At 42.6% G+C, this 50,903-nt stretch carries 46 protein-coding genes (1 of these 46 cut by a window edge); 16 read left to right on the plus strand and 30 right to left on the minus strand.

Features of this window, described 5'->3' with window-relative positions; all coding sequences use genetic code 11:
- Window positions 1-58: the 3' portion of a hypothetical protein gene (locus J2X69_RS10905; RefSeq protein ID WP_310102952.1), read on the plus strand. 98 nt of this gene lie to the left of the window's left edge; 58 of the gene's 156 nt are visible here — the last part of the coding sequence; its start codon lies beyond the left edge, outside the window; its stop codon occupies window positions 56-58.
- 39 nt (window positions 59-97) lie between these two features.
- On the opposite strand, the gene J2X69_RS10910 is transcribed toward J2X69_RS10905, so the two are convergent.
- From J2X69_RS10910 to htpG, 9 genes are all read right to left on the minus strand, one after another.
- A complete protein-coding gene (locus tag J2X69_RS10910; RefSeq protein ID WP_310102956.1) occupies window positions 98-676 on the minus strand; it encodes a bifunctional precorrin-2 dehydrogenase/sirohydrochlorin ferrochelatase in 579 nt (192 codons plus the stop codon).
- A gap of 174 nt (window positions 677-850) precedes the next feature.
- Window positions 851-1,621 carry a uroporphyrinogen-III C-methyltransferase gene (gene cobA / locus J2X69_RS10915; RefSeq protein WP_310102959.1) on the minus strand — a complete coding sequence of 257 codons (771 nt, stop codon included), beginning with the start codon at window positions 1,619-1,621 and terminating at the stop codon, window positions 851-853.
- Entirely contained in the window at window positions 1,618-3,717 is a 2,100-nt protein-coding gene (locus J2X69_RS10920; RefSeq protein ID WP_310102962.1) for a nitrite reductase, read from the minus strand. The genes cobA and J2X69_RS10920 overlap by 4 nt, the downstream gene beginning before the upstream one ends.
- Before the next feature lie 111 nt (window positions 3,718-3,828).
- A complete protein-coding gene (locus tag J2X69_RS10925; protein ID WP_310102965.1) occupies window positions 3,829-5,085 on the minus strand; it encodes a GTP-binding protein in 1,257 nt (418 codons plus the stop codon).
- Window positions 5,086-5,321: 236 nt separating this feature from the next.
- On the minus strand, window positions 5,322-6,221 hold the full coding sequence (cysD, locus tag J2X69_RS10930) for a sulfate adenylyltransferase subunit CysD (RefSeq protein WP_192347177.1): 900 nt from the start codon (window positions 6,219-6,221) through the stop codon (window positions 5,322-5,324).
- A 212-nt stretch (window positions 6,222-6,433) separates the two neighbouring features.
- Window positions 6,434-7,138, minus strand: a complete 705-nt coding sequence (locus J2X69_RS10935) for a phosphoadenylyl-sulfate reductase (RefSeq protein ID WP_310102970.1) — start codon at window positions 7,136-7,138, stop codon at window positions 6,434-6,436.
- Entirely contained in the window at window positions 7,113-7,385 is a 273-nt protein-coding gene (locus tag J2X69_RS10940; RefSeq protein ID WP_310102973.1) for a DUF2061 domain-containing protein, read from the minus strand. Before J2X69_RS10940 ends, J2X69_RS10935 begins: the two co-directional genes overlap by 26 nt.
- A gap of 75 nt (window positions 7,386-7,460) precedes the next feature.
- On the minus strand, window positions 7,461-7,877 hold the full coding sequence (locus J2X69_RS10945) for an Rrf2 family transcriptional regulator (protein WP_310102977.1): 417 nt from the start codon (window positions 7,875-7,877) through the stop codon (window positions 7,461-7,463).
- 119 nt (window positions 7,878-7,996) lie between these two features.
- Window positions 7,997-9,883 (minus strand): molecular chaperone HtpG, encoded by a 1,887-nt coding sequence (gene htpG, locus J2X69_RS10950; protein WP_310102981.1) that lies wholly within the window; start codon window positions 9,881-9,883, stop codon window positions 7,997-7,999.
- Window positions 9,884-10,254: 371 nt separating this feature from the next.
- Here htpG and J2X69_RS10955 point away from each other — a divergent pair, with 371 nt between their 5' ends.
- Window positions 10,255-10,920, plus strand: coding sequence for a heme exporter protein CcmB (locus J2X69_RS10955; RefSeq protein WP_310102984.1), 666 nt, complete (start codon window positions 10,255-10,257; stop codon window positions 10,918-10,920).
- A gap of 203 nt (window positions 10,921-11,123) precedes the next feature.
- On the opposite strand, the gene J2X69_RS10960 is transcribed toward J2X69_RS10955, so the two are convergent.
- Complete coding sequence (locus J2X69_RS10960; protein ID WP_310102987.1) at window positions 11,124-12,422, minus strand: serpin family protein; 1,299 nt, start codon at window positions 12,420-12,422, stop codon at window positions 11,124-11,126.
- A gap of 315 nt (window positions 12,423-12,737) precedes the next feature.
- On the opposite strand from J2X69_RS10960, the gene ccsA (J2X69_RS10965) reads away from it, so the two are divergent.
- The 4 genes from ccsA (J2X69_RS10965) to ccsA (J2X69_RS10980) are packed head-to-tail and all read left to right on the plus strand — an operon-like array spanning window position 12,738 to window position 16,635.
- Window positions 12,738-13,412: a cytochrome c biogenesis protein CcsA gene (ccsA, locus tag J2X69_RS10965; RefSeq protein ID WP_310102990.1), complete on the plus strand. Its 675-nt coding sequence runs from the start codon at window positions 12,738-12,740 to the stop codon at window positions 13,410-13,412.
- A 3-nt stretch (window positions 13,413-13,415) separates the two neighbouring features.
- A complete protein-coding gene (locus tag J2X69_RS10970) occupies window positions 13,416-13,658 on the plus strand; it encodes a CcmD family protein (RefSeq protein ID WP_310102993.1) in 243 nt (80 codons plus the stop codon).
- 11 nt (window positions 13,659-13,669) lie between these two features.
- Entirely contained in the window at window positions 13,670-14,086 is a 417-nt protein-coding gene (locus J2X69_RS10975; RefSeq protein ID WP_310102996.1) for a cytochrome c maturation protein CcmE, read from the plus strand.
- A gap of 26 nt (window positions 14,087-14,112) precedes the next feature.
- Complete coding sequence (ccsA, locus tag J2X69_RS10980; protein ID WP_310102998.1) at window positions 14,113-16,635, plus strand: cytochrome c biogenesis protein CcsA; 2,523 nt, start codon at window positions 14,113-14,115, stop codon at window positions 16,633-16,635.
- A 97-nt stretch (window positions 16,636-16,732) separates the two neighbouring features.
- Here the strand turns inward: ccsA (J2X69_RS10980) and J2X69_RS10985 are convergent, their stop codons facing one another.
- The 5 genes from J2X69_RS10985 to tpiA form a co-directional block, all read right to left on the minus strand.
- The gene (locus J2X69_RS10985) at window positions 16,733-18,271 is read right to left on the minus strand and encodes a GH3 auxin-responsive promoter family protein (protein WP_310103001.1); all 1,539 of its coding nucleotides are present in this window, start codon (window positions 18,269-18,271) and stop codon (window positions 16,733-16,735) included.
- Window positions 18,271-19,008: an LPS export ABC transporter ATP-binding protein gene (gene lptB / locus J2X69_RS10990; RefSeq protein WP_310103004.1), complete on the minus strand. Its 738-nt coding sequence runs from the start codon at window positions 19,006-19,008 to the stop codon at window positions 18,271-18,273. The genes J2X69_RS10985 and lptB overlap by 1 nt, the downstream gene beginning before the upstream one ends.
- 1 nt (window position 19,009) lies before the next feature.
- Window positions 19,010-20,734 (minus strand): single-stranded-DNA-specific exonuclease RecJ, encoded by a 1,725-nt coding sequence (gene recJ / locus J2X69_RS10995; protein WP_310103007.1) that lies wholly within the window; start codon window positions 20,732-20,734, stop codon window positions 19,010-19,012.
- A 368-nt stretch (window positions 20,735-21,102) separates the two neighbouring features.
- Window positions 21,103-21,930: a 50S ribosomal protein L11 methyltransferase gene (prmA, locus tag J2X69_RS11000; RefSeq protein ID WP_310103010.1), complete on the minus strand. Its 828-nt coding sequence runs from the start codon at window positions 21,928-21,930 to the stop codon at window positions 21,103-21,105.
- A 6-nt stretch (window positions 21,931-21,936) separates the two neighbouring features.
- Entirely contained in the window at window positions 21,937-22,698 is a 762-nt protein-coding gene (gene tpiA / locus J2X69_RS11005; RefSeq protein WP_310103013.1) for a triose-phosphate isomerase, read from the minus strand.
- 72 nt (window positions 22,699-22,770) lie between these two features.
- On the opposite strand from tpiA, the gene J2X69_RS11010 reads away from it, so the two are divergent.
- The gene (locus tag J2X69_RS11010) at window positions 22,771-23,277 is read left to right on the plus strand and encodes a regulatory protein RecX (RefSeq protein WP_310103017.1); all 507 of its coding nucleotides are present in this window, start codon (window positions 22,771-22,773) and stop codon (window positions 23,275-23,277) included.
- Window positions 23,278-23,695: 418 nt separating this feature from the next.
- On the opposite strand, the gene crtD is transcribed toward J2X69_RS11010, so the two are convergent.
- Window positions 23,696-25,162, minus strand: coding sequence for a 1-hydroxycarotenoid 3,4-desaturase CrtD (crtD, locus tag J2X69_RS11015; RefSeq protein ID WP_310103020.1), 1,467 nt, complete (start codon window positions 25,160-25,162; stop codon window positions 23,696-23,698).
- A gap of 103 nt (window positions 25,163-25,265) precedes the next feature.
- Here crtD and J2X69_RS11020 point away from each other — a divergent pair, with 103 nt between their 5' ends.
- Window positions 25,266-25,604 carry a hypothetical protein gene (locus J2X69_RS11020; protein WP_310103023.1) on the plus strand — a complete coding sequence of 113 codons (339 nt, stop codon included), beginning with the start codon at window positions 25,266-25,268 and terminating at the stop codon, window positions 25,602-25,604.
- A gap of 242 nt (window positions 25,605-25,846) precedes the next feature.
- On the opposite strand, the gene J2X69_RS11025 is transcribed toward J2X69_RS11020, so the two are convergent.
- Both J2X69_RS11025 and J2X69_RS11030 read right to left on the minus strand, forming a co-directional pair.
- On the minus strand, window positions 25,847-26,914 hold the full coding sequence (locus J2X69_RS11025; RefSeq protein WP_310103026.1) for an acyltransferase family protein: 1,068 nt from the start codon (window positions 26,912-26,914) through the stop codon (window positions 25,847-25,849).
- 1,212 nt (window positions 26,915-28,126) lie between these two features.
- Complete coding sequence (locus J2X69_RS11030; protein WP_310103029.1) at window positions 28,127-29,593, minus strand: glycine--tRNA ligase; 1,467 nt, start codon at window positions 29,591-29,593, stop codon at window positions 28,127-28,129.
- Window positions 29,594-29,722: 129 nt separating this feature from the next.
- Here J2X69_RS11030 and J2X69_RS11035 point away from each other — a divergent pair, with 129 nt between their 5' ends.
- Window positions 29,723-30,400 (plus strand): outer membrane beta-barrel protein, encoded by a 678-nt coding sequence (locus J2X69_RS11035; RefSeq protein WP_310103032.1) that lies wholly within the window; start codon window positions 29,723-29,725, stop codon window positions 30,398-30,400.
- 168 nt (window positions 30,401-30,568) lie between these two features.
- On the opposite strand, the gene J2X69_RS11040 is transcribed toward J2X69_RS11035, so the two are convergent.
- The 10 genes from J2X69_RS11040 to J2X69_RS11085 all read right to left on the minus strand — a co-directional run bounded on the left by J2X69_RS11040 (window position 30,569) and on the right by J2X69_RS11085 (window position 39,805).
- Complete coding sequence (locus tag J2X69_RS11040; RefSeq protein WP_310103034.1) at window positions 30,569-31,003, minus strand: outer membrane insertion C- signal; 435 nt, start codon at window positions 31,001-31,003, stop codon at window positions 30,569-30,571.
- Window positions 31,004-31,060: 57 nt separating this feature from the next.
- Window positions 31,061-32,107 carry a Gfo/Idh/MocA family oxidoreductase gene (locus tag J2X69_RS11045; protein ID WP_310103037.1) on the minus strand — a complete coding sequence of 349 codons (1,047 nt, stop codon included), beginning with the start codon at window positions 32,105-32,107 and terminating at the stop codon, window positions 31,061-31,063.
- 2 nt (window positions 32,108-32,109) lie between these two features.
- The gene (locus tag J2X69_RS11050; protein WP_310103041.1) at window positions 32,110-32,736 is read right to left on the minus strand and encodes a response regulator transcription factor; all 627 of its coding nucleotides are present in this window, start codon (window positions 32,734-32,736) and stop codon (window positions 32,110-32,112) included.
- Window positions 32,737-32,790: 54 nt separating this feature from the next.
- Entirely contained in the window at window positions 32,791-33,546 is a 756-nt protein-coding gene (locus tag J2X69_RS11055; protein WP_310103046.1) for an ATP-binding protein, read from the minus strand.
- Window positions 33,533-34,291: a histidine kinase gene (locus J2X69_RS11060; RefSeq protein WP_310103048.1), complete on the minus strand. Its 759-nt coding sequence runs from the start codon at window positions 34,289-34,291 to the stop codon at window positions 33,533-33,535. Before J2X69_RS11060 ends, J2X69_RS11055 begins: the two co-directional genes overlap by 14 nt.
- 2 nt (window positions 34,292-34,293) lie before the next feature.
- Window positions 34,294-34,698 (minus strand): molecular chaperone DnaK, encoded by a 405-nt coding sequence (locus J2X69_RS11065; protein ID WP_310103051.1) that lies wholly within the window; start codon window positions 34,696-34,698, stop codon window positions 34,294-34,296.
- Window positions 34,699-34,807: 109 nt separating this feature from the next.
- Window positions 34,808-37,780 carry a protein translocase subunit SecDF gene (gene secDF / locus J2X69_RS11070; RefSeq protein ID WP_310103054.1) on the minus strand — a complete coding sequence of 991 codons (2,973 nt, stop codon included), beginning with the start codon at window positions 37,778-37,780 and terminating at the stop codon, window positions 34,808-34,810.
- A gap of 91 nt (window positions 37,781-37,871) precedes the next feature.
- Entirely contained in the window at window positions 37,872-38,228 is a 357-nt protein-coding gene (locus J2X69_RS11075) for a hypothetical protein (protein WP_310103057.1), read from the minus strand.
- Between the two features lie 124 nt (window positions 38,229-38,352).
- Entirely contained in the window at window positions 38,353-38,970 is a 618-nt protein-coding gene (gene udk, locus J2X69_RS11080) for a uridine kinase (protein ID WP_310103060.1), read from the minus strand.
- A 259-nt stretch (window positions 38,971-39,229) separates the two neighbouring features.
- Window positions 39,230-39,805 (minus strand): non-canonical purine NTP diphosphatase, encoded by a 576-nt coding sequence (locus J2X69_RS11085; RefSeq protein ID WP_310103063.1) that lies wholly within the window; start codon window positions 39,803-39,805, stop codon window positions 39,230-39,232.
- A gap of 160 nt (window positions 39,806-39,965) precedes the next feature.
- Between J2X69_RS11085 and J2X69_RS11090 the strand changes: the two genes are divergently transcribed.
- The 3 genes from J2X69_RS11090 (at window position 39,966) to J2X69_RS11100 (ending at window position 43,870) form a co-directional block, all read left to right on the plus strand.
- On the plus strand, window positions 39,966-40,532 hold the full coding sequence (locus tag J2X69_RS11090) for a TIGR00730 family Rossman fold protein (protein ID WP_310103066.1): 567 nt from the start codon (window positions 39,966-39,968) through the stop codon (window positions 40,530-40,532).
- A gap of 247 nt (window positions 40,533-40,779) precedes the next feature.
- The gene (locus J2X69_RS11095; RefSeq protein ID WP_310103069.1) at window positions 40,780-41,283 is read left to right on the plus strand and encodes a hypothetical protein; all 504 of its coding nucleotides are present in this window, start codon (window positions 40,780-40,782) and stop codon (window positions 41,281-41,283) included.
- A gap of 181 nt (window positions 41,284-41,464) precedes the next feature.
- On the plus strand, window positions 41,465-43,870 hold the full coding sequence (locus tag J2X69_RS11100) for an ABC transporter permease (RefSeq protein WP_310103071.1): 2,406 nt from the start codon (window positions 41,465-41,467) through the stop codon (window positions 43,868-43,870).
- Window positions 43,871-43,904: 34 nt separating this feature from the next.
- Here J2X69_RS11100 and J2X69_RS11105 read toward each other — a convergent pair whose 3' ends face one another.
- Window positions 43,905-44,834 carry a hydrogen peroxide-inducible genes activator gene (locus tag J2X69_RS11105; protein WP_310103075.1) on the minus strand — a complete coding sequence of 310 codons (930 nt, stop codon included), beginning with the start codon at window positions 44,832-44,834 and terminating at the stop codon, window positions 43,905-43,907.
- Window positions 44,835-44,947: 113 nt separating this feature from the next.
- Between J2X69_RS11105 and J2X69_RS11110 the strand changes: the two genes are divergently transcribed.
- Window positions 44,948-45,493: a peroxiredoxin gene (locus tag J2X69_RS11110; RefSeq protein WP_409014415.1), complete on the plus strand. Its 546-nt coding sequence runs from the start codon at window positions 44,948-44,950 to the stop codon at window positions 45,491-45,493.
- Window positions 45,494-45,739: 246 nt separating this feature from the next.
- Window positions 45,740-46,330: a carboxymuconolactone decarboxylase family protein gene (locus J2X69_RS11115; RefSeq protein ID WP_310103081.1), complete on the plus strand. Its 591-nt coding sequence runs from the start codon at window positions 45,740-45,742 to the stop codon at window positions 46,328-46,330.
- A gap of 333 nt (window positions 46,331-46,663) precedes the next feature.
- On the opposite strand, the gene gndA is transcribed toward J2X69_RS11115, so the two are convergent.
- Window positions 46,664-48,079: an NADP-dependent phosphogluconate dehydrogenase gene (gene gndA, locus J2X69_RS11120; RefSeq protein WP_310103083.1), complete on the minus strand. Its 1,416-nt coding sequence runs from the start codon at window positions 48,077-48,079 to the stop codon at window positions 46,664-46,666.
- Window positions 48,080-48,292: 213 nt separating this feature from the next.
- Between gndA and zwf the strand changes: the two genes are divergently transcribed.
- On the plus strand, window positions 48,293-49,798 hold the full coding sequence (gene zwf, locus J2X69_RS11125) for a glucose-6-phosphate dehydrogenase (protein ID WP_310103086.1): 1,506 nt from the start codon (window positions 48,293-48,295) through the stop codon (window positions 49,796-49,798).
- 128 nt (window positions 49,799-49,926) lie between these two features.
- Window positions 49,927-50,640 (plus strand): 6-phosphogluconolactonase, encoded by a 714-nt coding sequence (pgl, locus tag J2X69_RS11130; protein WP_310103089.1) that lies wholly within the window; start codon window positions 49,927-49,929, stop codon window positions 50,638-50,640.
- Window positions 50,641-50,903 lie beyond the last annotated feature (263 nt).

Here is a 50,903-nt window from a genome sequence, read left to right on the forward strand (position 1 = left end):
CGAATCCTATATTGCTTTTGTTTCTTTACTGGCAGAAAAGCAGATAGGCATAAATTAAATTCTCTCAATTTAATAATGTAGCCTATACCTCCAAAAACTACCTTGCCTTTTTTACCAGCCCTTCAGTAATCTCATTCATAGCCTTCACCTTGTATTCAAAATCGCCTTTCAGGGTATCCCTGTAAGCATTCAGATTATTCAACAAATCATCCATTTCCTCGGGAAGCACTTCTTCTAACAATTGGCGGAGTCGCTTGGCTGCCGTGGGGGATTTTCCGTTGGTACTGATAGCGATCTTCAAGTTTCCTTTGGTGACAATTCCGCCCAAATAGAAATCACATAAATCCGGTGTATCAGCCACATTTACCAAAAGAAAACGCTCTTTGGCTTCATCCCTGATCTGTCTATTAACAGCCTTATCATCAGTGGCAGCAATTACTATATGCTTGCCCCCAAGATACTTTTCATGATACAGGTCTTCGATAATTGTCACGGAGTCTGTACTGGAAGCCAGATCCAAAAAAGATTGGGAAAATTCTCTCGAAACTGCCGTGACCTGAGCATTTGGGCTTGATTTCAGTAAAAATTGCAGCTTTTCCGTACCCACATTTCCTCCACCTACTAATAAAGTATTGAGCTCGTGGACTTTTAGGAATATGGGATATAAGTGGTTCATATGATTTCAGATTTGAAATTTCAAATTTCCTGAACTTCAGAATTTAAAATTCAAAATTCATCATTCGGAATTAGGTAGGAAAGTGGCAAGCGTGCTTTCTATTCCTTTGACATGTCATTTCTCGCTTGACTATGGAAAAGGTTCTTATCAAAACCTTCGAGGTTAGAAAAAACCTCAAAGGTTGTATTTCACAAACTCCCGATACACTTCAGCCAATTTCATGCTTTCCCGTACCACTTCTCCGATGATGATAATGGCAGGGGCTTCCACCTTCGCCTCTTCGGCTTTTTGTTCAATATCAGAAATATAACCCGCTACAATTTTCTCCTCGCTTGTGGTGCCGCTCTGTATAATTGCTATCGGCAAATCAGCTTTTCCAAACTTAGTATAAACCTGCGAAATCTCAGCCAGCTTTCTAGTACCCATCAGCACGACAACAGTTGCAGTGGATTGTGCAGCCAGTGCCAAATCACGGGAAAGTTCACCGGCTGATGTAGTACCGGTCACTACCCAGAAGCTTTCGGAAACTCCCCGTTTCGTCACCGGGATTCCTGCCGCCGCCGGAACAGCGATAGCAGAAGTAATTCCCGGTATCAATTCCGTACTAATCCCAAATGCCTCTATGTATTCTATCTCTTCGGATCCACGCCCGAAGACAAATGGATCCCCACCTTTAAGGCGAACCACATGTCCATATTTTTTGGCCAAGCTTACGCAAAGTTGATTGGTATCCTCCTGAGGCTGAGAATGTCGTCCGACACGCTTGCCCACAAAGATTTTGTGTGCTGTCTCCGGTGCATGGTCAAGCAGCACAGGATCGATCAGCGCATCATACAAAACCACATCGGCCTTATTCAGCGCCAAAACGGCCTTGAGGGTGATCAATTCAGGATCACCCGGACCGGCTCCGACCAATGTTACTTTCGGTTGAATCATAGACTTCATGCAGTCACCTCTTCCTCCCGGTAGCTTTTCAGCAAACCGTAGATCTCCAAAGCCTGCGCAGCATAGGAATTTGCAAATGCTTCCGTAGGCTCATTTTGATTGATCTGATAGATCTTTTCAGCAAATGTTCCTCCCAAGTTGATTTTGCCGCTTTCTACAAATACCTCATCAAATTGCTTGATGATATTTGCATAGGAGTTTGTGCTCACACTTTCGCCTAGCAATATTGCTTTGGCAGCATTGATCAAGCCTGCATAGTGGTGATAGATGCTATCTGACCAGCGTTTTTCTTCCAGACACTTTTGGGCGATATCGATTTTCTCTTTGGCTTCCAAAAGCAAGGTAGCCACCAAATCAAGTACTACACCGGCGCATTCTCCCACGCCCACTGCAATTTTATATTCTTCTGTATTACCCCAATCCACATAATCGGCAGGAGTCACTGTAGAAGCATCTCCTAACTCCTTCAACAATTCATAGAAATAGATTTGCCCCTTTTCGTCATAATAGCTCAGGAAATCAAGACCATTTGCATTTGCTTCAAAGTCATTCAATAAGATTCTCAGCGCCTGAGGACCTCTTTTACTTGGGATTTTAGTGACTTTATCTGCAAACCGCCCATTTCCATCTCCCATATTACCACCACCAAGAAGTACTTGGAGTGCAGGAACTACAACTTTCCCGGCTTTCATGGACATTCCCTGGAAACCAATATGTGCCATATTATGCTGCCCACAGGCGTTCATACAGCCGGAGATCTTGATTACCAGATTCTGATTTTTCAAATATTGAGGATATTCAGCAAGAATTACTTTTTCCAACTCCGCCGCAATCCCTGTAGAACTGGCAATACCCAGATTACAGGTGTCTGTTCCCGGACATGCAGTGATATCACCCAGTGTATTGTAGCCCGCCGCAGCAAGCCCAATTTCCTTCAGTTCTTTATAGAAATAAGGAACCAAATCTTCGCGAACATCACGGATCAGGAAGTTTTGACGAAGGGTAAATCTAACTTCCGCACTTGCATATTTCTCCACCAAGTCAGCCAATTTTCGTGCCTGATCAGTGTAGAAATCACCTAGCGGAACCCTAACTCCCACAGATACAAATCCTTTTTGCTTTTGCGGCAAAATATTGGTGAGCTTGAAATTCTCAAATTCCAATCCAAGCTCCTCCTCTACTGTTGCGACCGGAGCAGCAGGTAGTTTTTGAGTAGCTTCATAGGCTTCAAAATCTATAGGATATGACTTAAATGGAAGTGCTTTTTTCTCATTTTCCACCAATCCCAAGAATGCTTCCAGTCCAATATCCTTGATCAAGAACTTCATTCTGGCTTTCATACGCTTCGCACGCTCTCCATGGCGGTCAAAGATTCGGATCACAGCTTCCGCAAAAGGAATAATCTGGTCTGATTCTACAAACTCAGAAAACACATCCGCATGACGTGGCTGGGATCCCAGACCTCCACCAAGCATTACTTTGAATCCACGAATTTCCTTGCCGTCTATCACTTTCAGTTTTGGGATAAAACCCAAATCATGCAAATAGCTCAATCCTGTATCTTCATCAGAAGAGGAGAAAGAAATCTTGAACTTCCGACCCATTTCCTGAGAGATGGGGTTTCTTAAAAAGTATTTGAAAACAGCATCAGCGTATGGAGTTACATCAAACGGCTCATTCGCATCGATGCCTGCAGTCTCAGAGGCTGTCACGTTTCTTACCGTATTTCCGCAAGCTTCTCGAATAGTTACATCATCCCGCTCCAGTTCCGCCCACAACTCAGGGGTACGGTCCAAACTCACATAGTGAATCTGTATATCCTGGCGCGTAGTGATGTGCAATCTACCCGTAGAGTATTCATCGGACACCTTGCAAATCCTGCGAAGCTGATCCGAAGAGACACGGCCATAAGGCAATTTGATACGGATCATCTGAACACCCGGCTGACGCTGGCCATATATGCCACGAGCCAGACGGAGGCTACGAAATTTTTCCTCATCTATATTACCACCGTTGAAAAGCGCAATTTTCTTTTCTAAATCGATGATATCCTGTTCTACTATATTGTTTTCGAGTTCGGTTCTAAAGCTCTGCATAGCTGTAATAGGTTTAATGGTAAGGGTTGGTATAGAGATGAGTTAAGGTCGGAAATCAAAAGAATTTCAATAACCTATCGAATGACGTAAATCGTTATTCGTAACTCACAATTATTCTATAAATCCAACCGAAACTGTATCGTACTCAGCTTCATCAATAAGGATAAAGCTTCCATTTGATTTATTAGACTGATAGGAATCAAAATGGATAGGTTTGCTCAAGCGGAAATGAACTCTTCCGATATCATTCAGCTTCAATTGTGCCGCTTCTTCAGTTCCTGTGAAATCCGTATGGATTCTGGATTCAATTTGATCCACTTTTGCCATCACACGGTTTACACCATGCTGAAGTATATATTTACCGCCAACTCTGAGTGGCTTATTGTTCACTTGGCAAACAGTGGCAGTCAGTCGTTTGTCGCTTGTAGGCAATTCTCCACTTTTCACCAGCATATCTCCACGGCTCAAATCCACTTCTGTAGCTAAGGTGATCGCAATGGAACTTCCGGGCGCAGCTTCTTGGACTTCCTGATCGAAATAGTGAATGCTTTTGATCGTCGAAGTATTAAGTGAAGGCAATAGTGTCACCTCATCGCCTACTTTCAGGTTGCCACCATAGAGCATTCCGGAGAAACCTCTGAAGTCATGCCAAGCTTCCGTTTTGGGACGAATGACATATTGTACAGGGAATCTGACAACAGAACTCTCCTGAAGATCAGATGGTTCCAGCACTTCCAAGTGATCTAAAAGTGTGTTGCCCACATACCAAGGCATCTCTTCTGATTTTCTGGCTATGTTTTCCCCTTTCAGGGCAGAAACCGGGATAAAGGTGATCTGCTCTTCGGCAAAATCTGATTTTGCTACCAACGCATCAAAATCCGCTTTGATCTTCAAATACACTTCCTCATCATAATCCACCAAATCCATCTTGTTGATCGCCACTACCACATGGCTGATTCGCAACAAATTGGATATAAAGAAGTGGCGATAAGTCTGCTCGATCACGCCTTTTCTTGCATCGATCAGGATAATCGCTACCTGTGAGGTAGAAGCTCCTGTCACCATGTTTCGGGTGTACTCCACATGACCCGGAGTGTCGGCTACGATAAAATTGGTCTTGTCGGTATTGAAGTAAATATGAGCGACATCAATCGTGATGCCTTGCTCACGCTCAGCCACCAAGCCGTCAGTAGCCAGGGAGAAATCAAGGTAATCGTATCCGCGTTGCTTGGAACTACGCTCGATCGCTTCGATTTTATCCGTTGTCAGGGATTTGGTATCGTATAGTAATCGTCCGATCAGCGTGCTTTTGCCATCATCGACAGAGCCTGCAGTGGCGATTTTTATCAATTTTCTGTTTTCAGACATGTTGTTTCTAGTTTTCAGTTGTCCTGCTTCTCCAGAAGCTGGACTAGGCTTAATTCTGATACTGAGCATTTTGACTTATGCTGCTTCTGGAGAAGCAGCATAACGAGACTTGACTTCTGCTTATCGTCACTGCGATCCGCCACAGGCGAGAGAAGCAGTCTAGTGGTTTGAGATTGCCTGCCTGCGGTAGGCAGGCTTTGTCGTCGTACCTCCTCCTCGCAATGACGTTCCCACTTCTAGAAGTATCCCACTTTCTTTCTCGTCTCCATTGCAGCTTCAGATCGTTTATCATCGATTCTGGCTCCACGCTCGGAAATGGTAGAGTCTCTGATTTCCCCGACTACATCGTCCAGAGAAACTGCCTCCGAAAGCACTGCCGCGGTACAGGTCATATCACCCACAGTTCTGAATCGGACCATTTTCACCATCACTTCTTCATGCTCCTCTCTGAACACATGCTCATTGGCAGTCCAGATCATTCCATCCCGAAAGAACACCTCACGCTCATGCGCAAAGTAGATGGAAGGAATCTCAATATTTTCAGTTTTGATATATTCCCACACATCCAGTTCTGTCCAGTTGGAAATAGGAAAACAGCGTACATTCTGTCCTACATGGATTTTCCCATTAAGCATATCAAAGAGCTCCGGACGCTGGTTTTTCTCATCCCATTGGCCAAAGTCATCCCGTACCGAGAAAACTCTTTCCTTCGCCCTTGCCTTTTCCTCGTCTCTTCTGGCTCCACCGATACAAGCATCAAACTTGAATTCTTCGATCGCATCGAGAAGGGTGGTCGTCTGAAGTGAGTTTCTGCTGGAATATCTTCCACGCTCTTCACGAACTTTACCCTGATCAATAGAATCCTGCACATTGCGTACGATCAGCTCCAATCCAAGCTCTTCTACAAGTCTATCCCTGAATTCTATGGTCTCAGGGAAATTATGTCCCGTATCCACATGTAGCAATGGAAAAGGAATTCTCGCCGGGTAAAAAGCCTTCTGAGCCAGTCTTACCAGCGTAATGGAGTCTTTTCCACCGGAAAAAAGCAAAACCGGACGCTCAAACTGCGCCGCCACTTCGCGAATGATGTGTATCGATTCTGCTTCTTTTGGATTAGGTATTAATAGGTTGTTCATTTCTTTAGCTATTATATGTCTTCGAATGGACTTCATTATTCGATGTTCATCATTCTTAATTAATTTTTTAATGTCGAATGCAAAATGCTGAATAATAAATGTTGAAGTTCTAATGTCTTGAGTCTAATTATCTATGGTCTTGATTCTTTTTTACTATCAAATGATGAATGGTGAACAGCGACGAGAAAGACTTCCGTCTTCGGTCTCCCGTCTTATTTAGCATGCAATCCACACTCTTTTTTGGAATCTTCCCACCACCAGCGGCCTGCGCGGGCATCTTCTCCCTGCATGATGGCTCTTGTACAAGGGGCGCAACCAATGCTCACAAAACCTTTGTCATGAAGCGGGTTATACGGAATATTCTTCTCATCAATGTATGCGATCATCTGCTCAAAGGTCCAGTCCAGCAAAGGATTATACTTTATGATCTGATTGGCTTCGTCCCACTCTATGCGTTTCATGTCGCTACGATTGGCAGACTGCTCAGCACGAAGACCGGTGATCCATACCTCATTTCCTGCCAACGCTCTTTTAAGGGGCTCCACTTTGCGTACAAAGCAGCAGGATTTTCTATTTTCCACCGATTCATAAAATCCGTTGATTCCAATGTCGGAAACCAGCTTTTCTACAGAATCGGTAGTAGGATAATATACCTTGATACGTTGCTTGTATTTGGCTTCTGTTCTGGAGAGCAGATCCAACGTCTCAGGAAAAAGACGTCCCGTGTCCAAAGAAAAGATCTTGACAGGCGTATTCCCTGCGGCAATCAGCTGTGTGATCACCTGATCCTCCTGCCCAAGGGAAGTGGAGAAAGTGACTTTCCCCGGAAATAAATCCGCAATCAACGCCAGCCCTTCTTGTGCACTCAGTTGCTCCAACTGAGTCTCTAACTCATGCAAATTCTTTATCTGTGTCATTGGATTCTACTTTTGATACACTTTCCCATGCACGCTCGTGGATGTAATAGAGGATGATTTTCGAGAAGACTTCCACCGAACCAATTGAAATCGCCATCACAAAATGCCCGGTAACGAAGTACGAGATAATGACCGTATCTATCGTGCCGACTATTCTCCATGAGATCGACTTAAGCAAGCTTTTGGCATTGCTATCTTTCCCCGGCTTGCCGGCAAAGAGCTTTTTGAGAGGTTGGTCTAAAATCATACTAGGTTATTACGAGAGTAAAGCACAAAAGTATATAAACCCTATAAAATATATAGGGTTTATGGCGAAAAAATTTTATTCTTCCTTTAAAATATCTTCTAAGGTTTTGTTTTCCAGTATCTTAAGTGTCTCATCTCTCACTTGGATCATCACTCTATTTATCCCGCAGACAGCCTCATTTTTGCATTCCTCGCAGGGTTCATAGTAATTCAAACTCACACATGGAAGTAAGGCTATCGGCCCATCCAACAGTCTTATTACTCTGGAAAGGGGAATATCTTTAGGTTCCTTGATTAGGTAGTATCCTCCACCTTTTCCCTTTTTGCTCCCCAGCATTCCGGCTTTTTTCAGCTCCAATAAGATATTTTCCAAAAATTTATGTGAAATCCCATGCTCTTCGGCGATCTCCTGGATTAGTACCGTCTTCTCGTCTTTATGCCTGCCCAAGTAAGTAAGGGCATGTAAGGCATATTTGGTCTTTTTAGAAAGCATGAACAAAAATAAGCTTTTTACGCGAATACCCTAGTAGGGTACTAGGCTTTAATGGATTTGGCAAAAAAAATGGGCATGTTACCATACCCATTTTAATATTTGCAATGAATGAGTGCTATTTACAGCAATTCCACACTTCTCTTTACAAAGGCAGTCAAATCCTTGCCTGTTAGCAAGCCTTGGGAAAGAAGCGCAAGATCAAATGCCTGCTTGGCAAGTTTGGTCTTTTCTTCTTCGGTTTCTGCTTTCAAGACTTTATCCACTACCGGGTGATTTCCGTTGATCGCTACTTTATATGCATCGGGAAGTGAGCCGTAGAAGCCCATTCCTCCGCCACCGGTAGCTGCCATTTCCTTCATTCTACGCATGAATTCCTCCATGGTGATCGTCACCGGAAGTTCCTCTGGGCTCAAACCTTCAACTTCTACTGTGTAAGTCTTGTTGTTGATCGCCTTGTCGAAGATTTCCTTCACTTCCTTACTCTGATCTTCTGTCAGCAAGTTGGCATAAGACTCATCCTTTTGGATCAGCTTCTCAGCTACATCAGCATCTACCCGCTTCAGTTGAGTTTTTTCCAGTTTGGATTCCAAATTTTGGATAAAATGGCTGTCAATCGGCGAATCCATCACCAACACATCGTAATCTTTCTTATTGGCAGACTGGATAAAACTATCTTGCTTATCCAAATCTGTTGCATACAAGATGACCGTCTGCTCATTCTTATCGGTTTGATTAGACTTCACTTTAGACTGATATTCTTCGATGGTGAAGAACTCTCCTTTGGTGTTTTTCAGCAAAGCAAAGTCTTTTCCTTTTTCATAGAATTTCTCCTCAGAGATCATTCCGTATTTCACGAAAAGTCCGATATCATCCCACTTATCTTCGTAAGCTTTTCTGTCTTTTTTATAAAGATCCGCTAGCTTATCCGCCACTTTCTTGGTGATGTAAGAATTGATTTTCTTCACATTACCATCTGCCTGTAAGAAGCTTCTGGATACGTTCAGAGGAATGTCCGGAGAGTCAATCACCCCATGAAGCAGCATCAAGAACTCAGGAACAATATCTTTCACCTCGTCGGTAATAAATACCTGACGGCTGAATAGTTTGATTTTGTTGCGTTGAAGTTCGAATTCGTTTTTCACTTTCGGGAAATACAAAACCCCCGTCAAGTTGAATGGATAATCCACATTCAGATGAATCCAGAAAAGCGGATCCTCGGACATAGGATAGAGCTCCTTGTAGAATTTCAGGTAATCCTCATCAGTTAGATCGCTTGGAGATTTCGTCCAAATAGGAGCGGTAGTATTAATGAAGTTATCCACTTCCACAGACTTCCATTTCTTCTCGCCTTTGTCATCCACTCCATCTTCTACAGATTCGGTTTTAGTGCCAAATTTGATTGGGACAGGAAGGAATTTTGCGTATTTGTCAAGAATTCCCTGAAGCTTCCATTTGTCCAAGAATTCTTCAGAATCCTTGTTGATATATAGAATAATATCGGTTCCACGCTCTGTTCGTGTTCCTTTGGAAATTTCAAAAGAAGTAGAACCGTCACAAGTCCATTTGGCTGACTCAGCACCCTCTTGGTAAGAAAGTGTATTGATCTCCACCGTATCGGCAACCATAAATGCTGAGTAGAAACCCAAACCAAACTTACCGATGATCTCATTGGCATCTTTGGCATCCTTGAATTTCTCCACAAACTCTTCAGCTCCTGAGAAAGCAACCTGATTGATGTACTTTTTGATCTCCTCAGCAGTCATGCCAAGTCCTCGATCAGAGATGGTGATGGTTTTCTTTTTCTCGTCGAAACTCACTTCGACAGTGGTGTCACCCAATTCGCCTGTGTACTGACCTAATGTCGCTAAACGCTTGATTTTTTGAGTCGCATCGACAGCGTTGGAAACAAGTTCTCTTAGAAAAATCTCGTTATCAGAATAGAGAAACTTCTTGATAATCGGGAAAATGTTCTCGGTATGGATCGAGATCGTGCCTTTTTCCTGCATGGCTATAAATTAGTTTAGTTAAACACGTGGTTTGTCGGGCTCAGAATTGCAACTGTTGTTCCAAAGCAGTTTAGGTGCCATTTTGGCAGTTTCGATTTCGGATGTTGGATTTACGATTTCAGATTTTATCCCAAATTAACCATGTACTTAAAAATAGTTTCCAGACTTTACAACTTTCCCACCTAGACACCATTCAACTTTTCTAATGATGAATGCTTGAATTCCTTATAATTGGTGTCAGTCCGAGCGAAGTCGAGGACCCTTCGACTCCGCTCAGGGTGACCACGCATCAGTTTTCGTGATTACCTGGATTTTTCAATCTCCCAATCCACCACGGCGGACAAGTTTTTACAATCCTATTATCTTTGGGCATGTGGAAAGAAATCTCTGTTCTCATTAGCAAAGAAATTACGCTGGAATGGCGACAGAAATTCGCGCTGAATGGGATTTTGCTTTATGTGGTTTCTGCCGTTTTTATCACCTATTTGAGTGTAGGAGCAAAGCAGGGTAATATTTCCCCTCCCACTTGGAATGCATTGTACTGGATTATTATTCTTTTCTCTGCTGTGAATGCTGTGGCCAAAAGCTTTGTCCAAGAGCATCAGGGCCGCCAACTTTATTATTACATGATTGCTTCTCCCGAGGCAATTATATTGTCAAAAATCATTTATAATACCGGTCTTACGCTGATTTTAGCACTATTGGGCTATGTGGTCTTTTCTGTGATTCTTGGCAATCCTGTCCAAGACCAAGGCTTGTTCCTACTCAATCTGGTTCTCGGAGCCATGGGTTTTTCTGCCAGCTTGACCATGGTCAGCGGCATCGCTTCCAAAGCAGGAAATAATGCCACCCTGATGGCGATTTTAAGCTTCCCTGTCATCATCCCGATACTATTGATGGCGATTCGAATTTCCAAAAACGCCTTAGACGGGCTGGATTGGAGTGTAAGCGTGGATAAGCTATTGACACTTCTGGCAATCAATGCAATTGTCTCCGTGACCGGATATATTCTGTTTCCTTATTTGTGGAGATCGTAGTCTTCATTACCTGCCCTCCGGGAGGCGGGTTCGAAATTCATCATTCGGAATTCGAAATTGAAAATTAAAGATTCTGAACATGACACCCAAAGCCAATTCCAATGAAAGTATAGATTGATTTCCACTCAGTGATAAATCAGAAAACAGACCTCAATCCCAAATGAGTCGCAAAAGGATCGAGGTTCCGATCATTGTGTAATTGCTTAACTTTCCAGAGGATTCTCCAATTTTCCCATAAACAATATAGCTCCACTGTGTTTCTCTTGGATAAAGAAGATAAAAGGTCTGTCCAAGGTGAAGATTGTTGGCGTCGAATTGGGAGGCAAACTGGTTTTTTCAACCACTTCAACAATAGTTGCCGCGGCAGCTTCTGTACCCTTTTCATCTACTTCTATAAGCGCTTGGTGGATTACCCTACTGATTTTCAAATAATTAGTTGGGTTGGAGAATAATTGAGTGAAGTTGTCTTGATGAAAAATAAATGGTCTGACCAAGCCCATGGCTTGTAAGTCATCTGCGAGGTTGTCAATTCTATATTCAATCTTAAATTTTGGCATTTTCAAAATCAAATTCACATCTCTGGAATTACTTCTCCATTCATCCAAATTCTCCAAGGTAAAGTGAGGGTATAGTTGTGAAAGATTACCGCTTTCATTGACCAGAACCCCCATCGAATATTGTTCTGAACTGTAGGGTATTTCCAAATAAGTATAGTCTGCTGTACCATAAGCTTTGAATCCCGCCGGCTCACCCAAATTCATCATATCTGTCATGATTTCTTGACCATTGCGGAGCGTGAATTTTTCTTTGCGGGTATTTTCTTTTGGGAAATTATAGGTCCAGTCACCTTTGAAGTAAATTGCATTGACCAAATACATCACAGCATCTTCCGGAATAAAGTCCAGCATATCTTTGATGAGGTTATTGGTCTGTTTTTCTATCCAGTGATTAATGATATCCACAGAATTTGGGTCGTACACATTAAACGGAGCTATTTCAGCATTGAAATATTGCCGGGCAGCATCCTTGAAAGGGATTCTTACCTGATAGTCCTCTTTATACCAAATACCATTGGCTATACTCAATTTTACTTTAGGATCTACGTCAAGTAAGAATGAAGTAAGGTCCTTGACCGCCTGATTTGCTTCTTCCAAGTTCATGCCCTCCATTTGCAAAACTTGGATAAATTCTTCTAAAACCTCTCCATCATTGCCATTCATCGCCATAGCCAATGCCTGATGAACCGAATATGGGCTGAAGAATATATTTTTCGAATCACCATTGGAGGCTAGTTGTTGAAAAAGGTTTGTCGCAAACCGGGTATTTGATTCAGAGAGTCTGTTTTCATCTAGAGACAACTCCCTCAAATTTGCTTCTACTTTTCCCGAAGGGGAATTATCCTCACCGGAAATACAGCTAAAACAGAAGATAACTGCGGAAAGAAGACATATACTCGCAGCAGTTTTTGGATAATTGCAGGGTTTGATAAAGGATATTTTCATAGCTATCTATTTCGATCAAGACGTTGGCTATCTGTAAATTGCTACAATTTGGAGAGGCGTTTTAAGAACAATATTTTACATCAGTTAATTTTTATTGATATGGCTGTGCGTTCTTCTCAAAAAAAGCTCTGGAACAGATGAAGACGTTAACCTGAAATGGATTTATATCGCAATCACATAATAAATTCAAATATCCCTTACTCTGTGAACTCCGTGCTAAATCTCCGTGACCTCTGTGGTTAAAAGAACTTACAAAAAGCAGCGTTTTCAGGAACTTATGCCTTATTTTTGCGCTTGAATTAGCAAAACTACCCTATGCGCCAATCCTGGTGGAAAATTCTTGCAATTGCCCTGCTGCTGTACACGCTAATCGCAGGCTTGCTGATGGAAGCGCCACGCCTTCCGATCCTCAACGAAACCATCCGTGCCCTTCACTTTCACGTGACCATGTGGTTTGGAATGATTCTAATGCTGGTAACAGCTGTGTACTACAGTATAAAGTACCTTCGAACCAACGACATCAGAAATGATGATATGGCAATCGAGTTTACCAACTCTGCTATACTATTCGGTGTTTTGGGTATTGTCACCGGCATGCTCTGGGCTAAGTTTACTTGGGGGGATTACTGGAGTGGTGATCCCAAGCAAAATGCTGCAGCCATCGGGATCTTGATGTATTTTGCTTATTTAATTCTACGAAACTCACTTACTGATTCCCAGCAAAGAGCAAGAATCGGAGCGATCTACAATATTTTCGCATTTGCTGCCTTTATCCCTCTTATCTTTGTATTACCAAGATTAACAGACAGTTTACACCCGGGAAATGGCGGAAATCCGGGCTTTAATGCCTACGACTTGGATTCCAAACTGAGGGCAGTGTTCTATCCGGCAATTATTGGATGGACACTTTTAGGTAGCTGGATCGCAACCGTACGCGTCAGAATGCGTAGGGTGGAGAGGACAATTGAAGACCGAATGATTAATTCCTGATTAATGAAAAAATTACTTACAATAGCTCTTTTGGTTTTCAGCCTGTCCGCTTTGGCTCAGGAGAAAATCGCTGTCACTGATGCTGACTATACAAATAGCTCAGTGGAGATGGCGGACACCATGAGATCAAACGGCAAAATTTATGTCTTGGTAGGAGTAATCGTGCTCATATTCGCAGGCATCACTGTGTATCTGGTCAGCACCGATCGTAAGATCAGCAAACTTGAAAAAAATCTTCACTCCTAAACTTCATACAAATGAAAAAAGGACATCTTTTAGGATTAGGAATTATTGCGATAGCAATAGTAATCATTATGACTTCTATCGGAGACGCGAGTAGCTACGAAAGTTTTACCACTGCCAAAGAAATGAAGCATAAGGGTGAGGACAAAGCAATCCACGTAGTAGGCCAGCTGAAAAAGGATGCGAGTGGCGAGGTGACCGGCTTAAACGTGCGGGAGGACAAGGTTTCCTTTACATTTATGCTTGTGGACAATGAAGGCGTGGAGCAGGAAGTTTTTTACAATGAGCCGGTACCTGCAGATTTCACCCGCTCAGAATCTGTGGTGGTAATCGGTTCTTACAAGAATGATGAAATATTTATTGCCGATAAAATCCTGATGAAATGTCCTTCAAAATACCAAGAAACTGAAGTGCAGTCAGCAGGAATGTGAGTCGAGGCAGTTAGAATAAAAAATCCATGATCAATACCTTTATCGGTAATCTTGGCCACTTCATGACCATAGTGGCCTTCGTCAGTGCTCTGACCACCGCATACGCTTACATCCAATATTATCGGGCAAACGAGCTGGAAAAAGCCAGCTGGAAGAGATTCAGTAGAATCAGCTTCGCCATTCACGGCATTTCCGCCGTGATGATTGCCATTTCACTTTTTGAAATCATCTATAATCACCGTTTCGAGTACTTTTACGCCTATTCCCACAGCTCCAAGGCACTTCCTGTTCACTACATGGTATCCAGCTTCTGGGAAGGTCAGGAGGGTGCGTTTATCCTTTGGATCTTCTGGAATGTAGCACTGGGAACCATCCTGATTTTCACCAATAAGTTCTGGGAGGCTCCGGTGATGGTGGTTTTTGCACTGGTTCAGGCCTTCTTGGTTTCTATGATTTTGGGCGTGGTAATCGGCGATTTGAAAATCGGCAGTTCTCCATTTATTCTATTGAGAGATGCCACGCAGGCACCGATTTTCAAGATGAATCCTGATTTTGTACCGGAAGATGGCACGGGACTGAATCCCCTTCTGCAAAACATATGGATGGTAATTCACCCGCCTACTCTGTTCTTGGGATATGCCTCTACCCTGGTTCCCTTTGCTTTCTTGATGGGTGGATTGGTCACCAAAAAATACTCAGAATGGATTCGTCCGGCTTTGCCTTGGGCTATTTTCTCAGCCATGATTCTGGGGATGGGAATTATCATGGGTGCGTATTGGGCATATGTTACTCTGAACTTTGGAGGCTATTGGAACTGGGATCCGGTGGAAAATGCCGTGTATGTCCCGTGGCTGATCTTAGTCGCGTCCATACACACCATGATCACTTATAAGAAAAGTGCCACAGCACTGAAGACTTCCATTGTATTGGTTATTATGACCTTTATTCTGGTGCTCTATGCTACCTTCTTGGTAAGATCAGGTGTATTGGGAGATGCGTCAGTGCACTCATTCACAGATCTGGGTCTATCAGGCCAGCTGCTGATCTACATGCTTTTCTTCCTTGTGATTGCCGTGGTGCTCTGCGTGAAAGAATGGAAACACATTCCGACTTCAACGAAAGAAGCTTCGGTTTATTCCCGAGAGTTCTGGGTGTTCATTGGTGCCACTACATTGGCTTTGATGGCTTTTCAGGTGATCCTACCTACTTCTATCCCTGCCTGGAATTCACTGGTGGAAAGCTTTGGAGGGATCTCCAACATGGCTCCTCCGGCAGATCAAGTTGGATTTTACACCAAATTCCAACTTTGGTTTGCAGTAGCTTTGGCTATGCTTACCGCTGTCGGGCAATTTTTCTGGTGGCAAAAAATGGACAAGAAGGCTCTTAAAGATGCGCTCTTGACCCCTTATATTATTTCGGTTTTATTATCTGCTGCGATTATAGTTTTAGCAAAAGTCTTTGTTTGGCAATACATCATTGTGATCCTGGCAGGCACATTCACGATCACTGCCAATTCGGTGATTTTGTCTAAAATCCTGAAGAAATCTTCCTTCAAACTGGCAGGCGGTTCTTTGGCACATATCGGTCTGGGTATGATCCTGATCGGAATCATGTTCAGCTCCGGATACTCTGATACTATTTCTATCAATATGTCCGGGCTCACTTACAAAAACAGCTGGGAAGATGAGCTGAACAAAGAGCATGTGCTGCTTTGGATCAATAAGCCGACTCAGATGAAAGATTACACCGTGATCTACCGGGGCCGTCAGAAAAAGGTCAAAGGCATTTCCGAATATGTTCCTTCCAAGATTCTGAAACCTACAGAAAAAGTAAATGAAGCCATTGCATTGGAAGACTATAAGGATCACTTCCAAAAGGGAGACAAAGTAGACATAGTACTGGAAGAGAACGATTACTTCCAGATCGAATATTACCAAAATGAAGTGTTGAAATTCTCACTAAGCCCGATGTCTCAATTCAATGAAGGCATGGGGGGATTGATTTCATCGCCTGCTTCCAGGATTTTCATCGACAAGGATCTCTACACCTACGTAGCAGCCATGAATGATCCTGAGGATCCTGATTGGAAAGAAGATGAAATCTACGAAGTAGCACCGGGTGAGCAATTCCACGCAGCAGACTATGTCACCTATTTTGACGGTGCGGATGTGCTGAACGAACTTGATGGCTACGTGCTTCAAGAAGGTGATGTGGCAGTACGTGCAAATCTTCGGGTCCTGGATTACGATGTGGAAAAATTGCTTCAGCCTACCTTCATCATCCGAAATAATCAGGTCGGCAAACTACCTGTGATCGATACTGAATTGGGCATAAAAATAACGCTGGAAAATATCTTACCCGAACAGAACAAGTTTGTCTTTAAGGTAAACCAATACCAAAAAGACTATGTGGTGATGAAAGCAATCGTGAAGCCTTATATCAACATCCTGTGGATCGGAACAATCATTATGCTCGCGGGATTCACAGTAGCGATTTACAGAAGGTTTGATGAGTTTAAAAAGATGCGGGATAAAGGGCTGGAAGTATAAAGGCAGAAATCATAAGTATAAAGTCTGAAGTAAAACAAAGCCCTGCGATACCACAATCGCAGGGCTTTGTTTTTCCATGGCGTGGGCAGTTTGAATTCTATACTCCAGCTTCAGAATTCTCAACCATCCCCAGTATCTCATCCAGATACTCTCTGGAATTGGAAAGTCTAGGCACCTTATGCTGTCCTCCCAGCTTACCTCTATTACGCATCCACTTTTCGAAAAGTCCATTGGGTGCGTGATGAATTATTGGTTCTACCAAAGCCAATCCCTTATGCCGCTTGGCATCGTAATCCGAATTAATTTCTCTCAGATGTTCATCCAAAAGCCGGTCAAATTCCTTTGGATCTGACGGGGCTCTTTGGAACTCTATGATCCATTCATGGGCTCCCTTTGATCCGGAACTGTCAAAATATACGGGAGCAGCAGTGAAATTAGAGATCATTGCATGGGTGCGCTCAGCAGCAAATTGAATTGCTCTCTCGGCATTTTCCACGATCACCTCTTCTCCAAATGCATTTAAAAAATGTCTTGTACGGCCCGTTATCCTGAATCTGTAGGGTGAGGTAGAAGAGAACTTAACCGTATCACCGATTTTATATCGCCATAGCCCTCCGTTAGTACTGATCACCAAGGCATAATTTTTACCCACCTCCACTTCAGACAAGGGGATCACTTCCGGATTTTCATTTTCCCACTCTTCCATGGAAATAAATTCATAGAAAATCCCGTAATCCAACAGGAGCAACAACTCATCGGAATCTTTCTGATCCTGTATTCCAAAGAATCCTTCAGAAGCATTGTATGTCTCCATATACCGCATTTTGTCCGAAGGAATAAGTTCTTTGAAAAGACTTCTGTAGGGTCCAAAAGCAACTGCTCCATGGAAAAAAATCTCCAGATTAGGCCATACTTCCAGAATATTCTTGGCTCCCTTCAATTCTAAGACTTTTTGCAAAAGAACAATAGTCCAAGTAGGTACTCCGGCCATGCAGGTCACATCTTCGTCCATGGTCTCCCTGGCCATTTTTTCGATCTTGGCTTCCCATTCTCCCATCAGGGCGGTCTCTTTCGATGGGGTGCGAACGAAATAGGCCCAGAATGGCAAGTTTTCCATGATCACTGCCGAGATATCTCCAGCTCGGGCAGTTCCTTGCGGGTTGAGCGGATTATTTTCCAACGTACCTCCTATCGTGAGTGTTTTGCCTGCAAAGAGCCTAGAATCAGGATAATTGGACATGTAAAGCGCGACCATATCCTTGCCGCCCTTGTAATGACATTCTTCTAAACTCTCATGTGTCACAGGGATGTATTTACTACGACTTGAGGTAGTTCCTGATGATTTTGCAAACCATTCTATATCTGTATTCCAGATAACATTCCCACTTCCTGCCATCGCCTTGTCGATGTACGGCTTGTACTTATCATAATTTCTTATGGGAACTCTGCCGGCAAAATCAGCATAGTTTTGAATCTTCCCAAAGCCATGCTCAATCCCAAAGTCAGTTTTCTTACCTGCTTCAATTAGTTCTTTGAAAATAGTCTCTTGAACGGCAATTGGGTTATTTTTGAAATTGTCGATTAGTCCCAGACGGCTCTTAAAGATCCAGGTCATAAAGGAATTAAGAACCTCCATTAGTTAAAAACTTTACGTTTCAACTCAAAATTACTTCCCAAATACACTTTTCGTACTTGTTCATCAGCAGCGAGCTCCTCTGCGGTTCCGGCTTTCAGCAGCTTCCCTTCGAACATTAAATACGCCCTATCAGTGATAGAAAGTGTTTCGTTCACATTGTGATCAGTGATCAGAATGCCGATATTTTTTGTTTTGAGCTTTGCTACTATGGTCTGGATCTCCTCCACCGCTATTGGATCAACACCTGCAAAAGGCTCATCCAACAACACGAACTTGGGATCAACCGCCAGCGCCCGGGCAATTTCAGTTCTCCTCCGCTCGCCTCCTGAAAGTACCATACCCAAGTTTTTGCGCACGTGGGTCAAGCTGAATTCTTCGAGTAAGCTCTCTACTTTTTCTTTGCGCTCCTGCTTGGGCATTTTGGTCATTTCCAGTACAGCCATGATGTTTTCCTCTACCGAAAGCTTTCTGAATACTGAAGCTTCCTGCGCCAAATATCCGATTCCCAGCTTTGCTCTTCGGTACATGGGAAGCTTGGTGATATTTTCATTTTCCAGAAAAATTTTTCCTTCATTTGGCTGGATCAATCCAACTATCATATAAAAGGAAGTGGTTTTTCCGGCGCCATTCGGTCCTAAGAGTCCAACAATCTCGCCTTGGCTTACCTCCACAGAGATGTCATTCACCACCCGGCGACCTTTATAGATTTTTACTAAATGTTCGGCACGAAGAATCATATCAGTCAAATTTGATGTCTTTCACGTAGAGTTGCAAACTGCTCTTGTCGCGAAACACATTTTCTCTCATTTCAGCGACTATATCAAATCGCATTTTTCCACGAAGCATATTCACTGTGGTCAAATCAGGATCCTTTGCCCGATCTGCCATCCCAAATCCCAGACACACAGGTGTAGTCACCTGGCCGTCTTGGACAATCTTAAATCTCAAATGCTTGTCTTTAAGCACGGTCACATCCTCGGCATACACATTGGCTATACGGAAAATCGGTTCAGTATTTCCGGGGCCAAAGGGCGCCATTTGCTTCAAGATATTATAAAACTTGTAATTTATCTGATCTAATAGCAATTCATCATCCACTTCTATCACCGGCTTGCGGTGAACCTCTTCAATTCTACTCTTTACCACCGCTTCAAATTTCTCCTGAAAAGCAGGAACATTCTCCACAGAAAGTGTCAATCCGGCCGCATACATATGCCCTCCAAACTGATCAAGCAGATCTGAACATTCCTCTATGGCTTCATAAATATTAAAATCCACTACAGATCTCGCACTTCCGGTGGCTTTTCCATTTGACTCCGTCAAAATGATCGTAGGCCTATAATACTTCTCAATACAGCGGCTGGCTACGATCCCGATCACACCTTTGTGCCAATCCTCTTTAAAAAGCACCGTGGAATTCCACATGGTCAGTTCTTCTCGCGAAGCAATCATCTCAAAGGCTTCCTTGGTGATGTTCTCATCAAAATTCCTCCGGGTGGCATTGACTTCGTCCACCACTTTGGCCCGCTCCATCGCACCTTCCAAATCCGAAGAAATAAGTAACTCCACGGATGCTTTGGCATGTTCCAGTCTTCCCGAAGCATTGATTCTCGGGCCAATTTTGAATACCACGTCAGAGATCCCAATGTCCTTTTCCAAATTGCTGCTCAGCATCAAAGCCTTCAAGCCCGGACGGGGTGTATTATTTATCCTATCGAGTCCATAATAAGCAAGGATTCTATTTTCACCGGTGATCGGGACAATGTCCGCCGCGATACTTACCGCTACCAGATCCAAATAGGCATCCAATTGAGAACTGTCAATTCCCCGCTTCATCGCAATCGCCTGGATCAACTTGAAGCCAACACCGGCACCACTAAGTTCCTTGTAAGGGTAATTGCAATCACTGCGCTTGGCATCCAATACTGCCACAGCAGCCGGCAGCTTATCCCCGGGCGTGTGGTGATCACAAATAATAAAATCTATTCCAAGCTCTGAGGCTAAAGCAACCTTCTCGATTGCCTTAATTCCACAATCCAGTGCAATGATCAACTTAATATTATTCTCCGCAGCAAACCGGACACCCTTTTCAGAGATGCCGTAGCCTTCCTTGTAGCGGTCAGGAATATAAAAAACCACATCCGGATAGAAAGTCTTCAGGAAGCCGTACATCAGCGCCACTGCAGTGGTGCCGTCCACATCATAGTCTCCGTAGACCATAATCTTCTCTTCACCTGCAATCGCCTCCTGGATTCTGTCCACAGCCTCAGCCATATCTTTCATCAGAAAAGGATCGTGCAGCTGCACCAAAGATGGCCGGAAGTAGCTCTTTGCCTGTTCAAAACTCCCCACCCCACGATTAATCAGCATATTGGCCAATGTTGGATTGACATTGATCTCCTTGCTCAGGCGATCTATTGCCAATTGTGAGGTTTTGGGCTTTTGTTTCCAGAGGTACTCCATGAAGCTAATTTAGTAAACTAAGATTATTGTGATTTATAAATTAAAAGTATTGGTTCTATAATCGGCTATCGAAGCCTAAAAGTTTACTCCAACGCAAAAAAGCTAGCCTTTTTCCCTCTTGTATTTTCCCCAAAAATAAACCGGAAAAATAAGTGCCTTGAGTTTCCAATCATTCCGCTCAGCTAGTGTCAGTCCGGTATCCTCATGAACAGCACGGTACATTTTCCCCGCAAAAAGACAATGCCCTATCAATAATACAAATACGACGGCGTAAATAATCAATTCTGTCACTGGAGTTGTAAGGTGTTAAAGTTGTAAAGTACCGATTCTCAATTCTATTTGTCTTGAGTCTTAAGTCTAATATCTTATCAAACCTTCCGCAAAATCAGCGCAGCCCAATTATCCTTACTCTGCTGAGAGATCAATTCTAATCCCAATGGCTTTGCACAGTTGTTCAGATCTTCAACATCTTCTGTATAAAAGCCGCTAAGCAACAAATGTCCGTTGGCCTTCAGCAAGTCCGCATAAATACCCATTTCATCCAAAAGGACATTTTTATTGATATTGGCCAAGATGATTTCAAACTCCCCCTGCGGGTTCACTTCACGGATCGTCCCCAATTCCATTCGGGTAGTCAATCCATTAAGGTCAAAGTTCTCGTTGCCGTTATCCACACACCAGTCATCAATATCAAACGCCTTGACCTCACTGGCTCCGAGCAAATGTGCCATCACAGCGAGGATTCCCGTCCCTGAGCCCACATCCAACACTCTTTTGCCCAAGTGGTCGATTTCCCCCTGATGACGAAGCATCTGGAAAGTAGTTGCATGATGCCCCGTGCCAAAAGACATTTTGGGATTGATCACAATCTCATGGGTAAACTCAGGCCTGCTTGGGTGAAAAGAGGCCCGGACATACACCAGCTCGTCCACGACAATGGGATCATAATTTTTCTCCCACTCTTCGTTCCAGTTGACCTTGGGCATAACGCCTTCTTCCAAGATAAGCTCGGCCTTCTCTTGATACTGGGCGATCACCTCATCGAAGGCCTGACGGTCAAAATCTGATTCCAGTGTATAAGCATCGATTCCCTCCTCTGTTTCGAGGAAGGAATCAAAGCCCAACATGGATAATTCAGCAATAAGGATTTCCCGGAATTCCTCCAGGCACTTGATTTTAAACTCCAGGTAATCCATTTTTTATTAGAATGATTTGATAATATCTACGAAGTCACGAGACTTCAGTGATGCGCCACCGATCAATCCGCCATCTACATCCGGCTTGGCAAAAAGCTCCTGTGCATTTTTTGGATTGCAGCTGCCTCCATAGAGGATTGAAGTGTTATCTGCGATGTCTTTACCATACTTGGAAGCGATGTGTCTTCTCAAGGCAGCATGCATATCCTGAGCTTCCTCAGAACTGGCAGTTTTGCCTGTTCCGATAGCCCAGATCGGCTCATAAGCAATCACAACCTTAGAAAAATCCTCAGGACTTAAGTCAAAAAGACCTTCCGTCAACTGAAATTTCACATTTGGCTCATGTGTTCCTGCGGTTCGGACCTCAAGAGATTCTCCACAGCAGAAGATTGGAGTCACGCCATTGGCCAAAGCAAGCTTCACTTTTGCGGCAAGCATTTCATTGCTTTCTTTGAAATATTCCCGGCGCTCACTATGGCCGATGATCACGTATTGCACGCCGAAAGAAGCAAGAATCTCGGCAGAAACCTCTCCCGTGAATGCTCCGGCTTCCTTGTCAGAACAATTCTGAGCTCCAATAAACACGCTTTTTGCTCCTCCTATAAGTTTCTTAACAGGGAAAATATGCGGAAAAGGAGGGTTAAGCACTGCGATAGCATCGCCAGAATGCTCGTCCTTGATCATATTTAATATTTCGGAAGTAAGTGTCTGACCTTCTTCGAAAGTCATGTTCATTTTCCAGTTGCCGGCTACGATTTTCTTACGCATAATGTGTTTTGAAAATTTAATAAGGTTTGATAAAAAAGAAACTAGGGATAATTTGGTCTAAAATTACGGAAAATGTCCAGTTGGGGAAAATATAAGCCAAATGAGTCAGGAAAAAACTCCTGGTCCCGGGAGGAAGCTTTTGAAAAGCTCACAACCTTCTGCGCCTATCAGGATCGCTGCCCGTGGGAAATTCGTCGCAAACTCTACGAAAAAGGCATAAAAGATGAGCTCGCTGAGCAATTAGTCGCTGAATTGATCGAAGAGGAATTTGTGGATGAAGAGCGGTATGCAAGAGCCTTTGCCAGAGGCAAATTCAGACTGAAAAAATGGGGAAGAAACCGCATCCGAATGGAGCTGAAAATGCGGGAACTACCCGAGGAACTTATCCGAAAGGGACTTTCAGAAATCGATCCGGAGGAATATTACGACACTCTTTTGACCCAAACTGAGAAAAAGTGGGAAAGCACGCATGAAGCTGATGACTACAAAAAGAAGTTCAAAGTCACCCAATACCTGATAAACAAGGGCTTTGAGATGGATCTGGTGAAAGAAGCTTTGGAGAGTTTGCAGTCGCAGTGATCAGTCGCAGTCATCAATTTTGGAGAAAGGTATCAAGACATGAGAGCCTAGATGTAAGAACAGAGAATCTAGAGTCAAGATCCGTCGGGGGCGTCATTGCGAGGAACGAAGCAATCCCTTTAGAAAGACTTTTGGGTTCCGTCATTGCGGGGGAACAGCCTGCCCCGATGTATGGCAGTCTGAAGACTGCAGCGAAAAAGCCACAAGTCATGAGACTTGCGCCAAAGATTAGCAATCCCGTTTTAGCGCTCATTGCACTTGTTGTAAAAGATTCTGTGCTTACCAAAGTGAGATTGCTTCGTTCCCGACAAAAGTCGGGACTGGCTGTGCCTCCTCGCAATGACGTAGGAGAAGAAGACTTGTACCAAAGATTATTGGGCTTTCCGCGACTGAATACTGATCACTAAAAAACTGACCACTACCCTTCAATCATTTCACTCATAATCTTTGCAGAAAGCAGGCAAAGTGGAATCCCGCCGCCCGGATGGACAGACCCGCCGCAGAAGTACAGGTTTTTGATCGAGGAAGAATAGTTTGCATGACGCAGAAAAGCAGCAAACTTGTTATTCGAACTATTGCCGTAGAGCGCTCCCTGCGCACTGGAGGTTTTGAACTCTATCGTCCGGGGATCCAAGATCTCCTCCACCTCGATCAGTGATTCCACATCAGTCTTCAAAATGCGGTTAAGTTTATGTATCACATTCCTCTTAGCCACTGCTATTAAATCATCCCAATCCTGCCCTTGGTTATTGGGCACATTGATCATGGTAAACCAGTTCATACACCCTTCCGGTGCATCGTCAGGCTTATGTGTCGAGGTAATGTTGAGGTAAATCGTGGGATCTTCATAAATAGTCCCCCGCTTGAAAATATGTTCAAATTCCAACGCATAATTATCCGAAAAGAAAATATTGTGAAGATCCAATTCCGGAAAATGCCGTCTGATACCCCAATAAAAAATCAAAGCCGAGCTTGATTTGGGCTGATTGAGCAAAAACCCAGGCTGCTTCAGATCCTTGAGTATTGTCTTATAGGAATTGACCATATCCATGTTGTTCACCACTAGGTCAGCATGGATTTCTTTACCATTTACTTTTATCCCTTTTACATTTCCATTTTCAGTGAGGACTTGAGCTACTCTCTGACCGAAATGATAGGTCACCCCAAGTTCTTTTGACAACCTGAAGAGACTTAGCGTGATGTCATGCATTCCATTTTTGGGGAAATAAGCGCCGATATTAAATTCCAGATGAGGAATAATATTGAGTGTGGCCGGTGTCTCAAAAGGATTTGAGCCATTGTAAGTAGCATAGCGGTTAAACAGCTGAACCACTTTTGGGTGTGAAAACTGTCTTTGGTTTGCTTCATTCATGGTTGAGAAAATCCCCAGCTTTCCCATTCTCAGGTAAGATTTTAGCGCATGAGGATTTGTCCAAGTATCCAGCTTATGAAGTGAGCGGTTCATAAATAGCGGAGCCAAGCTGTCATAGATAAAAGCCGATTGTCGGAGCGCTTCCCGGATTGCTGAAGCGGACTCACCCAGCTTAGTTTGCACTTCCTCAGCAAATCCATTGAGATCGGAATATGCTTTCAGTCTTGTACCATCCTCCCAGAAATATCGGCAGGTCACATCCAGCTTCTCGTATTCAAAAAAGTCACAAGGGTTTCTTCCCGCCAGCCGAAACAATTCATCCACTTGCTCAGGAAGTGTAAAAAGTGATGGGCCGGCATCAAATCGGTATGCTCCCAAAGTGATTTCACTCAGTTTTCCACCCGGATACGAGTTTGCCTCGAATACGTCCACCTCATAGCCTTTCATCGCCAATCGAATAGCCGCGGCGATGCCCGCAATACCCGAGCCTATAATAAGTGACTTTTTTTTCATGACCTTGTATAGACCACTAAACTAGCATTTTTATAAAAAGTTATTCCTCCTGTAGCAGGTTTAGACTTAACCTCGTCTTATGGATGTACTTAACTCTTTTTTTATGAAAAACTTACTACTACTTTCTCTGCTAGGATTAATTTTCTTTTCCTGTGAAAAACTGGATGAACCCGAAATTCTTGGTACCTATACGTATATTCCGGAAGGTTGCGTACCAGGTGATGATCCCATGATGAACTGTAGCAGTTCTATCACGCTGTCGGAAGAAGGAGTAGCCGATATTTTTCCAAGCGGGGATATCATATACAGAACCACTTATAAAATCAGAGGCACAAAAATTATTGTGGCAAAAGCCGATGAAGTCATCAGTCAGTTCGTTTTTCGCCATGTGGATAGCTCTACTCTCCAAAATGAAAGAGATGGAGCGCTGTGGGTTAAGTAAAATTTACGTTCCAGCGCGCTCCTCCTTGGGATTGCAAAACCCAGAGATTTTATAGTAGAATTTCCATCCGTACTAAACCCACCCCAACAGACAATCCTCTACAACCTGCTTAAAAGTATGGTGAATGATTTCGAAATAGATATCAAAAGTAGTGTATAATACCTAATCACATATCTCCTGTCCAGATACTCATAAATTTAAATTGCATATTATCATTCTTATATCTAGCAAATAAATAGACATTACCTACCTCCTGTCATAAGACGGTAAAATCTTGAAACAAATATTTTCATATAACTTGCAACTAACAAACTCAAGAAAATTGTAACTAACGGAGCTGTGACATATATTATAAATGAAATTATCTCGGATTGCCCTAAAAGAAAATTTAATAATTTCTTCACAATAGACAACAAGGGCTCATGAAATGCAAATAAAAAAAAGCTATATTGAAATAAAGGATATAATCTTGTTTTCGTAACATCTCTATTAATAAATATATAATCATACAAACACCATACAGATATAATTCCCGCAACTATACTTGCCTGTTTGACCAATTCAATCAGAAACTCATTTTCAAAATCCATAAAACCCAAAGTGGTTTTTAACAGAATTAAAGCCAGCCACATCACAGGGATAAAGTAGGAGTTCCTGAACTTTAAATTGTTCATATTAATGTTCTTTATACTGAAATATGCACCCAATGAAAAATACAACAAAGCTCTGCTGGTAAATATCTGAAAGTTCAAGGCGTATATCCAAAAAATCAGAAAAACCAACAATACGTATAATCCAAATCTATTGATTAACCAAAATAAAATTGGCGAAATTATAATCAACATCACCAAATCTCTAACATACCAAAAATGATATGGAATAGGGTTAAGTAATACAATATCAATAATTTGAATCAATGTAAGATCAGAAATTAGTCCATTGGTAAAAAAAGGCTTAGAAAAAGAATTTGATTGCAAAGCAAAATACAGCAGTATACCATATAGTGACCAAAGAAAATACGGGAGAACTAACGTGTTAAACCTTTTAATATACTTAGGAAAAAACTCCTTCATAGATCCATCTTGAATAGAGTAGAAAAATAAAAACCCAGAAATACTAAAGAACAACGGAGAGGCAATCTTACCTACCCCATCACTTATAGCGGTTTGTAAAAACCAATTTACCCCTTTTTTAATCAAGACAGTTTCCGAATCAAAGTTATATGTTAGATTAGTGGCATGACAAAACACAACAAGCACAACTAAAACAAAGGAAATTGTTTGCAACTTGTTTCTAAGATAGGTATCCATAAAAGCACTAATTTTATTTATATATTTTGATTTATTTATAAAACACCATAATTTTAGTTTTCAAGATACACTTAAATCTCCCTCATCCTGTATAGCCAAATCCTTGAAATTTTAAATATGCCAGCTGAAATTTGTCGCAAAAATCTTCATATTGATTCATTAAGGATATCGATACACAGCATCTCTTTTCTAATATTATCATGATGCGTTTCCTTCCTTCTCTGCTAGTGGAACTCCAAATTTTCAGTTACTTTTCATTAAAAATATCAATCATCTGTACTCTCCTAAGGGAGATCAACAATATATTTGAATTCTTAGTCTAAAATCAAATCTAGGCACAACAATAACTCCTTAAGCACCCCTTTAAGGTGTCTATAAGAGTCACCAAATTCACATTTTAACAATTACCGTCTTAGTCTTTTGTATGATCAAATTTTCTTTTTTTCTAAAATCCATTTGCTCTCATTTTTGAGCAATCATCTTCTGTATCAGCCAGATTGAAGCTCAAAACCCCTCTGTATTTCACCAAATATAAAGACTGATTCCAAATTAGAAAAATTTCAAATACATTTTTTATAAATTAAAATACGTTAAACATTATTTAAAAATGAAAGGAAGATAAATTATCGATATTTTATTTCTCCCTATTAGTTTCTGTAAAATTATAATCTGAGTAATCCAATAAATTATAATTTAATTTTGCCCAGAATATTCCAGATCTGCCATCATGGCCTATTCTGATTCTCAGAATTCTTAACCCCTACGTTCTTGCAATCTGTACTCACTTACCCCAAAAGAGCTGTTTCCAGCATTCTTTTCCGCAGCCTACAAAAATCACGTATACTGCTCAAGACACATCCCTCTTCTTTTTTCTATTAATTCTGCCTTCCGGGATTTAATGAATGCACTAAGTTCAATGACAAAAATTTCCATGGAGTAAAAACATGCACGCACGGTACAAGTAACCAAATGAACAGTGATTGACCTTGTATTTGGCACGGAAAAGTTATTATTAAAATTCCCTGATAAAAAAAACACCTCACTATTGCTTGGGATTTTCAATCCTGAGGCTCTACGGAAGAATTTCCAATCGGCACTAAGCTCCCCGAAATGATGAGGTTGCCTATGCGACTTCTGATCAGGAACCTCTCCAAATAAAAAACAGAGGCTGCTTTAGACAACCTCTGTTTTATGTTTATGAATATCCGATTCTTACAATTTCTCAAAAATTCTTCCAAAACTAGTAGCCTGAGCGATTCTACCGTGAAGTTCGGAAATAGGCACACGCTCTTGCTCAGTCGTGTCACGGTGACGGATAGTGACCGTGTTGTCCTCTAGCGTCTGATGATCCACTGCGATACAGAATGGCGTACCGATCAGGTCCTGACGTGCGTAGCGCTTACCTATCGAAGCAGCATCTTCGTAGATGATATTGAAGTCGTACTTCAACAACTCTACGATCTCTTGGCCTTTTTCAGGCAAACCATCCTTCTTCGTGATTGGGAGAATCGCAGCTTTCACAGGTGCGATAGCAGGGTGAAGTTTAAGGAAAGTTCTACTTTTCTCCTCGGTTTTCTCTTCTGTATACGCATTACATAGCGTCAACAAAAACAGGCGATCAGCTCCGATAGAAGTCTCGATCACATAAGGAATGTAATTCTGATTCACTTCCGGATCGAAATACTGCTGCTTCTTTCGAGAGAACTCCTGATGTGATTTCAGATCAAAATCAGTTCTGGAGTGGATCCCTTCCACTTCTTTGAAACCGAAAGGAAAGTCGAATTCGATATCCATCGCAGCGTTGGCATAGTGAGCCAGCTTCTCATGGTCATGCTTTCTGAGTTTTTCGGGAGGAGTCCCCAGTGCCAAATGCCACTTCATTCTGGTTTCTGCCCATTTTTGGTACCATTCCAGCTCGGTACCGGGACGTACAAAGAACTGCATTTCCATCTGTTCAAATTCACGCATACGGAAGATAAACTGACGGGCAACAATCTCATTTCTAAAAGCCTTACCTATCTGGGCGATCCCGAAAGGAACTTTCATTCTGGCAGTTTTCTGCACATTCAGGAAGTTTACAAAAATCCCCTGCGCTGTCTCAGGTCTCAGGTAAATCGTGGTAGCATCCTCAGCCACAGAGCCCACTTGGGTAGAAAACATCAAATTGAACTGACGTACTTCTGTCCAGTTGGTCGTGCCGCTGATCGGACATTTGATGCCTTCATTCACAATCAAATCCCTCACACCTGCCAAGTCCTCAGCTTCAAGCAATCTCGCTAAAGCACCTGTAAGTTCATTCGCTTTGGATATATCGCCGGCTCTTTCGAATACAGCCGCATGCTCTTCTACCAGCACATCTGCGCGGTAACGCTTCTTGGAATCCTTGTTGTCGATCATAGGATCATTGAAACTATCCACATGACCGGAAGCTTTCCAGGTAGTAGGATGCATAAAAATCGCTGCATCGATCCCTACAATATTCCCCTCTACCCGGGTCATGGTTTCCCACCACAGGCGCTTCAAGTTATTTTTCAATTCTACACCGTATGCACCGTAATCATACACTGCCTGAAGGCCGTCGTAGATCTCAGAACTAGGGTACACAAATCCATACTCTTTGGCATGGGAAATAATATCTTTCAATTGCGTGTTTTCCGCAGGAGTTTCGGTTTTTGCCATAGGCGCAAAAATAGGGAAAATGAATGAATCCCCGCAGAAAAATGAAGGCTTCCTATTTCAGGAAAATTTCTACAACTAAACAGTTAACGAAATCGTGTAAGTTTGAAATCTAAACTAAACACTTTATCAATGAAAAAATTCTTACTGGGAGTACTCGCATTCCAACTCTTTGCTTTCGCGGCAAATGCGCAGATCGAAAAAGGAAGTATAATGCTGGGCGGGAACGTCAATTTTAATAGTTCCAACTCTGAGCACCTATTAGGGATGCTGCCTAATGTCACAGCCACCAATTATGATTCAAATGAGTTTCTTTTTAACCCAAGATTTGGGTATTCCTTAGGAAATAATTGGGTCATAGGCACAGTACTTTCATTCACTACCGGTCAAACTACAAGAAAAACTGTTTCATCAACTAGTTCTAGTTCAACGATTGAAGAAAACATTGTTGAATCCGATGCATTTGGAGCATCGCTATTTGCAAGAAAATATTTGCCCTTCGGCGATAAATTTTCCGTGTTTGGAGAATTGATTAGTGGAGCCAACTGGCGCACCGTTAATTCTTTATATAATTCTTCCCAAGGAAGTTCCAGTGAGAATGAAACAAAGTACACTGAGTACACAACAAGCTTATCTGCAGGACTGGCATATTTCCCCAAAAACTGGTTGGCGCTGGAACTCTCATCAAATCTAGTCACTTTCACCACAGGAGAGCAAAATCAGTCATCCCCAAACTACAACTCTTTCTCCTTTGGCTTAAACACCTCCTCCATCAACCTCGGAGTTTCCTTTTTCCTAAACAATAAGTAAAAACCCTGAAAATTTAAAAAGAGGCTGTCTCATAACTCATAATTGTCACATTGAGCGAAGTCAAAATGGGCTTAATTACCACATAAAAGGCTTCGACTTCGCTCAGCCTGACAAGAAAACATGATAATGAGACAGCCTCTTTTTGGTTGTTAGTGGTTGGTTGTAATCTTATCTAAACGTGTATTTGAAGCCAAATCCTGCACGGAAGTAGTCTCCATGATCTGTGGCGAGAACCGGCGCTGCTTCGAGCACCAGCCCCAGATTTTTACTGCTAAATGGCGTGATCAAAAGACCGATTGGAATGGCTATATAGATATCATCGTCATTCCTATGGTTATTGTGACGATCATTATCGAGTCCAAGACCCAGCCCTGCGTAGAAATTCATATCGTCTTTCTGGACAATATTGTAAGCTCCCATCAGCTCTATACCGATATTCCTTCCGGTGCCTATTCGCCCTTCACCGAAGAATTGCTTATAAGGATCCGTGCCTATAGTCACGAAAGTCTCAGAGCTCTGCAGATTCACTCCTGCACTGATTTGTGCTTTTGCAAATGATACAAATGCAAAAAGCGTAAGGGATAATAGTACTAGTTTTTTCATGATTCAATTATTTTACCTGACCCCAGTATCCAAATCCTCAGCCAAAAAATGATAACATTACCAGCCTCCCTCTTCTTTGAAAATTCTCCGCCCTTCTTCAGCACTGGTAAAAGAAGCTTCTATGATCTTCAAAACACTGACAGCCTGAGCTATGGTGATGTCGAGATTTGCTCCTTTCGAGATCGCATCAGCTACGTTCTGATACAGAACTCTGTAATTACCGGGGATCGTTTGATAAGGTTTTATCTCCTCATTGAGGAAAACATTTCCCCAACTTTCCTCAGATTCCACACCCCAACGCTCTCCCTCAGGCTTTTGCCCAAGCTTGAAAGCAGCTTCCTGCACATCCAAACCAAATTTCTGATACGACCCCCTCTTGCCCAAAAGTAAAAACTTCGGTGTAGGCACATTCACTAAAGCACCTGCAGTCACTCTGGCTTTGAGCGAGCCATAATCAAGAATAATATCAAAATAATCGTCAGCGATAGCTCCGCCTCTTTGCTTACGGATATCTGCCTGAATCCAATTCGGAAGGCCAAAAAGCAACACTACCTGATCGATTAAATGTGATCCGAGATCAAATGTGATCCCATTTCCCGGCACTTCCATTTCTCTCCAGTTTTCAGAGACATCCGGACGGAACCGGTCAAAATGAGATTCCAAGTAAACAAGATCACCCAAGTCTCCTTCACGCACCAATTTCTGCAAGGTCATAAAATCCCCATCGTAACGACGGTTGTGAAAAACAGAGCAAATCAAACCCTTCTCTTCAGCCAGCTTGTTTAGTTCTTCTGCCTCATGGGAGAAGATTGTCACGGGCTTGTCTACCACCACATGCTTTCCGGCTTCAAGACATCGCTTGGCCATCGGGTAGTGATATTCATTCGGTGTAGTGATCACTACCAGTTCGGCCGCATCTGCCTCCAGCATAGCATCCAAACTCCTATACGTGGTAACAGCCGGATACAATTCCTCACAGCGATTGGTACGCCGCTCCACAGAAGCTACAAGCTCAAGGTCCGGACAGACATCGATAAGTGGCGCATGCATTTTCTCAGCTACTGAGCCAAAGCCAATAACGGCTGTTTTAATAGGTTTACTCATGATTAGAGGTTCATTTCGTGTGCTTTGTTTACCAGTTCAATTCGTGAACTGACTTGAAGCTTGTGATGGATATTCTTGCGGTGTGTTTCAACCGTCTGCTTGCTTAGATTTAGCATCTCAGCTATATTCTTGTTTTGAATCCCGTCTCTGATCAATTGAATGATTTCGGTTTCCCTTCGTGATAGCTTATACTTCATTCTGAAAGCATCGAAATAAGCTCCTTGTATAGCTTGCTTTTTTACCCGATCAAAATTCAGGACATGCCGGCCTTCAAACACTTCCCGAATCGTAAAAATCAATTCGTCGGGATCGGCATCTTTAAGAATAAAAGCATCAGCCTTTTGATCTATGCACTTCTTGTAAATCTTCTCCTCATCATACATGGAAAGTACTACTACCTTCACCTGGGGATGCTTCTTTTTACAATGATCCAGCACACCAAAGCCGTCCATTATCGGCATATTAAGATCCGTAAGGACCACATCCACTTGGTTTTCGGCAATATAATTACACAGTTCTCTTCCATTTGGGAAGACATTGACGACTATCAGATCGTATTCTTCCTCAAGGAGACCTTCTATTCCTTTTGCAAATAATTTATGGTCATCAGCCAGGACAATCCTGATCATGAGTAGGGGGGTTAGTATTTTGGGGAGATTACGCTTCAAATTATACTCTTAAATCTAATTAGGCAAGGTTAATATGATTTCTGTTCCTTTTCCGACAGTAGAAGTCAGTTCAAAATTCCCCCCAATCGTATCCATTCTCTTCCTGAGGTTGTACATTCCGCTACCATTGGTCTGTAGGGCAGTGTCAAATCCAATCCCATCATCCTGAATCCTGATTTGCTTTCCTTCTCCATTCTCACTGATTCTTATCAGAATTTTATTCGGCAAAGCATGCTTAATAGCGTTGTTAAGTGACTCCTGAATCACCCGTATCAACACCAGTTTTTGGTCTTTTGGCAAATCAACGAGTTCAAAGTCCGCTTCCAGCGTTGTTTCGCAAAAACCCGTGTTTTTTATCCGCTCTAATTGCTGCCCGATGAATTCATTGATGCTAATAGACTCCACCCAGTCAAGGTTCAGAGTTTTGGACAGGCCACGAACTTCCTGAATCACCTGATTCAAAATCTCTTTTCCCTCGGCGTGCTTTTCAGGTTTGATCGAGCCAAAATTAAGCTTGGCCAGCGAAAGCAGCTGGCCGATATTGTCGTGCAATTCTCTTCCAATCTGCGTAAGCGTGTCTTGCTGTATTTCATTCTCGATATTCAGCAAGGTCTTCTCATGCTCCGATTTGATCTGATCCACTTTTTGACGGTTTTGGGCCTGTCTCTGTCTGTGGATAAAGACCATAGCTATCACAAAGGTGGACATGATCCCTCCCAGAAATAAGGTAGAGAAGATGATTACATAAACTTGGCTTTCAACTGAATCCATAAGAAGGCTCTTGTTCAAATAGTTTAGGAAGCTTTGGCGAGGCAATAGTGAGCGTTAGTATGGCCAAATTAAAACAAATCATTGCCATTGCTAGCTGATAAATCGAATTGCCAAGTTCATAATTGTAAGTCACCAAGAATGGCATAGCAACATCGTTGATGTAAGTCAAAGAATAGGTAAAGAGTATAAAAGTCATTTGCCAAAAGGAGGTCAACCGCAAAGGATTTGAATTGAGGTAAGCATCGTTTGTGATCAATCCGACGAAATAGAGCCCACTTCCCACCAGAATCATATTAGCTCCTATGGAGAATATAATAGGCTGAAACCAGTAAATAGGTTCTATTCCGGAAAACTGTATGACCTGGCTGCTTATCACAAACGCAATCAGCATCCAGTTTATGTATTTCTTTTTCGAGGGCTCCAGCCAGGATTTTATTAAGAAAAGATAGAATATGGTCAATACTTGCCTTTGGGAGACATTATATAACCATAAATTATATCTGGGAAATTCTGTATTTCCAAGATAAGCATTCACTGACTTTTTGAACTCATAATTGAAGTTGGTATAGGCTCCCATATTTTCATAAAATGCAGTGAACATCAAGATTAAAAAGGGAAGCCAAAAGTACAGTTGAGCTCTTTGCTCCTTTGAAAGTCGGAAAAAGAAGAATATGCCTAATACTGCGAGTAAATCTATAATAATTAAATCCTCCTTTAGAAATGCTTGAGCAAACCTGCTTTCCATTCTTAGATATCAGTAGGGTCAGGGTAACAAGAATAAGGACATTGGCTCCCACCATTTTGATATTCAGCCTTAACAGCGCCCAATCCAACCGGCACTAGTTTTTTTTCCTTTAAGTTAGCTGCACACATCACTAAGGTTAACTGCCCGCAATAGGCCGCTCCTTCCTTTGGGTGGGCTTTCTCAGCAGTTTCCTCGGTGTATTCGGTGAAGTAAAACTGAATTCCCCCCACCTTGGGGTCCTTGTCAGCTTTTGCCAATAAACCTTCAAGCGTTTCTCTATCAAAGAATATCCAGTCGGTTTGATTGGTTTTGTCTTTCTTTTTAGTTCCTGTTCCCGGTTTGCCTTTTTTGACTTCTTTGTCATACTTGGCTTTCATTGCTTCAAAGTCTTTTTTGTCGATTTTCATGTCATGGATCTATAAATACCAGCGAAAAGATAAGAATTTTCCTGCTGCAAGGACAATAAAAAAGGAGCGGGTAAGTTACCCGCTCCTCAAAAAGAAAATAATTTGATGTTTAGGCTATTTTTTTCGCCTCTTTCGCTGCATGTTCCTGATCTAATTCTCTTTTCATCAAATCCACTACAATCGGAGTAGCGATGTAAATAGAAGAATAAGTACCTACCAATACCCCGATAAACAAAGCAAAAGAGAATCCTCTCAATACTTCACCACCGAATATCAGCAATACAACCACCACAATCAAGGTAGTGAACGAAGTAATCAAGGTACGTCCCAATGTCTGATTGATAGCATCATTGAATACTTTCACCAGCTTGTTTGTACCGCGGTTTTCGATGTTCTCACGAATACGGTCAAATACGATCACCGTATCGTTAATCGAGTAACCGATCACAGTCAATACCGCAGCGATAAACACCTGATCAATTTCGAATGTGGCTCCGAATGCACTTGCTATAGCAAAAGCAGCTATTACAAACAAGGTATCGTGAATCAAGGCAATGATAGATGCCAAGGAGAATTGCCACTTACGGAATCTCAATAAGATGTACAAGAAGATGGCAATCAATGCCACTATCATCGCCTCAGCTGAAGATGCCTTAATATCATCTGCCACCGTAGCGCCTACTTTCGAAGAACCCGTAATCGCAAATTGTCCGGATGTCAATGATTCCGCATCCTGAGTGAATGTTAATCCGGTAACCGCGGCTATGCCTTCTTTTACTTTACTTTCTACTTCAAGATTGGATTCTGCATCATCTTCATTCACCAAATAAGAAGTAGTTACTTTCAATGTATTGCTAGACCCGTAAGTTTTTACTTCCACAGAGCCGTCAAACTCTCTATCCAAACCGGATTTCAAATCAGAAGCCGCTATCGGCTCGTCAAATGCTACCACGTAAGAACGGCCACCGGTGAAGTCAACGCCGAATTTCAATCCGTTGACAGCAGCGATTCCCAAACCGATCACAATAATGGAAGTAGAGATCAGGTAAGCCACTTTTCTTTTACTCAAGAAATCAAAGTTCAATGCACTCAATGCATTTTTGGCAAAAGGAGTAGCGAAGCTGATTGAGCTCTTGTCGCCTTTCTTGCTCATCCAAGTCACAATCACCCGGGTGATGAATACAGAAGAGAAGAATGAAGATGCAATACCGATCATCAATACGATGGCAAAGCCTTTCACCGGACCCTGACCCAATGCAAACAGGATAGCACCCGTAAGGAAGGTTGTCACGTTTGAATCGAGAATTGCAGAGAACGCCTTGTTATAACCCGCATCGATTGCAGCCAGTAAGCCAACTCCGTTTCGAAGTTCTTCTTTGATACGTTCAAAAATCAGCACGTTCGCATCAATCGACATCCCTATCGTCAATACTATACCCGCTATACCCGGTAGGGTCAAAGCGGTGCCAAGTTGTGCCAGGATTCCGAGGATAAAGAAGATATTGAAAACCAATGCTGCAATAGCTACCAGTCCGCCTTTTGCATAATAAGCCATCATAAAAAGGATCACAATGGAAAGACCTGCTACCATAGAGATCAACCCTTGATTCAATGCTTCTCTTCCCAAGGTTGGGCCGATAATGCTTTCTTCTACTATCTGTGTAGGAGCAGGAAGAGAACCGGACTTAAGGATATTGGCCAAATCCTGAGCCTCCTGCAGTGAGAAGTTCCCGGAAATTTCAGACTGTCCTGAAGGAATCTCCCCATTCACTACCGGTGCTGTGTACACATAATCATCCAATACTACAGCGATTCTTCTTCCGATGTTGTCAGCAGTAAGTTTTCTCCATTTTCTGGCCCCGTCTGCATTCATTTGCATAGATACTGCAGGTCTTGATCTCTGATCCAATGCCTGACGGGCATCGGTTACCACATCGCCTTCCAATGGTGCTTCGTCTGTTCCCCGTTCTGCTTTGATAGCATAAAGTTCCAACGTCTCAGAGCCATCTTCGGCTTTGAACGGCTTCACGCCCCAAAGCAATTTGATATCTCTTGGCAATAAGGACTTGTAATCCTCATTTTTCAGAATACGATTGATCGCCATAGTATCGCGAAGCTCGTATGCCAGGCCATAATTTGGCTTAAGCAGGCTAAATAAAGGAGAAACACTATTTTCACCTGATCTTGAAGGATCAATTTGAGCCAATTGCTTTTCCAACGCATTTTTCAAAGAATCCTCTTCAGAAAGGCCCTCAGTAGCTACTGTATCAGCTACAGCAGGCTGTGCCGATTTGTTGGCAGCGACCCATGCACCGTTCACTGCCTCTAAAGCAGCCCCAATTTCATTTATCTCAGCAACTTCCCAGAACTGTAATTTAGCTACGCCCTGAAGAAGGTTTCTTACTCTTTCCTGATTGTCCACACCGGGTAATTCGATCTGTATACGACCGGATCCCTGAATTCTCTGGATATTGGGCTGAGAAGTACCGAATCTATCGATACGTGTTCTTAGGATATTGAATGAACGCTCAATTGCATTCTCAACTTCATTATCTATAATTTCAAGAATTTCAGAATCTGAAGACTCCAAGGAAATACGTCCCCTGTTTGCGGCAGTTGCGAAGATTGAGCTTAGCTTCTGACCGGGACTGTTTTTCTTATAAGCAGTATAAAAGAGGTCCACATACTTGGCGGTAGAAGTCTTCGCCTGTTCGCGGGCTTCTTCCACAGATTTGTTGAAAGCAACATCTTTTGGGTTACCTGCAAGCCCTTTTACAATCTCCACGGGGGAAACCGCCAAGGTAACATGCATACCGCCCTGAAGATCAAGCCCCAGACCCAATTCAGTTTCTTTTACTTCCTGAAAAGTATAATTAGCGCCTAGGAAGTTATACACAGGAGCTCTCCAGATAGAATCCAGATAGCTTTGTCTTTTAGAAAAATCCACGTTGCCGGACTCGTCGGTTGCGTAAGTCTGGGCTTTCTGCTGGATATTGTTCGATACAAATGTGAATGACAGATAGTACAGGCAGAGTGCCGTAACGATCACTGTCAAAAACACAATGACACCTTTGTTTTGCATGGGAAATTGAAATTATTGATTGTTTGTAAATACAGATTAGTGGCTTAACTGCAAATCAGAAAAGCGCTTTGGGAATCGGGAAAATTTGGGATCAGGGTCCTTTGGTGGATATTATTCGCTCAAAAAGTATTTCTGCGAGCTGGTTGGGCTGAAAAGCTGTAGTACACTCGGTAATGAACGTAGAACTTTCAAACCGTACAATTTCATAGATAAGATAAAGTGTGCTCTGCGATACATTCACCACAAAGGGGACAACTGCATCTACAGCTACATCCAAAAAAGTCTGATTCTTATCACTTGAAGAGGCTTTATCCTGTTCTTCGACTTTAGCAGCATCTCCATTATCAGGAACATATTCCACACTGGAGATAAACAAACACAACAGCAATGCCAGCATCACCGTAAGGCGCTGTTGGAATAAGTTGCTATTTCGTTTGGTTACTTTCATGCGGCGCAAATATAGCCAATTATTTAAAATGAGTGATTCTCATTCAAGAATTTCTGGTTTTCATGGCAAATACCAAAACAATACACTCAAAACCAAGTAATTATATCAAAAAATGGATATAGAATTAAGCGGTCATGACACGTAAGTAAGTCCGAATGACCTCTAGGGCCTTGTCGAAATTATGATTGTTAGGCACGATCAAATCCGCATCATTCATAAATGGCTTGATATATTTCTCATAAGTCGGCATCACATGCTGCTCATAGCGATAAAGCACATCGTCCAAATCATATCCACGCTCTACTTTGTCCCTGATGATTCTTCGCTTCAGCTTAATATGGTCTTTGGCATCTATAAAAATCTTCAGATCGAGCAGATTTGCCAATTCCGGATAATACAGCACAAAAATCCCTTCCACCACCACCACGGGTGCAGAAGTAAAAGTCAGCATCTTTGGTGTTTTTGCGGAGTTATTGAAGGTATATTCCTCTCGCTGAACAGTCTCACCCGCCTGGATTTTGCGAATATCAGCCGCATATTCTTCAAAATCTATACTCTCAGGCCTGTCAAAATTATGTACCCCATGATCATCGATAGGCTGCATTTCCCTTGGCTTGTAGTAGTTGTCCTGCGAAATCAGACATACTTCACCGTCTTCAAAAGAACTAAGCAATCGCTCTAAAAAAAGTGTTTTTCCTGAGGCAGAGCCACCTGTAATGCCTACGATGAATGGTTTTTTCATGTGTTTTTATTTTCTTTCAAAGGTCACATGGAATCTCGCAGGGTTGATAACCATCCCTCTGTGTGTGGCTTGTGTCAAGCTCGATTTCATGAGGCAAAGTTATAGTGATTTTCGGGTTTTCATCTGATTGTAATTTGATTTTTAAAGGACAGATAGCCTGTCCCGAACTTGATTCGGGAGAATCTCGCACTGCCTTTAATCATGTCTCTGCGGGTTGTCTGAAACATGCCTGTCTACCGGCAGGCTCGATTTCACAGAATTATATATGGCTTAAAAAGGCAATAAGTTCGCTGACGGCTTTTCCCCTGTGAGAGATTGCGTTCTTTTCCGTAAGGCTCAGCTCTGCAAAAGACTTCAGGTAGCCTTTTGGACGAAAAATGGGATCGTAGCCAAAACCTCCATTCCCGGTACGTTTATCCAGTATTTCACCTTCTGCCACACCCTCAAATTTGTATTCCTCCCCATCTAAAAGCAGTGCTATGACGGTCTTAAACCGGGCTGTTCGGACAGAAGCATTCTCAAGATTCTTGAGCAGCAAATCAATATTTCGTGCATCACTCCGGGGCTCGCCGGCATATCTCCCGGAATAAACTCCGGGTTCTCCCTGAAGTGCGTCGACTTCCAATCCCGTATCATCCGCAAAACAATCCACTCCAAAGTGCTCTTTCACGTACCTCGCTTTTTGAAAGGCATTATGCTCCAATGTATCACCGGTTTCCGGGAGCTCAACTGAGCAACCGATATCTTTGAGAGAAACAATTTCAAAAGTACCGCCGAGAGCAGCCTTTACTTCTTCGATTTTCTTCGGGTTGTTGGTAGCAAAGCAGATTTTCATGTTTCAAAAATAGGGTTTAATGCTTGCCTGCGCTATCCCTTTTTCCAAAAATCCGATCCTCTTCACAGGTGTCGCATTAAGCTTTTGTAAAACCTCAAGCCGTACTGTGCATTAATAAGAGAATCCCTTAATTTCGATTTTCACTTTGAATTTGATGAGTATGAAGAAAATCACCATTTATTGTGGTTCCCGTAAGGGCGATAGTAAAGTCTATGAAGCAGCTGCGAGAGCGTTGACACAAGAGATGATCAAACGGGATCACTCACTGATCTATGGGGCAGGAAGAGTAGGTTTGATGGGAGTGATTGCAGACGAGATGCTTGGGGCGGGAAAGGAAGTACTGGGCATAATCCCACAGAAACTGGTAGATCGGGAAGTAGCCCACCGTGGCTGCACAGAACTTATCATCGTAGAAACCATGCGCGACCGCAAGTGGCTTATGGCGGAACGTGGAGATGCATTTATTGCCATGCCCGGAGGAATTGGGACGCTGGAAGAGCTCTTTGAGATCATGACGCTCAATCAACTTCATTATATCCAAAAACCGCTGGCACTTTACAATGTAAATGGTTACTATGACAAACTGGTTGCTTTTTTGAATCACGCCATGAAAGAGGGATTTATGTATCCGGAGCAGGAAGAACTGCTGATCATCTCGGACGATCCCGTAGATCTGCTGGACCGGATGTCAGAATATGAAGCCAGAAGACCTGCGGATTGGGGGTAAATGTCCAATGTTGGATGTTTGCCTGAGCAGCTTACCCGCCATGGAAGAAAGCCGAAGATTGAAGCAAACTAGAAACCCTAAGGAAAATAAAATTTTGATCCTATTTAGTCCTACTTCTGGAGAAGCAGGACAACCGTGACCTCTGCGAAAAACTCTGTGGCCTCTGTGGTTAAAAAACATCCCGCATGAGGCAAATAGCTTAATTTAAAATCATGCTAAAAAGATAATTTATTACTTTTGCTATGTGATGATCCAGAAACTTTTCCCATTAGACAAAAATTACATCCTACGTCAGGCGCAATCCATGCTTGAAGAGGAGTTGATTGACCGGATGGTTTTTGAACTGAAGCGTTCCTATACTTCCCTGTATAATCCGCTACAGCTGATGGATACCACCTACGCCCAGATTCTTGATACGTTTGTATTTCCCCGAGAGCGCGTAAGACTGATCTACCGCCAACTTTGCGGCATCTATCGCTACAAGCACGGTGATAATCAGCTTGAAATGCTTTTTGACGGGAGAACGCATCTGGAAAAATTTCAGGAAGACTGGTCGGCGGCTTTTATTTCTTATGTACGTGAACTGGGCTTATATGAGCAATATGTGAAGACGATGCTTAGAATGACCTTACTTTTTGACACTGAGTCACGCGCGGAATGGGCCGAAAATCACTGCAAGGCTTATATCAATCACCACTTCGAGCTTAAAGTGATAAAAAGACATGGCGAGCTTCGCCTGAAAGTCGGGTAATCCTCTTTCTTGCTCCAAAGATCCATTATATATATTATCTACTTTCGCGTTTGTCCGAGAAAGAACAATGTGTTTCGTCTCCGAACAATCGAAATTCGGTAATCTTTATTTCAGCGTAATTGAGCCACGTTTTGCTTGGCCTTCGCTTTGTAGTTTGTGCTCCAAAATAAAGATATTTCACATGCTGCGAAATTACCTCATTACTGCTTTCAGAAACCTTTTCCGCGAAAGAACAAATTCAATCCTAAATATTGCCGGACTCACGCTTGGAATCACAGGAAGCCTGCTACTTTTTTTGATCGTCCACCAGGGAAACCAATTTGACCAGCATCATGAAAATAGGGATCGGATTTTTCGGATAGTTTCATCATCCAAAGGAAACAGTGGTGAATCATTCACCCAAGCATCGCCACCCGTTCTGCCAGCATCTTTGAAATCGGACTTTCAGGAAATCGAACAAGTGGCATTCACCTCCTATCGCAGAAATAATCTCCTTGGCATTACCAAACCTAATGGGAGTGTGAGCAAACATAAGGAGGCAAAAGGTGTGGTTTTTACTCAGAATTCCTTCTTCAAAATATTTGACAGAAAGCTACTGAGCGGGGATGAGGAAAAAGTGCTCATTGAGCCAAACAAAGCATTAATCTCCGAAGCTTGGGCGGAAAAATTCTTTCTGACAAAAGATGTGTTGGGTAAGGAGATTCAGTATGACAATGTTACCTATGAAATAGAAGGATTAGTGGAAGATTATCCTACTACCACTGATCTGCCTTTCGATTTGATGCTATCTTATTCCACCATTCAGGATCAAATGGAAGATAGAGGATGGGGTAGTCTTTCAGACTCGGACAATTGTTACTTTCTGCTCAAAGAAGGATATGATATTGTCTCGGTCAATGCTGGTCTTTCAGCATTTGTATCCAAACACTATGGAGTAGGGGATGAAAATAGAGAGGGCAAAAATTTTGTGATTCAACCACTCGCAGATCTTCACTCAGACATGCGTTTTGGCAATTACAATTCACGTATGCCATTTATGGCTCAAGTCGCCTTTTCTGTAATCGGAGTTTTTCTCTTGCTGACATGCTGCATCAATTTTATCAATTTGACTACCGCCACTGCGGTCAAGCGCAACAAGGAAATCGGAATCCGAAAAGTTTTGGGAAGTTCTAGACTTCAGTTGATCCTGCAGCTTCTTGGGGAATCATTGCTGGTCACGATAGTAGCCTGCGCGATTTCAATATTTGTAGGGAAATTACTTCTTCCAGTTGTGAATAATTACTTGGATCTAAACTTGTCCTTGAATCTAAACACCGACTTATTCATTTGGATTTACTTGATCCTTCTGATTGTAGTGGTCACCCTACTGTCAGGGATGTATCCAGCCTGGATCCTCTCAGGAGCTCGAACCGGACACATAATTTCAGGACCGTCAAAACAGTCTTATTCAGGATTCACACTAAGGAAAAGTTTGATAGTAGCCCAATTTTTCATCTCACAATTCTTCATCATTGCCACGCTGGTGATTTACAATCAGTTTCAACACATGCAACGAAGGGATTTGGGTTTTGTCAAAGATGCCATCATCAACGTGCCAATTCCGGTGCAGGAAAGAAATGAAACGATACAAAGTCATAGCAGTATGAGAGCACTGAAATCCGAAATGCTTCGTATCTCAGGTGTAGAAAAGGTGAGTCTAAACAATACTCCTCCTGCGGCAAATAGTGTAGTAGGAACGAGCTTCACTTTAGCAGGTAGCGAGGAACCAATCAACACCCAGCTCAAAGAGATTGATGGAGACTATATTGATGTTTTTGGACTTGAATTATTGGCGGGAAACGGTCTTTCCGACCTCGACACCATGTCTGGTTTTGTGGTAAATGAGGCATTGGCACATGCCGCAGGCTTCTCAGATTATAATGAGCTAATAGGTAGAGAGATTGATCTTTGGGGAAATAAACTGGCTGTAAAAGGCGTAGTGAAGGATTTTAGCTCCACGTCACCAAGCGACGCAATTAAGCCCCTCATGATGATCAACAACCTTGATGGGTTCAAAAATCTGTCGTTGAAGCTATCTAATGCAGACATTCAGCAGGATCTTCAAACGATTCAGGCATACTGGGAAAAAGCTTATCCAGAGCACATCTTTGAATATAGCTTCATGGATGATGATGTGGACAATCTGTACAAAGGAGAGCGTAAAACATCCGCAGTTCTTGCATTCTTTGCAAGCATAGCCATATTTATCGGCTGTCTTGGGCTTTTTGGGCTGGTGACTTTTATGGCCAATAACAAAACCAAAGAAATCGGTATTCGGAAAGTAATGGGGGCATCTGTTCCGAGCGTAGTATGGCTATTTTCAAAAGAATTTATCAAACTTATTCTTATCGGCTTTGCTTTGGCAGCTCCTCTGGCAGCTTTTGTAATGAATATGGTTTTGGAGGAATTTGCCTATAAAATTACGCTCGGTCCCCTCATGTTTATCAGTGGGTTGCTATTCACCTTTATCGTTGCTTTTGTAACGGTAGGATTTAGATCAATAAGCGCTGCCCTCGCAAATCCAGTGGAGGCATTACGGTCAGAATGAAGTGAACTAATCGAGGGGTTCTTTTAAAAACAACTCACTTCCAATTTACCATCTTATACTGATCTTCTTTCTGAAAACGCTCAGGGATCGAAAGCAATATTGACTTTCGGATTGCTTGGATAAGCACATTTTTGGTGAAGTTCTTGGTTACTGCCAGACTGATTTCCCGAACAGGCTCCGGCGCATCAAATCTTCTCAGCAAATCCATGTCTATTTTCTCCAACACCGCCATTTCTGGAACAAGCGTATAGCCCACACCTTTGTCCACCAACCGCATCAGTGATTCTATGGAACCACTCTGAAACTCAAAACCAAAGTTGTTTTTGGAGGCTTTGCTGTCGCAAATAGAAAGTATCTGATCACGAAAGCAGTGCCCTTCATCCAGAACCAAAATCTGGTTGGGATCCAGCATGGCAGGAATGAAATGCTTCCTTTTTAAAAATGGATGCTCTTCAGGAAAATATAAAAGAAAAGGCTCATAGAAAAGCGGGATTTCCCGGATGGTTTTCTCTTCCAAAGGGGTAGCAAGCAATCCTACGTCCAAGGTTCCCCGCTGCAATTCCTGAATGATCTCAGCAGTCTGCATTTCACGGATTTTCAATTTAGTCTGTGGATTTGCCTTGACAAAAGCAGGCAAAAACAAGGGAAGCAAGTAAGGAGAAATGGTCGGAATAACCCCCAGCGTAAATTCCCCTTCCAAAGATTCCTTCTCTGTGAGGACAAACTCCCTTAATTCCGATACTTCTTTAAGAATTTTTCTGGCCTTCAAGAGGATCAAATTGCCTGCAACCGTAGGCTGAAGGGGTTTGGTGTCGCGATCAAAAATTTTGACCCCGATCTCTTCCTCCAACTTTTTTACCTGCGTAGTCAGATTTGGCTGGGATACATTGCAGCTATCTGCCGCTGTCACAAAATGCCTGTGATTGTCCAAGGCAACGATATACTCAAGTTGGGTTAGCGTCATATAACCTAAAGTTATGAATAGATAACAATTATTAATTTGATTTATGGAAAAATGTGAGACAACTTTGTGTAACAAATTTGAAAACTAAAACTTACAATATTATGAGCAGCAGAATGCTTGGCTTGGGCGCAGAATTCCCGGCTTTCGAAAAAACCGCAGTTGTATCCAGAGAAAAAGGACAAGAATTCAAGACGATCAGCAACGACATCCACACTACCGATGGCAAATGGATGGTAATGTTCTGGTGGCCAAAGGATTTTACTTTTGTATGCCCTACTGAAATCGCCGAATTCAACAAAAATGCGGGTGAATTTGCAGACAGAGATGCCGTTTTGGTGGGAGCTTCTACCGATTCAGAATTCGTTCACTTGGCTTGGAGAAACAACCACGAAGATCTTCGTGACCTTAAATTCCCTATGCTTGCCGATACTTCTAAGTCTCTTGCAGAAGAACTTGGTATTCTTGAAGCAAATGAGAAAATCGCTTACAGAGCTACCTTCATCATCGATCCTCAGGGAATCGTTCGTTGGGTTTCTGCCTATGATCTTTCTGTAGGAAGAAATGTGGAAGAAGTATTGAGAGTGCTTGATGCGCTTCAGACTGACGAGCTTTGCCCATGCAACTGGGAAAAAGGAGAAGCAACCTTGAACCTGAACTAATTCAGATCTCAAATCTTTTAACCCCGAATTTTGCATTAGGTTTCGTAATGAGGGCTGTAATTGCAAGAAAATCAGACTGTTTGGAGACTGAGCCATAGCATCGCTATGGTGAAGTCGAAAACAGTAACCTCGTGGCTGATTTTGAAGCAATTAAAGACCGCAATAGAATTGCTAATGCATATTTCGGGTTCAAGCAAAGGAGGTCCAAGGGTCTCCTTTGCTCGTTTCAAACCTAAATCTATCTCCATGGAAGTATTAAACATTAATCAATCAGTCGCCGAACTTTTGGAAGTAGTGGGGCTGAATGAAGAATTTACCAATGAATCTTTAAGAAATCTGGGTGATGCTGATTCCAGATATGTGAAAGATTTGAAACTCAATTTCAAGACTATCCTCAAAGGCGAAAAACTGAACCAAAAGGAAGTTGCCTTGATGGGATTGGCACTTGCGGCAAATGCGGCCAACAACCCACTTCAGAAATTTTTCAGAAAGCTGGCTGAGGATAATGAAGCTACTATAGCCGAAATCGGGGAAGCTGTAGCTTGTGCTTCCTTGCTCAGCAGCAATAATGTACTGTATAGATTCCGCCACTTCGTGGAAAAGGAAAAGTACGGACAGATCCCAGCCAGACTTCGCATGAACATCATGATGAATCCGGTATTGGGTAAAGAGTTTTTTGAATTGATCTCTACAGCCGTCTCTGCCGTAAACGGGTGTCAGATGTGTGTGGCTTCACACGAAAACCACCTGATCGAGCTGGGAACCAGCGAAGAAAGAATCTTTGAATCCATCCGTATGGCTTCTGTCATTACGAGTTTGGTGAAAGTGATCTATTAAGAATACAATAGTCCGGTATAAAAGCAAAACCTCCTGAGAGATCGGGAGGTTTTATTTTAACCGCTGAGTGCACAGAGGTTTTCACAGAGGGCGCAATTGATTTATTTTATCGTTCAGGCAATTGTCCTGCTTCTCCGGAAGCTGGACCCGCATATACCTTAACACAAAAGCCCGTCAGATGATTACCTGCGGGCTTTTTGCTTTTGCCTCTCCCCGCCTCGGTCTGTGTCTCCACAGACCGAAAAACCGGGCGAGGCAGTTTGTGGACACGCAAACCACAGCTAAGGATTAGCGGCTTTTGTGCTACTGAATACTGTGACTGATCCCTGCCAACTATTCTTTCCCCCACTCTGTATGGAAAATCCCTTCTCTATCAGTTCGCTCGTAGGTATGTGACCCGAAGTGATCACGCTGTGCCTGGATCAGGTTAAGCGGAAGTTTACTGGAAGTGTATGCATCAAAGTAACTTAAGGCACTTGAAAGCCCGGGAACAGGAATGCCATTCTTCGCAGCAAAAGCCACTACTTCACGAACTGCGGGCAGTGTGCCCTGTACCTTCGGGACAAAGGAAGGAGAAAGAAGCAAATTTGGAATGGAGTTGTCCGCAGTGTAAGCCTCCGCAATATCCGCCAAAAGACCTGCGCGGATGATACATCCAGCTCTCCAAATCTTCGCGATAGTAGCCATATCCAGTTCGTAACCATAATCTTTAGATGCGTAAGAAAGCTGATGCAAACCTTGGGCATAGGCAATAATAAACGAGAAATACAAAGCTTGCTCTGCCTGAGCGATCAACTCCTCTTTTGAAATGTGCGCAACTTCCGGACGTGAATACAAGCCGTCCGCTACAACCCGCTCATCCTTCAATGCAGAAATCTCACGCATGCTTACTGCCATATCGATGGTGGGAACAGGAATTCCCAAATCCATAGCATTCTGTGAAGTCCATTTTCCCGTTCCTTTTTGCTTGGCTTTGTCCAAGATCATATCTACCAGATCGGCAGACGTCAACTCGTCTTTTTGGGTAAAAATTTCGGCGGTGATTTCCACCAGAAAAGATTGAAGACGTCCTTTGTTCCAAGAATCATAAACCTGATGAAGTTCATCGTTTGACAGATCACAGGATTTTTTCAGCAAATCATAAATCTCTGAAGTCAGCTGCATCATAGCGTATTCTATGCCGTTATGCACCATTTTCACATAGTTTCCGGCTGATTTTGGTCCCAAATAAGCAACGCAAGGCTCTCCTTTGTATTTAGCAGAAACGGCTTCAAAAATTGGCTTCACATAAGCATAAGCCTCCTTATCTCCACCCGGCATGATGCTCGGGCCTTTTCTTGCGCCTTCTGCACCGCCTGATACACCGGAACCAAAGAAGTGGATGCCTTTTTCTTTCAGATAAGCTTCCCTTCTGTCCGTATCCGTAAAAAATGAGTTTCCTCCGTCTATGATGATATCTCCTTTGTCCAGTAGTGGTAAAAGACTCTCAATCGCCTGATCCACAATTTTCCCTGCGGGCACGAGTAGCATAATTTTTCTTGGAGAAGCCAGAGACTTCACAAAAGTCTCGATCTCGGTAGAAGCGCTCACCTTCTCCAGATCACCGCCCTCTTCTTTCAGTGCATCAACTTTCTCCTGATCAAGATCGTAGCCGAAAGCCTTGAAATTGTTGTCGGCAACATTCAAAATAAAATTTCGCCCCATTACTCCAAGGCCTACTAAACCAAAATCATAATTCGTGTACTCCATTGTATCGTGTTGTTATTTTCAGATTTCCCTCTAAGCTTTCGCCGACAAGGTTAGAAATAAATATGGATTATTTTTGCATCACTTACACCCAAAATTAATGGATTACAGGTTGGCTTTCTAGTAAGATTGATAAATTTGTGAACGCCCGAAGACGGGTATTAATACAAATAATATAAAAACACGCCCATACTGATGAAGAAAACACAAAACCAGATGCTAATAATTTTTGGCGCGTCAGGTGATTTGACTGCACGTAAACTGGTTCCTGCACTCTACAACTTGTACAAAGGCAAGCATCTTCCCGAAAATTTTGTGGTTTTGGGAGCAAGCCGGAGCGCATTGACTGATGAGGAATTCCGTATGAAGGTGGTTCAGGAAAGCGAATTTTTGAAGGATAAAATCGGTAAAGAGGATAAGAAATTTATATCCGATTTTTCCGACAAGATGTTTTATGAGGACTTAGGAGACAACTACGACAGCAAATACGATGGGCTGGCGAAGAGAATCCACAAGTTAAATGAAGCGATGGGCTGTGAAGAAAATTACATTTTCTACCTGTCCACACCTCCAAACTTATATGAGCCCATCGCCAAAAATCTTTGTGAAGCAGGACTTACCAAAGAAGAAAAGGGATGGAAGCGAATCATTGTGGAAAAACCTTTTGGCTACAGTTTAGCTACTGCCAAAGAGCTGAATGAAGGCTTGCATAAGTATTTTAACGAACCTCAAGTTTATAGAATCGACCACTATCTGGGTAAAGAAACGGTTCAAAACCTGCTCGTAACCCGGTTTTCCAATTCGATATTCGAACCAACCTGGAATCGTCGATACATCCACCATGTGGAAATCACCAATGCCGAGACAGTAGGTGTGGAAAAGCGAGGCGGTTATTATGATAAATCCGGTGCGCTTCGGGATATGTTCCAAAGCCATCTGCTTCAGGTAGTATCCCTTATCGTGATGGAACCTCCGATTAATTCCAGCGCGGAAGAAATTCGTGATGAAAAAGTCAAAGCTTTAAAATCACTTCGAATCATGAAGGACAATGAAGAGCTGGCAAAACACACCATGAAAGGCCAATACGTAGCGTCCACCATCGATGGCAAAAAAGTAAAGGGATATCGCGAGGAAGAAGGCGTAGATCCCGATTCTAAGACTGAGACCTACGCAGCGGTGAAATTTTTCGTGGACAACTGGCGCTGGAAAGACGTGCCTTTCTACGTCCGTACTGCCAAATATATGCCTACCAAAGTGACTGAAGTGGTGATTCACTTTAAGTCCCCTGCACATGAGGTTTTCAAGAGTCAGGATGTGTATAAGAAGGACAACAAACTAATTATCCGTATTCAGCCGGACGAAGGTATCTTGATCAAGTTCGGTGTGAAAGTTCCCGGTTTGGGATTCAATGTGGAGCAGGCAAATATGGAGTTTTATTATTCCGACCTGGACTCCGCAGAGATTATGGAAGCCTACGAAAGATTGCTGTTGGATGCGATGCAGGGCGATGCTACGCTTTATGCTAGAGCGGATGAAGTGGAAGCCGCATGGAAGTTTGTGGATCCGATCTTGAAATACTGGGAAAATGAGGATGTCCCGACTTACGGTTATGCAGCAGGAACTTGGGGGCCAAGGAATTCAGACGATATGATTGATGGCCATTTTGGCTGGAGAAATCCCGGAAATCGCCTGACTGACGAAACAGGATTCTGTATATTGTAATTCTTTTTAACCACAAAGGATGCAGAGAATTTCACGGAAGACACAGCTTATAATTAGCCTTTCGACAAAAAAGGCAAAAAATTTGAATAGTCCCGAGTGTAAAGTCTCAATCATAAATTTTCAATCCAATGACACTAAAGATATACGACACCAAAGAGCAGGTTGCCAAGGAGTTTTCCGAATACTTCAGAGAGCTGGCGGAGGGTGATCGCACAATCCACGTAGCGCTTTCAGGAGGCAGTACGCCGAAGATTATTTTCGATTATTTGGCCGCTAATTTTGGAAATGAGATTGACTGGTCAAGAATCAAATTCTACTGGGGTGATGAACGCTGTGTGCCTCCTACGGATTCCGAAAGCAACTATAAGATGACGGTAGATCATTTGCTGTCGAAGATTGACATACCCTCGTTCAATATCTTTCGGGTTTTGGGAGAGAATGACCCAGCTGTAGAAGCAGAGCGCTACAGTCAGATATTGGACACGGAACTCCCAAAATTGAATGACATTCCCCAGTTTGATCTGGTAATGCTCGGAATGGGTGACGATGGTCACACAGTTTCTATTTTCCCTGATTCAATTTCACTTTGGGATGCCAACGAAAATTGCGTGGTAGCGACTCATCCGGACTCAGGTCAGAAGCGTGTCACCATCACCGGAAAAATCGTCAATAATGCCAAGTCCGTTGCTTTCTTGGTAACCGGATCCGGAAAAGCCGAAAAAGTGCAGGAAATCATCAAGAAAGAAAAAGATTTTGCATCGTATCCTGCGAATCTGGTTCAGCCACTTCACGGTGAGTTGATCTGGTTTTTGGATCATGATGCTGCCAAAGGGCTCGCATAGTTCTGAACGAAAATTCTAAGAGGCAGAAATTTCAGGCACAGGTGCCTGATTGGGTTCCTTTGGGAAAAGATATGGGATTCATCCTTTCCGGTTTAGTAGAGTTTGCTCTGGGTTTCGGAATAGTCTTTTTATCCGGGCATAAAGTAAAAATAGGGATAACACTCCCTATTTTTTTCATATGTTTATAATTTTTCTGTCACTTCATTTTTATATTTTTAGGTAAGGGTAAGAAAACGCTAAGAAGTTAAATTTTCATATTCATG

The organism is Algoriphagus sp. 4150 (assembly GCF_031457395.1).
In the GTDB taxonomy this organism is placed as follows: domain Bacteria; phylum Bacteroidota; class Bacteroidia; order Cytophagales; family Cyclobacteriaceae; genus Algoriphagus.

Excerpts from the sequence above, each read along its gene's own strand:
- J2X69_RS10910 (WP_310102956.1), bottom strand. The coding sequence starts at position 676 with ATGAACCACTTATATCCCATATTCCTAAAAGTCCACGAGCTCAATACT.
- cobA (WP_310102959.1), bottom strand. The coding sequence starts at position 1,621 with ATGAAGTCTATGATTCAACCGAAAGTAACATTGGTCGGAGCCGGTCCG.
- J2X69_RS10920 (WP_310102962.1), bottom strand. The coding sequence starts at position 3,717 with ATGCAGAGCTTTAGAACCGAACTCGAAAACAATATAGTAGAACAGGAT.
- J2X69_RS10925 (WP_310102965.1), bottom strand. The coding sequence starts at position 5,085 with ATGTCTGAAAACAGAAAATTGATAAAAATCGCCACTGCAGGCTCTGTC.
- cysD (WP_192347177.1), bottom strand. The coding sequence starts at position 6,221 with ATGAACAACCTATTAATACCTAATCCAAAAGAAGCAGAATCGATACAC.
- J2X69_RS10935 (WP_310102970.1), bottom strand. The coding sequence starts at position 7,138 with ATGACACAGATAAAGAATTTGCATGAGTTAGAGACTCAGTTGGAGCAA.
- J2X69_RS10940 (WP_310102973.1), bottom strand. The coding sequence starts at position 7,385 with ATGATTTTAGACCAACCTCTCAAAAAGCTCTTTGCCGGCAAGCCGGGG.
- J2X69_RS10945 (WP_310102977.1), bottom strand. The coding sequence starts at position 7,877 with ATGCTTTCTAAAAAGACCAAATATGCCTTACATGCCCTTACTTACTTG.
- htpG (WP_310102981.1), bottom strand. The coding sequence starts at position 9,883 with ATGCAGGAAAAAGGCACGATCTCGATCCATACCGAGAACATTTTCCCG.
- J2X69_RS10955 (WP_310102984.1), top strand. The coding sequence starts at position 10,255 with ATGTGGAAAGAAATCTCTGTTCTCATTAGCAAAGAAATTACGCTGGAA.
- J2X69_RS10960 (WP_310102987.1), bottom strand. The coding sequence starts at position 12,422 with ATGAAAATATCCTTTATCAAACCCTGCAATTATCCAAAAACTGCTGCG.
- ccsA (WP_310102990.1), top strand. The coding sequence starts at position 12,738 with ATGCGCCAATCCTGGTGGAAAATTCTTGCAATTGCCCTGCTGCTGTAC.
- J2X69_RS10970 (WP_310102993.1), top strand. The coding sequence starts at position 13,416 with ATGAAAAAATTACTTACAATAGCTCTTTTGGTTTTCAGCCTGTCCGCT.
- J2X69_RS10975 (WP_310102996.1), top strand. The coding sequence starts at position 13,670 with ATGAAAAAAGGACATCTTTTAGGATTAGGAATTATTGCGATAGCAATA.
- ccsA (WP_310102998.1), top strand. The coding sequence starts at position 14,113 with ATGATCAATACCTTTATCGGTAATCTTGGCCACTTCATGACCATAGTG.
- J2X69_RS10985 (WP_310103001.1), bottom strand. The coding sequence starts at position 18,271 with ATGGAGGTTCTTAATTCCTTTATGACCTGGATCTTTAAGAGCCGTCTG.
- lptB (WP_310103004.1), bottom strand. The coding sequence starts at position 19,008 with ATGATTCTTCGTGCCGAACATTTAGTAAAAATCTATAAAGGTCGCCGG.
- recJ (WP_310103007.1), bottom strand. The coding sequence starts at position 20,734 with ATGGAGTACCTCTGGAAACAAAAGCCCAAAACCTCACAATTGGCAATA.
- prmA (WP_310103010.1), bottom strand. The coding sequence starts at position 21,930 with ATGGATTACCTGGAGTTTAAAATCAAGTGCCTGGAGGAATTCCGGGAA.
- tpiA (WP_310103013.1), bottom strand. The coding sequence starts at position 22,698 with ATGCGTAAGAAAATCGTAGCCGGCAACTGGAAAATGAACATGACTTTC.
- J2X69_RS11010 (WP_310103017.1), top strand. The coding sequence starts at position 22,771 with ATGTCCAGTTGGGGAAAATATAAGCCAAATGAGTCAGGAAAAAACTCC.
- crtD (WP_310103020.1), bottom strand. The coding sequence starts at position 25,162 with ATGAAAAAAAAGTCACTTATTATAGGCTCGGGTATTGCGGGCATCGCC.
- J2X69_RS11020 (WP_310103023.1), top strand. The coding sequence starts at position 25,266 with ATGAAAAACTTACTACTACTTTCTCTGCTAGGATTAATTTTCTTTTCC.
- J2X69_RS11025 (WP_310103026.1), bottom strand. The coding sequence starts at position 26,914 with ATGGATACCTATCTTAGAAACAAGTTGCAAACAATTTCCTTTGTTTTA.
- J2X69_RS11030 (WP_310103029.1), bottom strand. The coding sequence starts at position 29,593 with ATGGCAAAAACCGAAACTCCTGCGGAAAACACGCAATTGAAAGATATT.
- J2X69_RS11035 (WP_310103032.1), top strand. The coding sequence starts at position 29,723 with ATGAAAAAATTCTTACTGGGAGTACTCGCATTCCAACTCTTTGCTTTC.
- J2X69_RS11040 (WP_310103034.1), bottom strand. The coding sequence starts at position 31,003 with ATGAAAAAACTAGTACTATTATCCCTTACGCTTTTTGCATTTGTATCA.
- J2X69_RS11045 (WP_310103037.1), bottom strand. The coding sequence starts at position 32,107 with ATGAGTAAACCTATTAAAACAGCCGTTATTGGCTTTGGCTCAGTAGCT.
- J2X69_RS11050 (WP_310103041.1), bottom strand. The coding sequence starts at position 32,736 with ATGATCAGGATTGTCCTGGCTGATGACCATAAATTATTTGCAAAAGGA.
- J2X69_RS11055 (WP_310103046.1), bottom strand. The coding sequence starts at position 33,546 with ATGGATTCAGTTGAAAGCCAAGTTTATGTAATCATCTTCTCTACCTTA.
- J2X69_RS11060 (WP_310103048.1), bottom strand. The coding sequence starts at position 34,291 with ATGGAAAGCAGGTTTGCTCAAGCATTTCTAAAGGAGGATTTAATTATT.
- J2X69_RS11065 (WP_310103051.1), bottom strand. The coding sequence starts at position 34,698 with ATGAAAATCGACAAAAAAGACTTTGAAGCAATGAAAGCCAAGTATGAC.
- secDF (WP_310103054.1), bottom strand. The coding sequence starts at position 37,780 with ATGCAAAACAAAGGTGTCATTGTGTTTTTGACAGTGATCGTTACGGCA.
- J2X69_RS11075 (WP_310103057.1), bottom strand. The coding sequence starts at position 38,228 with ATGAAAGTAACCAAACGAAATAGCAACTTATTCCAACAGCGCCTTACG.
- udk (WP_310103060.1), bottom strand. The coding sequence starts at position 38,970 with ATGAAAAAACCATTCATCGTAGGCATTACAGGTGGCTCTGCCTCAGGA.
- J2X69_RS11085 (WP_310103063.1), bottom strand. The coding sequence starts at position 39,805 with ATGAAAATCTGCTTTGCTACCAACAACCCGAAGAAAATCGAAGAAGTA.
- J2X69_RS11090 (WP_310103066.1), top strand. The coding sequence starts at position 39,966 with ATGAAGAAAATCACCATTTATTGTGGTTCCCGTAAGGGCGATAGTAAA.
- J2X69_RS11095 (WP_310103069.1), top strand. The coding sequence starts at position 40,780 with ATGATCCAGAAACTTTTCCCATTAGACAAAAATTACATCCTACGTCAG.
- J2X69_RS11100 (WP_310103071.1), top strand. The coding sequence starts at position 41,465 with ATGCTGCGAAATTACCTCATTACTGCTTTCAGAAACCTTTTCCGCGAA.
- J2X69_RS11105 (WP_310103075.1), bottom strand. The coding sequence starts at position 44,834 with ATGACGCTAACCCAACTTGAGTATATCGTTGCCTTGGACAATCACAGG.
- J2X69_RS11110 (WP_409014415.1), top strand. The coding sequence starts at position 44,948 with ATGCTTGGCTTGGGCGCAGAATTCCCGGCTTTCGAAAAAACCGCAGTT.
- J2X69_RS11115 (WP_310103081.1), top strand. The coding sequence starts at position 45,740 with ATGGAAGTATTAAACATTAATCAATCAGTCGCCGAACTTTTGGAAGTA.
- gndA (WP_310103083.1), bottom strand. The coding sequence starts at position 48,079 with ATGGAGTACACGAATTATGATTTTGGTTTAGTAGGCCTTGGAGTAATG.
- zwf (WP_310103086.1), top strand. The coding sequence starts at position 48,293 with ATGCTAATAATTTTTGGCGCGTCAGGTGATTTGACTGCACGTAAACTG.
- pgl (WP_310103089.1), top strand. The coding sequence starts at position 49,927 with ATGACACTAAAGATATACGACACCAAAGAGCAGGTTGCCAAGGAGTTT.